Source organism: Arthrobacter crystallopoietes, from assembly GCF_002849715.1.
Lineage (GTDB): Bacteria > Actinomycetota > Actinomycetes > Actinomycetales > Micrococcaceae > Crystallibacter > Crystallibacter crystallopoietes.
Genome location: NZ_CP018863.1, coordinates 1984866 through 2041871 on the forward strand (window position 1 = coordinate 1984866; position 57006 = coordinate 2041871).

The 57006-nt window shown below is 63.4% G+C and carries 51 protein-coding genes and 1 riboswitch (2 of these 52 running past the window's edge); of the genes, 27 read left to right on the forward strand and 24 right to left on the reverse strand.

Features of this window, described 5'->3' with window-relative positions:
- Together AC20117_RS09395 and AC20117_RS09400 are read left to right on the forward strand one after the other, a co-directional pair.
- Positions 1-717, forward strand: partial view of an aldo/keto reductase gene (locus tag AC20117_RS09395; RefSeq protein WP_074699951.1) — the 3' portion only. 276 nt of this gene lie to the left of the window's left edge; 717 of the gene's 993 nt are visible here — the last part of the coding sequence; its start codon lies off the left edge, out of view; the stop codon is at positions 715-717.
- Positions 718-848: 131 nt separating this feature from the next.
- Positions 849-1364, forward strand: a complete 516-nt coding sequence (locus AC20117_RS09400; RefSeq protein ID WP_074699950.1) for a MarR family winged helix-turn-helix transcriptional regulator — start codon at positions 849-851, stop codon at positions 1362-1364.
- A gap of 362 nt (positions 1365-1726) precedes the next feature.
- Here AC20117_RS09400 and AC20117_RS09405 read toward each other — a convergent pair whose 3' ends face one another.
- The gene (locus tag AC20117_RS09405) at positions 1727-3661 is read right to left on the reverse strand and encodes a hydantoinase B/oxoprolinase family protein (RefSeq protein WP_074699949.1); all 1935 of its coding nucleotides are present in this window, start codon (positions 3659-3661) and stop codon (positions 1727-1729) included.
- A gap of 11 nt (positions 3662-3672) precedes the next feature.
- The gene (locus AC20117_RS09410; protein WP_074699948.1) at positions 3673-5703 is read right to left on the reverse strand and encodes a hydantoinase/oxoprolinase family protein; all 2031 of its coding nucleotides are present in this window, start codon (positions 5701-5703) and stop codon (positions 3673-3675) included.
- Between the two features lie 805 nt (positions 5704-6508).
- On the opposite strand from AC20117_RS09410, the gene AC20117_RS09415 reads away from it, so the two are divergent.
- Together AC20117_RS09415 and AC20117_RS09420 are read left to right on the forward strand one after the other, a co-directional pair.
- A complete protein-coding gene (locus tag AC20117_RS09415) occupies positions 6509-7870 on the forward strand; it encodes an LLM class flavin-dependent oxidoreductase (RefSeq protein WP_074699947.1) in 1362 nt (453 codons plus the stop codon).
- A 49-nt stretch (positions 7871-7919) separates the two neighbouring features.
- Complete coding sequence (locus AC20117_RS09420) at positions 7920-9161, forward strand: cytochrome P450 (protein WP_158300450.1); 1242 nt, start codon at positions 7920-7922, stop codon at positions 9159-9161.
- An 89-nt stretch (positions 9162-9250) separates the two neighbouring features.
- Here the strand turns inward: AC20117_RS09420 and AC20117_RS09425 are convergent, their stop codons facing one another.
- Positions 9251-10030 (reverse strand): VOC family protein, encoded by a 780-nt coding sequence (locus AC20117_RS09425; protein ID WP_074699946.1) that lies wholly within the window; start codon positions 10028-10030, stop codon positions 9251-9253.
- Between the two features lie 151 nt (positions 10031-10181).
- Here AC20117_RS09425 and AC20117_RS09430 point away from each other — a divergent pair, with 151 nt between their 5' ends.
- Together AC20117_RS09430 and AC20117_RS09435 are read left to right on the forward strand one after the other, a co-directional pair.
- The gene (locus AC20117_RS09430; protein ID WP_236777486.1) at positions 10182-11327 is read left to right on the forward strand and encodes an MBL fold metallo-hydrolase; all 1146 of its coding nucleotides are present in this window, start codon (positions 10182-10184) and stop codon (positions 11325-11327) included.
- Positions 11328-11447: 120 nt separating this feature from the next.
- On the forward strand, positions 11448-12806 hold the full coding sequence (locus AC20117_RS09435) for an MFS transporter (RefSeq protein ID WP_074699944.1): 1359 nt from the start codon (positions 11448-11450) through the stop codon (positions 12804-12806).
- Between the two features lie 57 nt (positions 12807-12863).
- On the opposite strand, the gene AC20117_RS09440 is transcribed toward AC20117_RS09435, so the two are convergent.
- The 7 genes from AC20117_RS09440 to AC20117_RS09470 all read right to left on the reverse strand — a co-directional run bounded on the left by AC20117_RS09440 (position 12864) and on the right by AC20117_RS09470 (position 20203).
- A complete protein-coding gene (locus tag AC20117_RS09440; RefSeq protein WP_074699943.1) occupies positions 12864-13451 on the reverse strand; it encodes a TMEM175 family protein in 588 nt (195 codons plus the stop codon).
- Between the two features lie 150 nt (positions 13452-13601).
- Positions 13602-14843, reverse strand: coding sequence for a M14 family zinc carboxypeptidase (locus tag AC20117_RS09445; RefSeq protein WP_236777487.1), 1242 nt, complete (start codon positions 14841-14843; stop codon positions 13602-13604).
- A gap of 67 nt (positions 14844-14910) precedes the next feature.
- Entirely contained in the window at positions 14911-15903 is a 993-nt protein-coding gene (locus AC20117_RS09450; protein WP_074699941.1) for a glycerate kinase family protein, read from the reverse strand.
- 8 nt (positions 15904-15911) lie between these two features.
- Positions 15912-16844, reverse strand: coding sequence for a 3,5-dioxohexanoate:acetyl-CoA acetone transferase (gene kce, locus AC20117_RS09455; RefSeq protein WP_074699940.1), 933 nt, complete (start codon positions 16842-16844; stop codon positions 15912-15914).
- 29 nt (positions 16845-16873) lie between these two features.
- Positions 16874-17638: an SDR family oxidoreductase gene (locus tag AC20117_RS09460; protein WP_074699939.1), complete on the reverse strand. Its 765-nt coding sequence runs from the start codon at positions 17636-17638 to the stop codon at positions 16874-16876.
- A gap of 95 nt (positions 17639-17733) precedes the next feature.
- Positions 17734-19056: an MFS transporter gene (locus tag AC20117_RS09465; protein ID WP_083339636.1), complete on the reverse strand. Its 1323-nt coding sequence runs from the start codon at positions 19054-19056 to the stop codon at positions 17734-17736.
- A 73-nt stretch (positions 19057-19129) separates the two neighbouring features.
- Positions 19130-20203 carry a LacI family DNA-binding transcriptional regulator gene (locus AC20117_RS09470; RefSeq protein WP_074699938.1) on the reverse strand — a complete coding sequence of 358 codons (1074 nt, stop codon included), beginning with the start codon at positions 20201-20203 and terminating at the stop codon, positions 19130-19132.
- 224 nt (positions 20204-20427) lie between these two features.
- Here AC20117_RS09470 and AC20117_RS23280 point away from each other — a divergent pair, with 224 nt between their 5' ends.
- A complete protein-coding gene (locus tag AC20117_RS23280; RefSeq protein ID WP_139186754.1) occupies positions 20428-20625 on the forward strand; it encodes a hypothetical protein in 198 nt (65 codons plus the stop codon).
- Positions 20626-20691: 66 nt separating this feature from the next.
- Here AC20117_RS23280 and AC20117_RS09475 read toward each other — a convergent pair whose 3' ends face one another.
- Complete coding sequence (locus tag AC20117_RS09475) at positions 20692-21483, reverse strand: IclR family transcriptional regulator (protein WP_074699937.1); 792 nt, start codon at positions 21481-21483, stop codon at positions 20692-20694.
- Between the two features lie 145 nt (positions 21484-21628).
- Here AC20117_RS09475 and AC20117_RS09480 point away from each other — a divergent pair, with 145 nt between their 5' ends.
- A complete protein-coding gene (locus AC20117_RS09480) occupies positions 21629-22945 on the forward strand; it encodes a YjiH family protein (protein ID WP_074699936.1) in 1317 nt (438 codons plus the stop codon).
- 35 nt (positions 22946-22980) lie between these two features.
- Positions 22981-23697 (forward strand): SOS response-associated peptidase, encoded by a 717-nt coding sequence (locus AC20117_RS09485; protein ID WP_074699935.1) that lies wholly within the window; start codon positions 22981-22983, stop codon positions 23695-23697.
- Here the strand turns inward: AC20117_RS09485 and AC20117_RS09490 are convergent.
- Positions 23694-24281 (reverse strand): helix-turn-helix domain-containing protein, encoded by a 588-nt coding sequence (locus AC20117_RS09490; protein WP_074703097.1) that lies wholly within the window; start codon positions 24279-24281, stop codon positions 23694-23696. The genes AC20117_RS09485 and AC20117_RS09490 overlap by 4 nt on opposite strands.
- Positions 24282-24400: 119 nt before the next feature.
- Between AC20117_RS09490 and AC20117_RS09495 the strand changes: the two genes are divergently transcribed.
- From AC20117_RS09495 to AC20117_RS09510, 4 genes are all read left to right on the forward strand, one after another.
- Positions 24401-25390 (forward strand): NAD(P)/FAD-dependent oxidoreductase, encoded by a 990-nt coding sequence (locus AC20117_RS09495; protein ID WP_074703096.1) that lies wholly within the window; start codon positions 24401-24403, stop codon positions 25388-25390.
- Between the two features lie 135 nt (positions 25391-25525).
- On the forward strand, positions 25526-26629 hold the full coding sequence (locus AC20117_RS09500) for a type I restriction endonuclease (RefSeq protein ID WP_074699934.1): 1104 nt from the start codon (positions 25526-25528) through the stop codon (positions 26627-26629).
- Between the two features lie 250 nt (positions 26630-26879).
- Positions 26880-28319 (forward strand): aldehyde dehydrogenase family protein, encoded by a 1440-nt coding sequence (locus AC20117_RS09505; protein ID WP_074699933.1) that lies wholly within the window; start codon positions 26880-26882, stop codon positions 28317-28319.
- Entirely contained in the window at positions 28316-29902 is a 1587-nt protein-coding gene (locus AC20117_RS09510) for a GMC family oxidoreductase (protein WP_074699932.1), read from the forward strand. The genes AC20117_RS09505 and AC20117_RS09510 overlap by 4 nt, the downstream gene beginning before the upstream one ends.
- A 76-nt stretch (positions 29903-29978) precedes the next feature.
- On the opposite strand, the gene AC20117_RS09515 is transcribed toward AC20117_RS09510, so the two are convergent.
- The 4 genes from AC20117_RS09515 to AC20117_RS09530 form a co-directional block, all read right to left on the reverse strand.
- The gene (locus AC20117_RS09515; protein ID WP_074699931.1) at positions 29979-31040 is read right to left on the reverse strand and encodes a 2,3-butanediol dehydrogenase; all 1062 of its coding nucleotides are present in this window, start codon (positions 31038-31040) and stop codon (positions 29979-29981) included.
- Between the two features lie 78 nt (positions 31041-31118).
- The gene (locus AC20117_RS09520) at positions 31119-31748 is read right to left on the reverse strand and encodes a trimeric intracellular cation channel family protein (RefSeq protein ID WP_074703095.1); all 630 of its coding nucleotides are present in this window, start codon (positions 31746-31748) and stop codon (positions 31119-31121) included.
- Between the two features lie 24 nt (positions 31749-31772).
- Positions 31773-32996, reverse strand: a complete 1224-nt coding sequence (locus AC20117_RS09525) for an amidohydrolase (protein ID WP_074699930.1) — start codon at positions 32994-32996, stop codon at positions 31773-31775.
- Positions 32997-33156: 160 nt separating this feature from the next.
- The gene (locus tag AC20117_RS09530) at positions 33157-33939 is read right to left on the reverse strand and encodes an SDR family oxidoreductase (RefSeq protein ID WP_074699929.1); all 783 of its coding nucleotides are present in this window, start codon (positions 33937-33939) and stop codon (positions 33157-33159) included.
- Between the two features lie 243 nt (positions 33940-34182).
- On the opposite strand from AC20117_RS09530, the gene treS reads away from it, so the two are divergent.
- From treS to AC20117_RS09550, 4 genes are all read left to right on the forward strand, one after another.
- The gene (treS, locus tag AC20117_RS09535; RefSeq protein WP_074699928.1) at positions 34183-36528 is read left to right on the forward strand and encodes a maltose alpha-D-glucosyltransferase; all 2346 of its coding nucleotides are present in this window, start codon (positions 34183-34185) and stop codon (positions 36526-36528) included.
- A gap of 169 nt (positions 36529-36697) precedes the next feature.
- Positions 36698-37609, forward strand: a complete 912-nt coding sequence (locus AC20117_RS09540) for an ICP22 family protein (RefSeq protein ID WP_074699927.1) — start codon at positions 36698-36700, stop codon at positions 37607-37609.
- A 161-nt stretch (positions 37610-37770) separates the two neighbouring features.
- Positions 37771-37868, forward strand: a riboswitch (glycine riboswitch).
- Between the two features lie 149 nt (positions 37869-38017).
- Positions 38018-39349, forward strand: a complete 1332-nt coding sequence (glyA, locus tag AC20117_RS09545; protein WP_074699926.1) for a serine hydroxymethyltransferase — start codon at positions 38018-38020, stop codon at positions 39347-39349.
- A 145-nt stretch (positions 39350-39494) separates the two neighbouring features.
- Positions 39495-40955 (forward strand): amino acid permease, encoded by a 1461-nt coding sequence (locus tag AC20117_RS09550; RefSeq protein ID WP_074699925.1) that lies wholly within the window; start codon positions 39495-39497, stop codon positions 40953-40955.
- A 91-nt stretch (positions 40956-41046) separates the two neighbouring features.
- On the opposite strand, the gene AC20117_RS09555 is transcribed toward AC20117_RS09550, so the two are convergent.
- Positions 41047-41331: a DUF6221 family protein gene (locus tag AC20117_RS09555; RefSeq protein WP_074699924.1), complete on the reverse strand. Its 285-nt coding sequence runs from the start codon at positions 41329-41331 to the stop codon at positions 41047-41049.
- A gap of 54 nt (positions 41332-41385) precedes the next feature.
- On the opposite strand from AC20117_RS09555, the gene AC20117_RS09560 reads away from it, so the two are divergent.
- The 3 genes from AC20117_RS09560 to AC20117_RS09570 all read left to right on the forward strand — a co-directional run bounded on the left by AC20117_RS09560 (position 41386) and on the right by AC20117_RS09570 (position 44189).
- On the forward strand, positions 41386-41877 hold the full coding sequence (locus tag AC20117_RS09560; protein ID WP_074703094.1) for a nucleoside deaminase: 492 nt from the start codon (positions 41386-41388) through the stop codon (positions 41875-41877).
- 85 nt (positions 41878-41962) lie between these two features.
- Positions 41963-43153, forward strand: a complete 1191-nt coding sequence (locus AC20117_RS09565) for an NAD(P)/FAD-dependent oxidoreductase (protein WP_074699923.1) — start codon at positions 41963-41965, stop codon at positions 43151-43153.
- A gap of 7 nt (positions 43154-43160) precedes the next feature.
- Positions 43161-44189, forward strand: coding sequence for an NADPH-dependent curcumin/dihydrocurcumin reductase (locus AC20117_RS09570; RefSeq protein ID WP_074699922.1), 1029 nt, complete (start codon positions 43161-43163; stop codon positions 44187-44189).
- 34 nt (positions 44190-44223) lie between these two features.
- Here the strand turns inward: AC20117_RS09570 and AC20117_RS09575 are convergent, their stop codons facing one another.
- Entirely contained in the window at positions 44224-45024 is an 801-nt protein-coding gene (locus AC20117_RS09575) for a polysaccharide deacetylase family protein (RefSeq protein ID WP_218928485.1), read from the reverse strand.
- Between the two features lie 114 nt (positions 45025-45138).
- On the opposite strand from AC20117_RS09575, the gene AC20117_RS09580 reads away from it, so the two are divergent.
- Positions 45139-46512, forward strand: a complete 1374-nt coding sequence (locus AC20117_RS09580) for an FAD-binding oxidoreductase (protein ID WP_074699920.1) — start codon at positions 45139-45141, stop codon at positions 46510-46512.
- 43 nt (positions 46513-46555) lie between these two features.
- Here the strand turns inward: AC20117_RS09580 and AC20117_RS09585 are convergent, their stop codons facing one another.
- Complete coding sequence (locus AC20117_RS09585) at positions 46556-47158, reverse strand: NADPH-dependent FMN reductase (RefSeq protein WP_074699919.1); 603 nt, start codon at positions 47156-47158, stop codon at positions 46556-46558.
- Between the two features lie 166 nt (positions 47159-47324).
- On the opposite strand from AC20117_RS09585, the gene AC20117_RS09590 reads away from it, so the two are divergent.
- Positions 47325-47615, forward strand: a complete 291-nt coding sequence (locus tag AC20117_RS09590) for a nucleotidyltransferase family protein (protein ID WP_236777488.1) — start codon at positions 47325-47327, stop codon at positions 47613-47615.
- Positions 47615-47944 carry a HepT-like ribonuclease domain-containing protein gene (locus AC20117_RS09595; protein WP_074699918.1) on the forward strand — a complete coding sequence of 110 codons (330 nt, stop codon included), beginning with the start codon at positions 47615-47617 and terminating at the stop codon, positions 47942-47944. Before AC20117_RS09590 ends, AC20117_RS09595 begins: the two co-directional genes overlap by 1 nt.
- 23 nt (positions 47945-47967) lie before the next feature.
- On the opposite strand, the gene AC20117_RS09600 is transcribed toward AC20117_RS09595, so the two are convergent.
- The 3 genes from AC20117_RS09600 to AC20117_RS09610 all read right to left on the reverse strand — a co-directional run bounded on the left by AC20117_RS09600 (position 47968) and on the right by AC20117_RS09610 (position 50997).
- Positions 47968-48846, reverse strand: coding sequence for an RNA polymerase sigma-70 factor (locus tag AC20117_RS09600; RefSeq protein ID WP_074699917.1), 879 nt, complete (start codon positions 48844-48846; stop codon positions 47968-47970).
- Between the two features lie 3 nt (positions 48847-48849).
- Entirely contained in the window at positions 48850-50028 is a 1179-nt protein-coding gene (locus AC20117_RS09605) for an NAD(P)/FAD-dependent oxidoreductase (RefSeq protein ID WP_236777489.1), read from the reverse strand.
- A gap of 75 nt (positions 50029-50103) precedes the next feature.
- Positions 50104-50997 (reverse strand): LysR family transcriptional regulator, encoded by an 894-nt coding sequence (locus AC20117_RS09610; protein ID WP_074699916.1) that lies wholly within the window; start codon positions 50995-50997, stop codon positions 50104-50106.
- A gap of 106 nt (positions 50998-51103) precedes the next feature.
- Between AC20117_RS09610 and AC20117_RS09615 the strand changes: the two genes are divergently transcribed.
- A complete protein-coding gene (locus AC20117_RS09615; RefSeq protein WP_074699915.1) occupies positions 51104-52165 on the forward strand; it encodes an MBL fold metallo-hydrolase in 1062 nt (353 codons plus the stop codon).
- A gap of 17 nt (positions 52166-52182) precedes the next feature.
- Positions 52183-53595, forward strand: coding sequence for an MFS transporter (locus tag AC20117_RS09620; RefSeq protein ID WP_074699914.1), 1413 nt, complete (start codon positions 52183-52185; stop codon positions 53593-53595).
- Positions 53596-53677: 82 nt separating this feature from the next.
- Here AC20117_RS09620 and AC20117_RS09625 read toward each other — a convergent pair whose 3' ends face one another.
- Entirely contained in the window at positions 53678-54025 is a 348-nt protein-coding gene (locus tag AC20117_RS09625; RefSeq protein ID WP_074699913.1) for a YybH family protein, read from the reverse strand.
- A gap of 125 nt (positions 54026-54150) precedes the next feature.
- A complete protein-coding gene (locus AC20117_RS09630; RefSeq protein ID WP_074699912.1) occupies positions 54151-54906 on the reverse strand; it encodes an IclR family transcriptional regulator in 756 nt (251 codons plus the stop codon).
- 119 nt (positions 54907-55025) lie between these two features.
- Between AC20117_RS09630 and AC20117_RS09635 the strand changes: the two genes are divergently transcribed.
- Entirely contained in the window at positions 55026-56405 is a 1380-nt protein-coding gene (locus tag AC20117_RS09635) for an SLC13 family permease (RefSeq protein WP_074699911.1), read from the forward strand.
- A gap of 21 nt (positions 56406-56426) precedes the next feature.
- A protein-coding gene (locus tag AC20117_RS09640; RefSeq protein WP_074699910.1) for a CaiB/BaiF CoA transferase family protein crosses the window boundary here: on the forward strand, positions 56427-57006 show its start. Its footprint extends 641 nt past the window's final position; only the first 580 of its 1221 coding nucleotides appear in the window; its start codon is at positions 56427-56429; its stop codon lies off the right edge, out of view.

The window sequence follows — 57006 nt, forward strand, 5'->3', positions numbered from 1 at the left end:
TGCGGCCGCCAGCCGCGTATCTACTCCGGCCAGTTTGTCCGTGACGCCATTGAAGGTAGCCTGCGCCGGCTCGGCACCGATTACATCGACCTCTACCAGGCCCACAATTGTCCGCCGGAGATTCTGGCATCCGAGGAGTGGTGGGCCGAGATGGGCCAGCTGGTCCAGGAAGGCAAGATCCGTTCAGTCGGCGTCACTGTAGGGCCCGGCGATTTTGGAACTCCCGACGCAATCGAGGCGGCAAAGCATCCCGAATGCGGTTCAGTGATGATCGCTTACCACCTGCTCTCGCAGAACCCGTCTCGCGTAGCCTTCCCTTTCATGAAGGACCAGGGCGTAGGAGTGATTTCGCGGGGCCCGCTGGCCATGGGCCTGCTGACCGGAGCGTACGACGAGGACACCGTCTTCGCCGAAAACGACACCCGCAAGGTCTGGCACCGTGACGACTATCTGCGCCGGCTCAACCAGGCGCGGGAGTTCGATTTCCTCGTCGAAGGTCCCGTAACCTCGAAAGCCGATGCCGCACTGCGGTTTGCACTGTCCAACCGCGACCTCTCGACGGTCCTCGTGGGAATGCAGACCCCGGAACAGGTTGAGCAGAACGTCCGCGTCGCGGAGATGGGCAGCTACGGAGTCGATCAGCTGCAGCAGATCGCCGAGCTGTACGACTCCTGGGACGAGCACGAGTCGAAGCTGCCTGACATGATCAAGAAGTAAACCAGGGATACGACACCTGCTGCGGGGCCTGGGCCCCGTGGCAGGTGTCTTTCTGAAAGAATCACTCAAATAGACCACACGATGGGTGGAACAATGAGCGATGGGGCGCTCTTTGGAAAGGACAGGACGCCATGGCGAATAACATCGGGCCGACGGTCGAGGACGAGGTGATGGAAGGAATCTCACCGGTTTTCCAAGACGTCATCAATCTCACCAGAATCGGCGGACTGCTCAGCCGGCCGTTCTTCCAGACATACGCTCAGAGCTATTCTTTGACACTGAACGAATGGCGCGTGGTGGTGATGGCGCATGCCGTACCCGGTGTGGCCGGTCAAGATGTCAGCAAGAGGACCGGGATCCATCCGATGAACGTCAGCCGTGCAGTTTCGAGTCTGCGGGACGCTGGGCGTATCACGTCGGAACCGGACCCCACCAATCACCGGAGACAGTTGATCCGGCTGACCCCTGCTGGAGAGAAGCTCTACGAGGAGCTGTACCCTAGTGCGCGCCAGCAGGCCGAGCGGTTGTTTTCCGTTCTCGATGAGGACGAACGTGCGACGTTCGGGAATCTACTGGCCCGTCTCTACCACCAGGCCGAGGCTTTGATGGATGATGACGAAGACGAGGCGGGTGCCAGCCCAGAATAGCCAGCATGATGCTGGTACAGCGTGCAGGAGGGAGGCGGAGCACAATCGTGCCCCGCCTCCCGCCTGTCATCCCGCTAAACCCGCAGCGCTTCCCAGCCACGGTGGACCGAAAACGGGAAGAGCCAGCCCGCCAGGGAATGCCCCTATCCGATTTCGCCCAAAAACCTTGCATCGTCGATTTTCCCAGGCTTCCTCTCAGCCGGACCAGACTGTCTTCCAACCCCCATTCGACACACCAGCTCTGCCCTCCGGCGACACCGCTCGCGGTATCGCCGGAGGGCAGAGTCTTCCGACTGGTGAACTGGGTGCCCGTCACCGTGGGGGCCAATCCGATCTCATACCGAATTTGCGTACCGCTAAAGTCAGCGGTGGTGCGTCTCCCGCATCTGTCCGCGCAACACGTTTGTGGCAGCTTCGTCCAGGACGAGGCCTTCGGGGTCAAGTTCCGGATCCCCTGATACGACCACGCCGTACTGCTCGGCCGCGAAGTCAATGGTGATGTAGCCATCCCGGACATCCCTGATGACGCGTTCGGGTTCCCTATCGAGTGGCTCGCCCCAGCCGCCTCCACCGTTGGTGAGGTATCGGAAGACGGCGCCTGGTGGCGTTGGCCAGTTCTTTTGAGCCCCAAAGTAGGCGTAGTCTCCAGATCCATTCACGGCTCCGGTCTCCGGGTCGAAGACACCTGCCACCTTCGTGGCTCCGGCAAGGTCACCGCGTTGTCCGCCATCTTCCCAGAGCCACACACCGCCGTTGGTTCCGGACATCCCGCCGTTGACACCGAAGCCGGTGACCTCGCGGACACGGTCCGGAGTGATGTTGTGCTGGGCCGGGGCCAGCCACATGGTGTCCTTAAGGATCGCGGCGCCACCGCGGTGGTATCCCGCGCCAAGGGTGTCGGGTTCGTATTCACGGGAAAGAACAGCCACTGGGGCGTCGACTTCGCTCATTTCTACTGCGAGATCCAGCCCGTTTGCTTGGAAGAACAGTTGGTAGCTGTCCGCGTCTCCGGCCTTCGTGGCACCCCACGGCCCACGTTCGCCACCGCCGACGCCGCTGGAAACCCACACCTGCCCAGTGGCCTCATCGAGGCCGAAACCCGTGTGGATGTTGGGTGAGCCATAGTCTCCGGCCATTGCTTCCTCACCCAACACCTTGCTCAGAGCCTTCATCATGGCCGTGATAATCGCATTGGTGGCGTCCCCGTACAGGAACACGACGCCATCTGGCGGGAGGGCATTGACGATGCTTCCGTCGGGCATCACGATATCTACGGAACGGTAGAGACCCGAGGTAAACGGGTTCGACGGATCTAGCAAGTACTTGAGAGCCACGCCGACTGCCGTCTTGGTGTCCAGGTACGTGCTGTTGGCTGAGGTCCGGGTCTGGCGTGCGGAGCCGGATAGATCCACCTCGAGGCGTTCACCGCGTTTGCGCAGGGTGACCTTGACGGGGTAGCTCTCCGAAGCGTCCAAGCCGTCGGCGTCGATGAGTCCCTCACCGGTCCATTCGCCGTCAGGAAGGGCAAGCAGCGCCGTCGCTAGCCGCTCGGCGTCGGCATCGATCATGAAGCGGGTCGTTCCATGGATGGTTTCGACGCCGTAGTGCTCGATCGTCTTGAGCATCAGTTCGTTGCCGAGTTCCAAGCAGGAGATGATGGTCTTGATGTCGTCGCCGATGGTGTCGCCGAACCGCGCATTGTCCATAATTAGCGACCAGGTCTGGACATCGAGCAGTCCTTCGCGCACCAGAGTCCGGGGCGAAATCACGAGGCCATTCTCGTAGATGCTCGTCTTCGTCGCGGAGAACCCTCCGGGTACCGACCCGCCGATGTCCAACTGGTGCGCCTTGATGGTGATGAAGTTGACGATCTGGCCGTTGTAGAAGACAGGCCGGATGAACAGGACGTCGTTGACGTGGGTGCCGGTGCGGTAGGGATCGTTGGCGATGATCACGTCGCCCGGCCGTAGGGCGTCGTGGCCGTACTCTTCCACGGTGTTCTTCACGGACTCGGTCATCGTACCGGTGAAACAGGCCAACCCCTTGCCCACAACGGGGGTGGGATAGTTCAGGTGACGGGGCCCCGTCACTGTCGCGCCGAAATCGTACAGGTCGCGCAGCATGGGCGAGAACGCGCATTGCAGTAGTTTGGCGCATACGTGGTCCAGCAGGTATTCGAGCCGGTTGGTCAGCACCGTCGCCGTGTACCGGTCGCTGGCGTAGCGCTCACGGAAAGCAGCCTCGTCAAGATCCCGGATTCTCAGTGTCTGTGTCTGCTGATCGGTAGTGGTCGTCATGATGGGCCTTCCTAGGCGAGGGTGATCCGGAGTTCGCCGAAGCTGCCGGCTGTGGCTTTTTGCCCCCGGAGGACCATCGTCGTGCACAGGTCCTCCTCGATGATGGCGGGGCCGAGGATGCTTTGGCCGACCCCGAGGTCAGCCCGGTTGTAGACGGGCGAATCAACGGTGGCTTCGCGGAAGTGGGAGACCGCACGGAACGCCTTTGGCTTCGGATGCTGCGCACCACCGGTGCCGGCCGCTGCGGAGTATTCGAAGCGCTCGGAGTCGACCACCAGTTGGACACGGTAGGTGGCGGCCTGCACCGGTATCGCAGGGAACCTCAGGGTGTTCCTGCGCTCGTACACCTGATGGAAGGCTTCCACCAGTGCGGGGACGGTCTCCTCTGTGATGGGACCGGCCGGTACTTCGACGAACGGGGTTTCCCAGGACTGTCCGAAGAGCCGCCCGTCGAAGCTGCGCTTGATGGTGACGTTCGCCGGATCCACGCCGGTGCGTTCCAGCAGTTCGCTCTCCATCTCCTGGAAGATGGTGTCGATCTCCCCGGCATTCTCGGGGAAGAGGGGCAGGTAACGCGTTCGGCTGTCCGAGAAGACGGTGTCGGTGCTAAGCAGTCCCAGGGCTGAAAAAAGCCCGGGGTTCGGCGGCACAATAATGCTCTTCACTTGGAGGATGTCCAGCAGTGGGGCCAACAGCATGGGCCCGGCCGATCCATAGGCCACGAGCGAGAAGTCACGGGGATCCGCACCCTTGCGGATCGCCACGTTGGTCACTTCCTCCGCGATGTTGTGGACGGCTATGCGGTACGCGTAGTTGACTCGCTGCTCGAAGGACAGCGGCGAGTCCAAGCTCTCGAAAGCCGTCCGGGCAGCGTCCAGGTCCATCTGGATCTGGCCGCCGGCAAAATCCTTCGGGTTGAGGATGCCCATTAATGCGCATGCGTCGGTGACCGTTGGCGCTGTTCCACCGCGCCCGTAGCAGGCGGGGCCCGGGTAGGCGCCGGCGCTCTCCGGGCCGACCTGCACGTCGCCAGTGGACGTGATCGAGACGATTGAACCGCCGCCTGCCCCGACGCTTGAGATATCGGTCGACAGTGCGCTGATCACCATGTCGAACTCGATCTCGAACGAGTCGTTGGTGAATGTCGAGCCATTTTGAATCAGGGCCACGTCCGTGGAGGTGCCGCCGACGTCGCAACAGATCAGGTTCTCGTCGCCGGTCGCCTTGCCAAGCTGGACACATGATGCTGCCCCCGCAGCTGGACCGGCGAAAAGGATACGGTAAGGATTCCTCAGGGCTTCCTGCCATGGCACAAGGGAAGCGGTGCAGTCGGCGAAGTTCAGACGGCCGTCGAAGCCCTGCTCAGACAGACCGTCGCTCAGTTGCTCGGCATAGTCGTCGTACATCATTTTCATCATGACGTCGATGACCGTGGTTGAGGCGCGTGTGTACTCCTTCGACAGCGGCGACGTCTCTGAGGAAATCGACAGCGGAATCGGGCCGAGGACCTCCCGGACGAGTTCCTTCAATCGCTGTTCGTGCTGCGGGTTGACGTAGGAGTTGATCAGGCAGATGGCTACCGCCTCAACACCGCAGCGCTTAAAGACCTCGAGCTGAGTACGGGCACGATCTTCGTCGAGCGGTTGCAGGATCGAACCATTGGAGAGGATTCGCTCGGGAATGCCGCGGCGAAGGTAACGAGGCACCAGCGGCCTGCCAGCCGCATCGCCGAAGGAGCGCCGCCAGTGTGGGTTCAACTGGCCTTCAAAAGGCCGCCAGCCGCGACCAGCATCGAGCATGTCGCGATGTCCCTCGGTGGTCAAAAACCCAACCTTGGGCAGCGACCTTGTAAGGACGGCGTTCAGGCCCTTGGTGCTTGCATGGTTGAAGACCCGCGATCCCTCGACACCCAGCCGCCGGGCCCCCTCGAGCACGGCCAGCTGGGGATTCTGCGGATTGCTGGGAACCTTGGTGACATGGACGGTTCCGTCTTTGACTGCGACCACGTCGGTGAAAGTTCCCCCAACATCAACTCCGAACATTAGCTTGATTCCTTTCCGAACCGAATGGGGGCCGTGAGGCCGAGAGGCTTGTAGCTTCCGAAGAGACCGGCGGGTTCCCTCGAGACAGAGGCCAGACATTCCTGACATTTGGTTACGTGCCACCAGCCGCCCTCACTCAAGGTGCGGTAGCTCGCCAACTCGCTCTGTCCGCACTCCGGACAGGTGCCCTCTGCCGGCGCTCGGGTAACGCTTAGGAGCGCTTCCTGAGGCCGTGGGTGGGCCGCCTGTCCTTGGGCCAGGGGCTCGGGAAATTTGGGCTTTGCCCACGGATCGAAACTTGGACTCACACTGGACTCCTTTGTGGCGTGTGTGGGAACAGAAAATCACTCGGCGAGTGTCTTCGTAACAAGTGTTAGCAACAGTAGAAGAATGACGTGCGTCATGCAATGGGCAATTTTTGGGTCGTCATGAAAAGGCTGCAGTGGGAGTGTTTCAAAGAAGTGCGTGACAAGAGTGCGCTGCATCACTACGATAACAACTGTTACTCAGGATTTTGATAACAGATGTTACTTAAAGGCCGCGGGCGGAGTTCGCGGAAGCGGCACCACCATGCGACGACGAATCGGAGGGTCTTAACGAAAGACCACCCGCCTGACGGCTTGCATAACGGGCCAATCGGCGGACACAGATATGTGGAAGAAGCCGGGTCTGCAGCGGTTACTGGACCGCGTGAGATCTTGCTCCATCATGTGGACGACGTGCTGTTCAACTTATTTTCGAAGGTCCTGCGCATCGGCGCTGGAATGTTGCCGATCACTGCTCAAGGGCGAAGAGAGAAGGACAAATGACCAACAACAAGAAGCACCTGGCTTTAACGGTGTTCATGATCACCGGCGGGTACCACTACGACAGCTGGCGGCGTGAAGGGAGCCGCGCCGAAGGACTCGGCTATCTGGACCTCGTGGTCGACATGGCCAAGAAGGCAGAGGCTGCCAAGCTCGACGGCATTTTCTTCGGCGACACGGTTTCCGCCGGCAAGGTGCCCGGTGTCGATCCCACAGTGGCCGGTCACTACGAACCGCTGACTACGCTGTCCGCACTGGCTGCAGTCACCAGCCGCATCGGTTTGATCGGCACGGCCTCCACTACTTTCAGCGAGCCGTACAACGTGGCGCGCCAGTTCAGCGGCCTTGACTCGTTAAGCGGAGGCCGCGCCGGCTGGAACGTTGTCACATCCGCGATGGGCAACGAGAACTATGGCATGGACGAGATGCCGGCCCCGGCCGACCGGTACGCCCGTGCGACCGAGTTCGTTGACGTCGTCACCAAGCTATGGGATTCGTGGTCGGACGACGCAGTTATCGTCGATCGTGAAGGCGGCCGCTGGGGCGATCCCGACCGCATCCGGAGGATCGATCACCAGGGCGACCATTACAAGGTTGCCGGCCCCATCAACATGCGGCGTTCGCCTCAGGGGCATCCCGTCCTCGTGCAGGCTGGCTCATCAGGTGACGGCATGCGGCTGGGTGCATCGATCGCGGATCTGATTTACACGGCACAGCCGGACATGAAGCTGTCACAGAAGTTCTACGACCAGTTCAAGGCCGCGGTCCAGCAGGCGGGCCGCCGGCCCGAGGCTGTCAAGATCCTGCCCGGCATCGTCCCGATCATCGGCCGCACGGAAAAGGAAGGCCAGGAGCTCGCCGCGGAACTCGGGAACCTGGTCAACATGGACACCGGACGCACGATCATGGAGCAGCGGCTGGACATGAGCTTGGCCGACATCGATCTTGACGAGCAGATTCCTGCCGAGCGCTTCAACCTCGAATCATCCCGGAGCAGCCGCCAGCGTACGGAAATCTTCATGCGGTTGAGCGTGGAGCAGGGCTACACCTTGCGGGACCTGATTATTGAAAATGCGCGCGGCCACGGCCACGGCTGGGTCATCGGCTCGGCCTCCCAAGCCGCGGACCGAATGATCGAGTGGTTCGAATCCGGTGCATGCGACGGCTTCTCGCTGAACTCCCCGTACATTCCCGGCGGGCTTGACGATATTTGCGAGCTGCTCATTCCGGAACTGCAGGAACGCGGATATTACCGCGATGAGTACGAGGGCACTACGCTCCGCGAGCACCTGGGCCTCGAACGCCCCGGGGCGTGGGATGTCCAGAAAGTTCGTGCCGAAGAGCCGGCGAACGCTGGCTGAGGCACCCCCAGATCGATCCGCTAGCGAGCCCCTCAGATTTCGGAGAACCATGACCACCTCTGCAATGACCCAAACCGGTGTCCTTCGTATTGCCACGCCCGATGACGGGACACCGAAGCCGGTGCCTGTGGCCGACTGGGTGACAATCGAGGCCCTGCGGAAAGACAGCGACGCTGTTTACACGAGACTGCTGCGTGAGAGCCCGGTCGCGTGGGTGCCCGTCATGAAGAGGATTCTCATCTGCCCGGCGGCGGCCTGCACGGCGGCGGAGCAGCATGCCGAAGTTTTCTCCTCCCAGGCCGGTGCGGCGCATATGGTTCGCGCCTTGGGTGCCCGCCCTCTGATCCGGAAGGACGGCGCCGAGCACTCCGTGGAACGGAAGAACATTAACCCGAGCCTCCGCCCGAAGAGCATGCTGGAACATTGGTCGGAAATCTTCGAACGCAATGCCGCCCTGTCACTCGAAGAACTGCGGGCTATCGGACCCTGCGAGGCCGACCTCAACACCCACTACGCGGCGCCGGTGGCGGCCCGAAACCTAGCGGCGCTTGTTGGTCTTCCCCATGTTCCGTGGCAGACCATTGCGCGGTGGTCGCGCGACTTCATCGCCGGTTCCGGCAACGTCACTGAGAACGCGGATGTATGGGCAAGGTGTGAGACAGCCAAGGCGGAATCAACGGAAGTTCTGGGTGAGGCATTCGGGCGGTTGCGGCGCGAACCCGACAGGTCCATCACTTCCCTGATGCTTGAGGCCGGCATGCCCGAGGAGAACGTTCGGGCAAATGTATTGCTCGCAATTTCCGGCGGCATGAACGAACCCCAGCATGTCACCACTGGCAGCGTCTATTACTTGGACCAATACCCGGCGGTCCGTACTGCCGTAATGTCTGATCCCCAGCTGTGGACGGCGCTTTTCGAAGAGACGGTGCGGTATCTGACTCCCATCGCCATACTTACCAGGCAGACGACCGCCGATGTAGTAGTGGCGGGATATGACATACCAGCGGGAAGCCAGGTCGGACTCGTACTGGCGGCTGCCAATAAAGATCCGGATTTCGTGGAAGATCCACACGAATTCCGACTGGACCGCAAAGACCGTCGACATGTCGGTTTTGGCAATGGGCCACATCTTTGCGCAGGAAAATGGGCTGCGCAGGCAGGCATCGGGCGTATCGCTGTACCTATGTTGTATCGGGAGCTTCCGCACTTCCGTGTGGATCACAGCCGTCCGAGCGCTTGGGACGGATTCATCTTCCGCGGCCTATCAAAGCTGCCCGTGACTTGGGATTAGGTCGATCAGGAAGTGAGCCAAGAGCAAAAGCCGGGCACCGCCGTCGTTGTTTGACGGCAAACGGTGCCCGGCTGCTTGGGTTCTGAGCGCTACTGCTGCGGCAGCTCCTGGACGATGAGGAACATGGCGCCGGTGGGGTCGGTCAGGGTGGCGACGCGGCCGAAGGGGGTGTCCTCCGCCGGCTGCACCACCTGGCCGCCGAGTGCGGTGGTCTTCTCGATCGCGGCGTCGGCGTTTTCGACGGCGAAGTAGATGCGCCAGTGGGCTGGGATGCTTTCGGGCAGGAACGAGCTGACGTCCATGATGCCGGCCTTGGCGTTCTCGCCCGCGCCGAGGGTGGTGTATTTGAACTCGTCGGTGTCGCTCATGACGTCCGTGTCCCAGCCGAAGACGTCCTGGTAGAACTTCACTGTGGAGGGGTAGTCGCGCGTGAAGATTTCGTGCCACGCTGGCGAACCAGGTTCGGCGGCAAGCTGGAAGCCGGTGTGGCCGCCGAATTCCCAAACGCCGACGGCGGCCCCTCCGGCGTCGCCGATCATCGCCATTTTGCCCTGCTCGGGAACCTCCATCGGCGGCATGAAGATCTGGCCGCCGCTGTTGGCCGCGGCCTGGGTGGTGGCGTCGATGTCGTCCACGCGCAGGTATGTGGTCCAGACATCCGGGTAGCCGGACTGGCCGTCGTTCTTCATGAGGCCGGCGACGGACTGGCCGTTCTTGAAGGCCATGATGTAGCCGCCGTACTTCTCCTCATCGCCGGTCTCGTAGGTCCAGCCGAACAGTTCGGTGTAGAAGTTCTTGGCCTTTTCCGGGTCCGAGGTCATCAGATCGATCCAGCACGGCGCTCCGGGGGTGATGTCGGGCTTGGGCATAGCGGTTCTCCTATCGGTGGTGTGGAGATGGCAACAGGTGGAGTCTATGCGCGACACGGGTGGGCAGCAATGGGTATCCGGCGTCCATTGGCTTGAGTAGGTGCACGGACTAGGCTTTGAGACGTACCTCACATCGAGTCCGGAGTGCGTCATGTCGCCATCAGAAAATCCCGCGCTGTCCCGACGCGCGATGCTCGGAGGATTTACGGCCGCGGGAGCACTGCCGTTGCTGGCGCCGGGGACAGCCGCGGCCGTAGCGAAGCGGGCGCCGCTGCAAGCGAATACCCGTACTAAAGCCGTCCTCCTGGGTACCAACGGTGGGCCTGGCTGGGGACTCACGGATCCGCCGCGCATGGGGATTTCCTCGGCACTGGTGGTGGGGGACCGCTATTACTTGATCGACGCCGGTGAAGGTGTGGGCTTCCGGCTCATGGAAGCGAGGCTGGGCAATTGGGAGGCGCGGGCTGCATTGAGCGGGCTTCGAGCCATCTTCCTAACGCACTTGCACTCGGACCATATCAGCGATCTCTCGAACATCCTGAGCTTGGGCCTGTACAACGGGCTGTCTGCCGCGGACCGGCCGGTGCCGATCTGGGGTCCGGGCAACCGCGGAGAGCTGCCTCCGGTTGCGGGCGATCGGCCCGAACCGCCCGTTGTTTCGCCGCAGAGCCCGACGCCGGGCACCAAGGAAACCGTCGAATCGATCGTCCGCACCTTCGCCACCGACTTTAACGACCGGGCGCGCGACGGCGGGACGCCGGTGCCGCAGCAGCTGTTTGCCGGTCACGACATCCTGCTTCCCGAGCAGTACCTCGCCGACCCGAATGGCACCCCCCATCCGCGGATGAGCCCGGTGCCGTTCTATGAGGACGACCGGGTGAAAGCGTCGACGACGCTGGTTCAGCACGCCCCGGTCTTCCCTGCCCTGGCGTTCCGCTTCGAGACCGAGGACGGTGTGGTGGTTTTCTCTGGTGACACCGGTCCCAGCAAGAACCTCGTGGAGCTGGCCCAGGGCGCGAACCTCCTGGTGCACGAAGTCATCGCCGAGGAATGGGCGGCCGAGCGGTATCCGGAACCGCGCAGTCCGGAAGCCGAAGCGGCGTACCAGCACCTGATCCAGTCCCATACCGCGGTGGAAGAAGTCGGTGCCATCGCCGAGAAGGCGGACGTGTCCACCCTGGTCCTGAGCCACTTTGTGCCGGGCGACTGGCCTGTGGGCAAATGGCAGCGTGCTGCCCGAAGGGGTTTCAGCGGGAAGCTGGTGATCGGGGCGGACCTGGACGAGATCGGGATCTGACCTGCTTTTACCCGAGAACTGTGAAGAGGCCATGTTGTGGGCCACCAGCCATTCAATAAGCGTATTTTCCGTGATTACCCGCGCGTACGCTCGTCGCGACGGGCAGGTTCTTCCGAAGGGATGCAGGTTGCCCGGACTGCACCGCAGGCGGCTGTAGAACCTGACGACCCGGCATTCTGGGACGCCCGGCGCCGTTCCCGCCGCGGCTGGACGATCACCGTATTCCTGCTGGTTCTGATGATGATCAGCTGGGCGGACAAGTCCATCCTGGGCATCGTCGCAGTTCCGCTGATGCGTGACCTGGACATCAGCCCCGAAACCTTCGGGTTGCTGGGCAGTGCAGTCTTCATCCTCTTCGGTGCAGCACAGTTGGCGGCAGCCCCCATAGCCAACCGCGTCAGTTCCACCTGGATCCTGCTGGCGCTGTGTCTAGTCTGGTCCATCGCACAGGTGCCAATCTTTGTCTTCGCCTCGCTCCCCGCATTGTGGTTCTCACGCATCCTTCTGGGAGCGGGAGAAGGACCGCTGGCGCCAATCACCATGCATGCCGTCTACAAGTGGTTCCCCAGCGCCAGAGGCGCTACGCCGGCAGCCGTCGCCGCTTCGGGTGTGACCCTGGGAATCGTCGTCTTCGCGCCCATACTGGCGTGGATCACGGTGGATTTTGGTTGGAAAGCTACTTTCATCTTCCTGGCACTGATTGGTGTGGTCTGGGCAACCCTCTGGTTCTTCATCGGTAAGGACGGCCCCTATACGTCCATCCGTGCCGAGCACGCGATCGAGGGCACCATACCCGACCAGGGCGAGGAAAAAGCGCTGCAGGCAGCGGACCGGAAGGTCTCCTACTGGAGCTCATTTGCTACCCTCAGCTGGCTGCTCGCCGTCCTCTCGGCATTCCTCGCCTACTGGACTTTTACGGTGGCAATGACATGGTTGCCGGCCTACTTCGAAAACGTCCTGGGTATGAGTACCCAGCAGGCGGGTTCCCTGATTGCGTTGCCAGCAGTGTGGGGCACGGCGGCAACTGTCGGCCTGAGCTGGCTTACCGGGCGGTTGGCCGCCCGGGGCTGGCGATCCCGCTACTCGCGGGGACTCGTGCTCGGTGCAACGGCACTGTTCTCCGGTGCGATGGTCCTCGTTGGCACCAACGTGGAAGAGCCCGCTCTGGCGATCGCATGCTTCACTTTCGGCTTCGGCACGGCACCCTCCATCTTCGCGCTGACGTACCTGGTGATTGCCGAAACCACCACCATCGGCCAGCGCGGTGCGATGCTGCAATACAGCAACGCGATCCTGACCAGCGCAGGGTTGTTCGCACCGGCCGTAGTAGGCATGCTGGTCGGATCCGCCTCCAGCGCCGTCGTTGGCTTTGAACATGCATTCGTTCTGACGGGCGCGATGATGTTCGGCTCCGGGCTGCTGTCCCTGCTCTTCATCAACCAGCAGCGCGACCGCAAGCGGCTGGGACTGGACGTCTAAGAACCGCCTGTCGGTATTGCAAAGCAGCCCTTCAAAACACTGGGATACGACTCGCTGTCAGCCCTCACTGCTGTTCTGGTGGGCCAGGAAGCGTTCCACCCGCCGGTCCGGAATCAGCCACAGCGCGGCCACTACGGTATACGCGGCGATGCTGATCAGGGGCTGCACGAAGGCGGCACCCATACCCAGGAGATAGATGACAGGGGAGACCTTCCCCTTCCAATCCCGGCCCAACGCCCGTGCCAGTGCGCCGTCCTTGCCCTGGTTCCGGACGAGGCAGACTTCCAGGATGTCGTAGGCGATGGCGGCCAGCAGAAGGTTGGCACCGTAGACGAGGACGGGGATGTTGACGAAACCCGTTTGGTCCATCCAATGCGTGGTGAAGGGAAACAGCGAAAGCCAGAAAAGCAGGTGCAGGTTGGCCCAGAGGATTGTGCCATTGATTTTCCCGGCAAGGTGAAGCATATGGTGGTGGTTGTTCCAGTAGATGCCCACGTAGACGAAGCTGAGCAGGTAGCTGAAAAATGCGGGGGCCTGCTCGAACAAAGCGTGCCACGTGGGCTCTTCCGGCACATCGAGTTCCAGCACCATGATGATGATCGCGAGGACGCCGTCGCTGAAGGCTTCCAGCCGGTTCTTGTTCATGATCGGACTTCCATGCACGAAATCATGGTTGATTCGGGCCCGGATGGGAAGACTTAGGGTCCTCCGGCTGAGGGTCTGGCCGGCGACGGCGCAGGAGCCACCGTCCTGGATGGACGGTGGCTCCTGCTCTGGTTTCGCGCCGGCTTATGCTCAGTCCGCCGTCTGGTCCCAGCCGTAATCTGGGTAGTCGAAGAAATCGTCGCCGTCGAGCGAATCGACTTCGCCGGTGGCCATCGAATCAACCAGCGACTCCAGCCCGGTCTGGACGGTCTGGACCAGCATGCCCTTCATCTTCTGGCCGAAGTCATCGGACTGGCCCCGCACTTCGAACAGCACGGTCGCCGAGCCGTTGAGAGCAAATGCGGAGCGGCCCTGCCCCGCATACTCCCGTTCCGCCGGGTGGAAATAACGGCCGACGGCGGCAAGCGGGGATTGCGAGCCGTAGCTGTCCTTGATCCCGTCGGCTACTGCCAGGGCATACCGGCGGGACTTGTCCTGGTCGAGCAGCGGCCAGTCCTCTTGATAGGCGGCGCCGTCGTTGACGCCCAGCGGCGGGTAGTCCAGGGCGACGGAGATGTACTTGCCGTCCTGCTCGCCTCCCGTCTGCTGGTCGCACCGTCCCATGTGGTGCAGATCGACGACGGCGTCCACCTCGCCGAATTCTTGTTGCAGGTCTACGTAGACATCCCTGATGGTCCGGGACTCTGGCGCGAGGAAGAATCCTGCGTCCTCCTGAAGTCCGGGTAGATCTCCGGGCTGAGGTACGTAGTCCAGGTCTGCATTGAAATCGCGGTTCAGGTCGAAGCCGGGCAGGTTGACCCCGCCGTTGCTCGGTCGGTGGTACCAGGCCGGCTGCGTCCCTTCGAGCTGGGGGAAGAGGCTTTCGACGTCGTTCCAGGACATGACATTCGTGCGGCGGTTGAGTTCGCCGCCGTCGGGATTCACCATAGGCATGGCGACTAGCGTGACGCCTTCGAGTGCGCGCTGCGTTTCGGCATCGTTGCTGGAGCCCAGTTTCTGAAGGATCCCGAGGAGAGCCTCGGTTCCGGTCCGTTCGTTGCCGTGGATGGCGCTTTGTACGAGCAGCACGCGGTCGCCCGTTCCGACCCGGGCTGTGTAGAGGTCACGGCCGAGCGCGGATTGGCCCACGACTTCGACGTCTACCCGGCCGCTGCTGTTCTTCTCAATGCGCTCGAGCTTCGGACCGAGCTCCTCATAAGTGGTCCATCCGTTGAACTGGGGATCATCGGAGGTCTTGCAGGTACCCGCGCCTGGCGTGCTGGATTCCCCCGGAGCGGCTCCAGCCGGGACAGCCGTAACCATCGTGCACAGCATCGTTGCTGCACCAATGGCGCCGAGTAATCTGCGGGGACTTCTGGCGAAATTGCTCACTAGTTTCTCCTCATGCGAGTGATTGGGACAAACCAAGCGTTGCCAGAGCCTGCTCCTGGGTCAATAGTCACTGATGGTTTTGGGCCTGCAAACTACGAAGTAAATGTTTGTGGACGTGCTGCCCTGCCACACGCATTGCTTCTGCGTCGCTGGCGATAAGGATCCCGGAAAAGTTTTCGGCGTAGGCACCGAGATCCGCGGCAACGCTTCCGACCACGGCGAAGACCGGTTTGCGGGCAGCGCGGCCGAGAATGGCCGAGATGATTTTGCCTTGCCCTGTCTGTGAGTCGAGGCGGCCTTCACCCACGACGACGAGGTCGGCCGCTGCTACGTGCCGGTCAAAGTCCAATGCGTCGAGAATGAAGTCGGCGCCGGAAACCAGTTCAGCTCCGTAACTGGCCCACATACCGCCGCTGAAACCTCCTGCGGCACCGGTTCCGGCGAGTCCACGGGGGTCGTTCGGGTAGCTGGCCGCCTGTTGGTGTAATCGTTCGGTCAGATGTTGAACTTGCGCCGGGTCGGCACCTTTTTGCGGCCCGAATATTCCTGCGGCGTCCTCGAATGCGGTAGTGACGTCACTCAAGACCACCACCTTGGCCCCGCGCAGACCGCCATGCTCGTCGATGGCGGTGACCGCCCCTGTGCCGCCGTCCGTTGTCGCGCTTCCTCCGGCCGCCACCACTATCCGGGTAGCCCCACGGCTGGCGGCATCCGCCATGAGCAGGCCGGTGCCGTACGTGTCCGCGGTGAGGGCGCTCCGCTCGCCGGAGCAGGGGAGCGTGATTCCGCTGGCCGCGGCCAAACCGATCACCGCCGTTCCGTCCGAAGCCAGCGCGTAGGAAGCGCGCAGCGGATCGCGCCACGGCCCCACCGTGTCTACATCAACCAGTTCAGCGTTGAGGGCGTCGCGAAGGATCTCATAGGTTCCTTCGCCGCCGTCGGCCACGGGAAGTTCGACGGCGGCGCCTCCTGCCGCGCGCACGCCGCTTGCGATGTTGGCGGCCACTTCGTTTGCCGTGTAGGTGCCCTTGAAGCTGTCAGGCGCGATCAGGATTTTCATGGTGCTGATCAGAATCCGACGTTTTCGCGGCCCTTGAGGTTCAACATCTCGCGGGCTTCGTCCGGGCTGGCGACTTCGAAGTTCAGCGCCTCGAGGATCGTGCGGATCCGCGTAACCTGTTCCGCATTGGACCCGGCGAGTTGCCCGGGGCCGATCCACAGCGAGTCCTCCAAGCCAACGCGCACGTGCGAGCCCATGGCCGCGCCGATGGTGGCCAGCGGCATTTGGTTCTTGCCTGCACCCAGGATAGACCACTGGTAGTCTTCGCCGAGCACCCGGTCGGCGGTGCGGCGCATGTGCATCAGGTCCTCTGGATGTGCGCCGATGCCGCCGAGCAGCCCGAAGACTGACTGGACAAACAACGGACCCCTGGCCAGGCCGCGGCCGTGGAAATGGGCCAGGTTGTTCAGATGGGAGATGTCGTAGCACTCGAACTCGAAGCGCGTCCCGTTGCCGTTGCCGATGTCCAGGATGGTTTCGATGTCGGCAAAGGTGTTTTTGAAGACCAGATCGCGGGACTTCTCCAGGCCTTCGCGCTCCCATTCGTGCTGGAACTCGGGGTAGCGGTCCAGCATAGGATAAAGCCCGAAGTTCATGGATCCCATGTTCAGCGAAGCGAGTTCCGGCTTGAACGTTGCCACCGGGAGCATCCGCTCTTCCACACTCATGTGGGGCGAGCCGCCGGTGGTGATGTTGATGACGGCATCCGTGTTGGCCTTGAGCTTGTCCAGAATGGGCTCGAAGTGTTCCGGATCCTGCGAGGGGCGCCCGTCCTTCGGATCTCGCGCATGCATATGCACAATTGCGGCGCCGGCTTCCGCTGCGCCAATTGCTGCGTCGGCAATTTCCTCTGAAGTGACCGGCAGGTGCGGAGACATGGTCGGGGTGTGGATGGCGCCGGTGACGGCGCTGGTGATGATGACTTTACGTTTGCTGGCCATGGTGAATCTGTCCTTAGTGCCGAGGGAGGTTAGTAGAGCTTTTCGGTGTTGCCGTCGACGGCCATCGCCTGCCCGTTGACGCTGCGGGCAAGGTCGCTGGCAAGGAACGCCGCCATATTGGCGATATCATCCGCCTCGACCAGGCGCTCCAGCGAAGACTGCTTGTGGTACAGGTCCGAAACATCTTCGACGGGCTGTCCCAGCATCGAAGCCTTAGCCTCGATCACGGCGTCGATGCGCGGGCCGTTCACCGCACCGGGGCAGATGGCGTTGGCTCGGATACCTTCGGGGCCCAGCTCGATCGCCAGGGTCTTGGTCAGTCCGATAACGGCCCATTTCGACGCCGAATAAGGGCTGCGGCCGGCCATGCCGAGCCGGCCGGCGGCGGAGGAGAGGTTGACGATTGAGGCATCCTGCGTCTCGCGCAGCAGCGGCAGGGCGTGCTTTATGCAGAAGAACTGGCCGTGGATGTTCACATCAAACGTGGTCTTCCACGCCTCAGCGTCCAGCGTCTCGATGGGGCCGGTGGGTCCGGCGATGCCGGCATTGTTGACCAGCACGTCCAGTCCGCCGAGCCGGTTGCGAACGTCAGCCATCAGCTCACGGACCTGTGCTTCGTCGGAGACGTCGCTGACGGCGGCGATGAATCCGTCCTGCTTGGCTGCGTCGACCGCCGCCGGGTTGATGTCTGTGACCATGACCTCTGCGCCAAGGTCACGGAAACGGTTAGCGATTGCCCGTCCAATGCCTGCAGCGCCGGCCGTGACGAGGACCTTGCGTCCGATGAAATCCATGAGGTTTGTGCTCCTGTGAAACTGTTTTGGGTAGGTGGTGAAGCGTTAGGAGGTGTACGACGGCGGAGCGTACCGCCGTCGTACGCCTTTGGTGGTCAGTGGCCGCTGACGGTGGCCTTACTCGGGTCCTCGGTGCCGCGCTTGAGACGCAGGGTGAGCAGTGCGCCGATGACACACATGGCGACGATGAACCAGAGGCCGGCGAACTTACTGCCGGTGGCCTCTTCCATCAGGCCCATAACGTACGGACCAAGGAAGCCGCCGAACAGGCCCACGGTGTTCACGAAGGCGATGCCGCCGGCCAGCGCTGCGCCGGAGAGGCGGGTGGCCGGGTAGGTGAAGAGGATCGGCTGCAGGGCGAAGAAGTTGAACGCGGCCAGACAGAAGCCGATGAGGCCGAGTACGGGTCCGCCGAGGGCGCCGAGCGTGAAGCCGGCGACAATGCCGACCATCGTGCAGGTGGCGATCATTCGGGAGCGGGTGGCATTGGTCGCCAGGCGCGGCAGCAGCAGGGCTCCGGCGGCGGAGAAGATCCAGGGCACAGAGGTCAGCAGGCCGATCTGGATACTGCTCAGCTCTCCGTAGGTGCCGATGATCGAAGGCAGGAAGAAGCTGAGTGCGTAGACGGCGATCTGGTGGGTGAAGTAGATGCCGACCACCAACAGGATCTGCTTGTCCTTCAGAACGTGGCGCAGCTTCGAGTTGCCGGAAGCCGCGGCGCCGGCTTTCTCCTCCGCCGCGATACGGGATTCCAGATCCTCGGCCTCGGCCCGGCTGAGGAACTTCGCATCTGTCGGCTTGTTCGGAAGGTACTTCCACACGATGAACGCCAGAGCGCACGCCGGCAGACCCTCGATGATGAACATCCACTGCCAGCCGTGCAGGCCACCTACGCCGTCCATGGTCAGCAGCAGGCCGCCCAGCGGGGCGCCGACGATGTTCGCGATGGAGACACCGAGCAGGAACATGCCGTTGGCTTTGGCTCGGTCCTGGACAACGAACCACTGTGTGAGGAAGTACATCACACCGGGGAACAGCCCGGCCTCGGCGACACCGAGCAGCATGCGCAGGATGTAGAAGGACCATTCGCCTTGAACGAAGGCCATACAAGCGGAAATGATGCCCCACGTGATCATGATGCGCATGATCCAGAAGCGGGCGCCAACCTTATGCATGATCAGGTTGGAAGGGATCTCCGAGAGCGCGTAAGTCAGGAAGAACAGACCTGCACCAATGCCATAAGCCGTGGCAGAGATGCCGAGGTCGATCTCCATCCGGTCCTTGGCCATGCCGATGTTGGTGCGGTCCAGGAACGCCATGACGTAGGCGGCGATCAGCAGCGGCATGATGCGCCGGAAGATGAGCTTGTTGATAACGTGCGGTGGCCTCTTTGCCGTCGCATTCGTGGTGGTCGACATGATCAGGACTTCCTGTTGGAGGGCGTAGTCAGGTAGGGCCGGGTGGATGCCGGTCCTTGCGATGCTTGCTGTTTTAGGTGTTTCTCGTGGCGCCCGGTGGGCAGCCACAGGTCCGCCCTAAGTGCAGCCGGTGTTCACACAGGATGTGCGTGAAAGTGTTGCGCGGATGGGTGATCTGGTCCAGCAATAGGCTGAACGCGTTGTTCGCCATTTCCTGGATCGGCTGGACAATGGTTGTTAGGCCGACAAGCTCGGACCGGCTGTGGGGCAGTCCGTCACTGCCGACGACTGCGAGGTCTTCGGGAATGCGCAGGCCCATAGACAGGGCATGTTCCATGATCCCGATGGCGATCTCGTCGGCACCGCAGACGATTGCCCGCGGCGGGGTCGTGGAGGCGAGCAGCTTTTCCGCGGCTACCCGTCCGCCGTCGCGGTTCAGCCGCGTGCTGATCTTCCGCTCACCGGTAATCGCAACGCCTGCCGCAGCGGCAGTACGCACGAAGGCCTGTTCGCGGGCGAGCGAGGCTGTGGAAAAACGAGGGCCAATGACGGTGGCGATCTCGCGGTAGCCATGGTCGAGGACATGCTGCATCAGCTGGGTTGCCGCCGCGTCGTCGTCAATCCCGACGAAGTCCCCGGGGAGGTGGTCCGAGCGGCGAGAGAGGCAGATGTAGGGAACGCGGCGTTGACGTAAGGTGCGTAGTGCCCGTGAATCCTCGCGCAGGGCGGCGGCAATGATGATGCCGTCCACATTGCGCGCTGCCAAGGTCATGGCAACTTGCGCGAGTGTATCGGGGTTGTCCTGTGTCGTGGCGACGAAGACTTCGAAACCGTCCCGGCCTGTGGCCGTGATGATGTTCTCGGCCCAGCCGGTGTACATCGGATTGACGATATTCGGCAGGATCAAGCCGATGACCCGGTTTAGATGCGGGTCGAGGCGAATGCCATCCTGCCCGGCGTTTCGATTAGGTCGGAAACCCAGTTCGTTGGCGACCTTGATGATGTGGCGGCGGGTTTCTGTCGAGACACCGGGCTTGCCGTTCATAACGTAGCTGACCGTTGCGGGTGAAACCCCACAAGCGCGGGCTATAGCGGCTGCGGACATCTTGGGAGGACGCATGGCCGGCTCCGTTTGAATGTCGGTCATGGGATTCTCCTTCCTGCTGATGTCCTGGCTTCGCTTCACAGTGTCCCTGCATTGGCGGTCACCGTTTAGTGACGTGAATTGCGCCTTGCTGTGATGACTATTACAGACCGGGCTTGCTCATTAAGCAATGTTAAGTAGTGTCGCTCAACGCTTCTGAATGCAGGCATCAAGACGTCACGCGCATCTGACCAATCCCGAACCGGCAGCGGCTGCGAATACATTGCATGAGCACGACACCAGTTGTCGGTTTTCAGGCGGAAGAGTCCGCAGTGGTCGCGTCCGCCCGCCGTGCCGCCGCGGGATCGCTTTTAGAACTAGAGCAGGCGTGGAGAAATCCGCAACCGGACGCCGTCGTCGTTGCGGCACGCAGGCATCTGGCTGGCGCCGAGAACTGGGCCGATGCCCGCCGGGAAGGGGCCTGAGCCGAATCAAGCGATGCCGCCGATCGGCAAGCGTTCTCCGATGACACCTCGCGGGCAGATTCCCCCCTACGGCTCCCAGCCCAGCCGGCGGCTTAGTTCCCGCGTGGCGCGGTCCAAGGCGGCCAGAATTACGTCTTGGGCGGGAACGTCACCTGACCCTGCAGTCAAGCCGGCCGGTTGCGTGCTGTAGGAATAGGTGACGGCGATGGAGGCCACAATGCGGCCAGTGCGGTCGCGGACGGGTTTGGCAATAGACGCCAGGCCTTCGGTGACTTCCCCGAATTCACGGGCGAACCCCTGCCTTCTCGTGGAAGCCAGCTGCTGCAGAAACTCGGCGTGCGTCGTCGGGCCCTTGCCGGTCCTGAGTGTAAAGGCATAGTCAGGCGGGAAGAGGGCCTTGAGCTGGTCTTGTTCAAGGCCGGCGAGAATGACCCGGCCGGACGCAGTGAGGTGCGCCGGCAGCCGGACGTTCTTTGCCGTGACCAGCGCGGGCCGCGATGGCGAAGTTTCCTCGTGGATGTAGAGCGTTTCGTGTCCGTGCAGGACGGCCAGATGCGCAGTTTCTCCGAGCCTGTGGACGAGCCGCTCCAGCACCGGGCGCCCGAATCTCGCCAGCGGAACCTGGATGCCGAAGGCCTGGCCGATCTCAAGGGCGGCGATGCCCAACGCGTACGCCTGCAGTTCCGGCAGATGCGTCACGAACCCCAGCGACTGCATTCCCCGCAGCAGCCGGAAGGTTGAAGACCTCGGAGCATCAATCGCATCCGCTATGCGCACCGCGGAGACCGGGTTGGCCTGGGTAGCCAGAAAGCTTAGGATCCGCAGCGCCCGCAGGGAGCTGGCCGGGTCCTCTGCCATGGCGCTCCCCTCGAATGTAACCAGGATCTCATATATGAGACTGCTTCTGCCGGTATTCCATTGTCCCCGCAACGGGCCAAAGGGTCCCATTGGTTCTAACAGAAAACGAGCCGTTGATCCCGCGGCCCAGCGTTAGGAGTCCACCATGGCCATCACCTCGACGGCCCCGCAGACTAAACAGCGCCAGATGTGGAAGCTGTTTGCGTACAGCGGCATCGGCGCATTCATGTTCTTCGTTCCGCTCACCATCGGCGGCAAGAACACGATCATGCTCGACCATATCGTCACCTTCCTGCAAGCCACCATCGGGCCGGCGCTGCCGTACTACGCGCTGGCTGTCATCGTGGCGGGTGCGGTGTACCCCTTCGTCACGGGGACCTGGAAAAAATCCGTCGTCGAGACAGTGTTCTCGTTCTTCAAAGTCGCTGGCATGGTCGTCGGCTTCATGATGGTCTTCAAGGTTGGTCCGGCCTGGCTGTTCGAGAAGGATATGGGTCCGTTCCTGTTCGACAAACTGGTGATCCCGGTCAGCCTGCTGGTTCCCATCGGAGCCGTGTTCCTGGCGCTGTTGGTCAGTTACGGGCTGCTGGAGTTCGTCGGGGTGATGGTCCAGCGGGTCATGCGGCCGATCTGGAAGACGCCGGGCCGTTCCGCGATTGATGCCGTGGCCTCCTTCGTCGGGAGCTACTCGCTCGGCCTGCTGATTACCAACCGGGTCTACAAGGAAGGCAAGTACACGGCCCGTGAGGCCGCCATCATCGCCACCGGATTCTCTACCGTCTCCGCGACATTCATGGTCGTCGTCGCCAAGACGCTGGACCTGATGGGCCAGTGGAACACGTACTTTTGGGTTACCTTCCTCGTCACGTTCCTGGTCACGGCGATCACCGTCAGGATCTGGCCGCTGAATGCTGTGCCGGACACCTATCACCCGGACGCGAAGCCGCAGCCGGAGGAGGAAGTCAACGGCAGCCGCCTGTCCTTCGCGTGGCGCGAAGCGCAGGAAACGGTGGCAGCGGCACCCTCGCTGGGCACGAACATCTGGATCAACGTCCGCGATGGCGTGCTCATGACCATGGCCATCCTGCCCTCGATCCTCTCGATCGGGCTGCTCGGCCTGGCGCTGGCCACCTACACGCCCGTCTTTGACTGGCTCGGCTACGTGTTCTACCCCTTCACCTGGGCGCTGCAGATTCCGGAACCGATGCTCGTGGCCAAGGCCAGCGCCGTCGGTATTGCCGAAATGTTCCTGCCGGCCTTGATCGTCGCGAAGTCCGCCATTGTGGCGAAGTTCGTCATCGGCGTGGTTTCCGTTTCCGGCATCATCTTCTTCTCGGCCCTGGTGCCCTGCATCATGGCCACGGACATTCCGATTCCCCTGTGGAAGCTGGTGGTCATCTGGTTCCAGCGGGTGGTGCTGACACTGATCCTGGTTACGCCGATCGCGTTTCTCCTGTTCTGATGTGAGCCGGGGCCCGGCTGCGGCACAATGGACGCATGTGCGGACGCTACGTAATGGCCAAAGCCACGGCTGACCTGGTTGCCTCGTTCCGGACCGATGAGACGGTGGGGGACGATGTGCCGCCGTCGTGGAACGTCGCGCCGACCGACGGGGTGCGGATCGTGACCGAGCGGCTGAACCACGACGGCGAGTTGTCCCGGCGGCTCGCCACGGCTAAATGGGGCCTGGTCCCGGCGTGGGCCAAGGACCCGAAATCCGGCGCCAAGCTGATCAACGCGCGGATGGAGACGGTCACCGAGAAGCCGTCGTTCCGCAAGGCCGCGGTCAAGAGGCGTGCGTTGGTTCCGGCCGCCGGCTACTACGAATGGGAGAAGAAGGACGACGGCGGAAAGATCCCCACGTACCTGTTCTCCGAGTCGGAGCCGCTGATCGCGTTCGCTGGCCTCTACGAATGGTGGCCCGATCCGGCCCTGCCCGAGGACCATCCGGAAAAGTGGCTGATGTCCTGCACCATCATCACCACAGCCGCCGCCGACGCCCTGGGGCACATCCACGACCGGACCCCGCTGATTGTGCCGCGGGACCTGCAGGAGGATTGGCTGAACCCGCAGCTGACGGACAAGGCCGACGTGCAGGGACTGCTCGAGTCGATTCCGGAACCGCACCTGGTCCCGCGCCGCGTCAGCAGCAAGGTCAACAGCGTCCGCAACAACGGCCCCGACCTCATCGAGGAAGACCCCGACGCCGGTTAAGTAGCGCGCTTGGGGCGGGCGCGAAGATGGGCGCGTTCGCCCTGCGGCCCGAAGAGCGCGAGGAACTCGACTGGCACTTTGTCCGCGTTGCCCATCCAGTGGGGGAGCCGGGTGTCGAACTCCGCGGCCTCGCCGGGTACGAGCACCAGCTCCTGGTCGCCCAGCACCAGGCGCAGCCGCCCGCTCAAGATGTACAGCCACTCGTAGCCCTCGTGCGACCGCGGATCAGGCTCGGCCGGACGGGTGACGGCGGGCAGGACGTACTTGTAGGCCTGCAATCCGCCCGGCCGTTGGGTGAGGGGCAGGATCGTGGCGCCGTGGTGCTTGATGGGGCGAAGGTGGACCCGCGGATCACCGGTTGGCGGGGCCCCGACCAGCTCGTCGATCGGCACCGCGTAGGTCTGCGCCAGCGGCAGCAGCAGCTCCAGTGTGGGCCGCCGCTGCCCGGACTCGAGCCGGGAAAGCGTGCTCACGGAGATGCCGGTTGCCGCGGACAGCTCTGCCAGCGTGGTCTCCCTTTCCTGCCGCAGCGACTTCAGCCGCGGGCCAACGGCGTCGAGCATTGAACCCAAGTCTTCGTTCATGCATTCCATTTTGCCATTCCAGCAAACTTACTTGCCACTTTTCGTCCCCAGGGCGAACACTTAAGAAACCGCCGTATCCCGAGGACCGGCGGGTGGGTTTGAACAAGGAGGACATGGACATGACTGAAGCAAAGGCAACTGTGCCGGCCAAGGAGCTGTACGACGTCGTTATCGTAGGTGGTGGTGCCGCCGGTCTGGGTGCCGCTCTGACGCTGGGGCGTGCCCGCCGCTCGGGGCTGATCATCGATTCGGGCGAGGCGCGGAATGCCCCGGCCGGCCACGTGCACAATTACCTTGGCCGCGAGGGCACACCGCCGGGCGAGCTGTACGCCATCGGTAGCGAAGAAGCTCTCGGCTACGGTGCGGAGATTATCTCGGGAACGGTGACCACCGCACACAAGGAGAACGACGGCGGATTCCGGGTGGGGATCGGCGGCGGACGTTCCGTACGGGGCCGGCGCCTGTTGGTGACAACCGGCCTGGTGGACGGGCTGCCCGCCATCGAAGGGTTGGCGGATCGGTGGGGACGCGACGTGCTGCACTGCCCGTACTGCCATGGCTGGGAAGTCCGCGACCAGGCCATCGGCGTCATCGCTGTGAACATCGGGTTGGCCATGCATCAAGCGCTGCTGTGGCGCCAGTGGACCGATGACGTGACACTGTTCCTGCACACCGCCGAGGCGCCGTCGCCGGAGCAGGCAGCGCAGCTGGAGGCACGAGGCATCACCGTGGTTACCGGCGAGGTTGCTGCCGTGGAGACGGAGTCGGACGTGCTGGCAGGTGTCCGCCTGGCAAGCGGGGAGGTCTTTGCCCGGCAGGCGGTTGCGGTCGCGACCCGGATGGATGCGCGCGCCGCGTTCCTTGACGATCTGGGACTGGAAACCGTGGAGCAGAACTTCGGCGACTGTGTCATGGGAGCCTTCATCCCGTCCGAGCCGACCGGTGCCACTTCCGTGCCGGGAGTCTACGTGGCCGGCAACGTCACGAACCTGTCGGCGCAGGTGATTGTGGCCGCAGCCGCGGGCGTCAACACGGGCGCGATGATCAACGCCGACCTGATGGTCGAGGATACGCGGCTGGCTGTGGAGGCCCGCGCGGTGTCTGTCTAAGTTCGGCGTTTCCTGAGGCTGGCAATTCGCTTATACCTAACGTTCCTGCAACGCATCCTTTAACCCGTCGTATTTTGTCGTTGGTGCCAACTAGGTTGGGAGGGTAATCGAGGTCACAACTTCTCTGGGGGAATCATGCAGTTGTCAGAACGGCTTGCAGCGCTGGCGGCAAAGATAAAGCAGCAGCGCGGAATTATTGAGACGGAAGAAGCGACGAAAAACGCCTTCGTGATGCCTTTCATCTCGACAGTCCTCGGATACGACGTTTTCAACCCACTCGAAGTTGTTCCCGAGTTCACGGCGGATGTAGGGATAAAGAAGGGGGAGAAGATCGACTATGCCATCGTCCGAGATGGGGAAGTCCAGATACTGATCGAGTGCAAGCGATCGCTCGGCGAGCTGCGGATTGAACACGCCTCCCAGCTGTTCCGCTACTTTGCCGCAACCAATGCTCGCATCGCCATCCTGACTAACGGCGAGGTCTACCAGTTCTACACTGACCTCGATGCTCCGAACCGGATGGATGCGAAGCCGTTCTTGATTTTGGATCTCAATGACGTCGACGAAACTCTGATTCCAGAGATCATGAAGCTCTCGAAGGATGTCTTCGATCTTGATTCAATCATCAGCGCGGCGGAAGAACTCAAGTATATCGGTCAACTGAAGCGGGCAATCGCTGCGCAGTTCCAGTCCCCGGAGGATGACTGGGTCAAGTTCCTGACGGCGAAGGTTTATGAGGGGGCCTTCACTCAGCGAGTACGCGAGCAGTTCACGGGCCTTGTCGTGAAGGCGACCAGGCAGTTCCTCAGTGATCAAGTGAATGACCGGCTCAAAGCTGCGTTGGGTGAATCCTCAATTCCGGCAGTTACTGACGCTACGCTCGCGGCAACTGTCACCAGCGAGAAGCCAGTGGAAGACGACCTGGCCCAAGACGGTGTCGACACGACCATAGAGGAGTTGGAAGGTTTTCAAATTGTCCGCGCTATTGTCTATAGCGATGTGAAGCCGAACCGGATTGTTCATCGGGATGCGAAGTCCTATTTCGCGGTGCTGCTCGATGACAATAACCGAAAGCCGATTGCGAGGTTGCACTTCAACCGGAGCCAGAAATACCTGGGCATCTTCGGGCCTGACAAGGCCGAAACGCGTCATCCCATCGCCTCACTTGATGAGATCTACGAATACGCCGACCAGCTACGAGAAACAGTCCGCCAGTATGAGGGGCAGGCCGCGGCATAGCGTCTCGAGTGGGCGTCGCTGAGTTCCTCGATCTGGGGCAGGGAAATTTACCGTCGTTGATCTAACGAGGGATGTCGTATGCGGTGGACCGAGACCGGAACCGGAACCGTTGGGCAACTGAACTTCGGCGCTGGTAGACAAGGGTCCTGCCGGGAAACACAAGACTGTGAACTGTGGTCCAAGGCACAGTTGTGGGTGAGCGATCCATTGCGCCGGAGTCAGACCGGCGCCGAATGAACAGGAGACTTCGATGTCGGCCCAGCCCGAGACCCATAGCACCGCCTTCCAGACTTACCAGGACCTGCTGGCCGCAATCGCGCCGGCGGGGGAGTCCCGGCCGATTAAGGATCCGGCCACGGGTGAAGTGGTCGCCGAAGCCCCCGTCCACACCGCCGCAGATCTGGATGCCGCCGTTGCCGCCGCCCGCGCTGCGCAGCCAGAGTGGGCTGCGCTGGGCCACGAGAAGCGCAGCGAGTACCTGAACCAGGCCGCGGACGCCATCGAAGCCAGTGCCGAGGCGCTCGCCGAGCTGCTCTCACGCGAGCAGGGCAAGCCGCTGAACGGACCCAACGCCCGCTTCGAGGTCGGTGCCTGCGCCGCCTGGCTGCGCGCCACGGCGTCGTTCGTCTTGGAGCCCGAAGTCGTGGTGGACGACGGCGAAAGCCATGCCGAGGTGCACTACCGTCCGCTCGGCGTCGTCGGCGCCATCGGCCCGTGGAACTGGCCGATGATGATCAGCGTCTGGCAGCTCGCGCCCTCGCTGAGGATGGGCAACACGGTGGTGATGAAGCCGTCCGAGTACACGCCGCTGAGCGTGCTGGCACTGGCCGCGGTGATTAACCAGGCGCTGCCGGCGGATCTGCTGCACGTGGTTTCCGGCGGCCGCGAGGTCGGCGAGGCGCTGGCCTCCCACCCGGAGATCGACAAGGTGATGTTCACCGGTTCCACCGCCACGGGCAAGGCCATCATCCGTTCCTCCGCGGACACGGTGAAGCGGCTGACGCTGGAGCTCGGCGGCAATGATGCGGGCATCGTGCTCGAGGACGCGGATCCGAAGGCCATCGCGCAGGATCTGTTCTGGGGCGCGTTCATCAACACCGGCCAGACCTGCGCCGCGCTCAAGCGTCTCTACGTCCACGACTCGCTCTACGACCAAGTCTGCGAGGAACTGGTCCAGGTCGCCCAGAACATGCCGATGGGCGTGGGGCTGGACGAGAACAACGTCCTTGGCCCGCTGCAGAACAAGGCCCAGTTCGACATCGTCGCGGACCTGGTCCAGAAGGCCAAGGACAGCGGCGCCAAGGTGCTGACCGGCGGCAACCCTGAGTCCGGCCAGCCCGGCTACTTCTACCCGACCACCCTCGTGGCGGAAATCGACAACGACAATCCGCTGGTAGCCCAGGAGCAGTTCGGCCCGGCGCTGCCGATCATCCGCTACAACACGGTCGACGAGGCTGTCGAAATGGCCAACGGGCTCGACGTCGGCCTCGGCGCCTCGGTCTGGTCCTCTGACCCGGCCAAGGCCCGCGAAGTCGCCGCCCGGATCGAGGCCGGCACGGTCTGGATCAACAAGCACGGCGCCGTTGACCCGCGCGTGCCGTTTGGCGGCGCCAAGCAGTCCGGCTACGGACTCGAATTCGGCGTCGCCGGCCTCAAGGCCCTGGGCACCCCGCAGGTGATCAGCCAGTGACCGCGCAGGAGACTCCGCAGGACTTCGACTACATCGTTGTCGGCGCCGGCTCGGCGGGCAACGTTATCGCCCGCCGCCTGCTCGATGCGGGCAAGCGCATCGCCGTCCTCGAGGCCGGCGATGACGACACGAACCCCAACATCGCGCACCTCTACAACCTCGGCGCCCTCTGGCATAGCCCGCAGGACTGGGACTACCAGACCACCGAGCAGCAGGGGTGCTCCGGCCGCACGCTCCACCTGCCGCGCGGCAAGGTGATGGGCGGATCGCACGCACTGAATGCCACCATCTGGGTCCGCGGCGCCAAGCAGGACTACGACACCTGGGCCTACCTGGGCTGCCCCGGCTGGTCCTGGGAAGACGTCCTGCCGGTGTTCAAAACCATTGAAAAGTACGACGGCGGGGCCTCCGAAACGCGCGGCGATTCGGGTCTGCTTGATGTCGCCCAGGACTTCCCGCGCAATCCCATCCAGGAAGCCATGCTGGAAGCGGCGGTGGAAACGGGCATCAAGCTCAACGAGGACTACAACTCGGGCGACGTCGAGGGTGTGTCCCGGATGCAGCTGAATGTCCGCGATGGGAAGCGCTTCAATACCTGGCACGCCTACCTCAAGCCCGTTGTCGACAATGCCAACCTCACGCTGCTCACCGGTGCGCACGTGCGCCGGCTGATCGTCGAGGACGGCACCGTTGCCGGCGTCGAGTTCGAGCACGACGGCGAAACCAAGACGCTGCGGGCACCGGAGACCATCCTGTCAGCCGGTGCCATCAACTCGGCGGAGCTGCTGCTGCGCTCGGGGATCGGACCGGCCGACGAACTGCGCGAAGCCGGCGTCCGCCCGATGCACGACCTGCCCGGCGTGGGGAAGAACCTGCAGGACCATCTGCTCTCCCCGGTAGTCTTCAGCACGAGCAAGCCGGTGCCGGCATCGGAAGTGGCCCCGGCGGAAGTGCACTTCTTCGCGAAGAGCAGCCCGGATCTGGCCGTGCCGGATACCCAGCCGATCTTCTTCTCCGTGCCCATGTACTCACAGGGCTACGGGAAGGGCGACATGACCGGGCCGGAGAACGGCTTCTCGATGCTCGGCGGGCTGGTGCGGCCGCAGAGCCGCGGCGAAATCAGGCTCACCGGGCCGAAAGCCAGCGATCCGATCAGCATCGACCTCGGTGCCCTGTCGGAACAGGCCGACGTCGACGCCCTGGTGGCATCGGTGCGGCAGTGCCGGGAGATTGGCCGGAGTTCGGCACTGGCCGATTGGGGCGCGGAGGAGCTCTACCCCGGCGCGGAGGTCTCGGACAGTAACGAAGACCTTGAACAGTACGTGCGCGATTCCGTGGTCACCTACCACCACCAGGTCGGCACCTGCCGCATGGGGCTGGATCGGGACGCGGTGGTGGATCCGCGCACGCTCAAGGTCCATGGCCTCAACGGCGTCCGGATCGCCGATGCGTCCATCATGCCGCTGGTACCCACCGGCAACACCAACGCTCCGACGATCATGATCGGCGAACGCGCCGCGGCACTCCTGGTGAACGAGGCCGCCACCGTGACCGACGAAGCCGCAACGGTTCCTGCCGGATAGGCGCAAAGCAACCCTCCGCCGTCGTTAGTCGGCGGAGGGTTGCTTGCGTCCGGCGGCACACCGGCGAGCGTGGTGATCACTCGTTCGGATTCACCAGGATCTTGACGTGTTCCTCGTTGTTGTTGATGAGCTGCTCGAAGCCGCCGGTGATGAGTTCGTCCAGCGGAATCTTGGCGGTGATGAACGGGGCCAGGTCGAGCTTGCCTTCCTGGACCAGCTTGATGGTGCTGGCATGGTCGTTGGCGTAGCCGATGGTGCCGCGCAGATCGATCTCCTTGAGCACCAGGGACGGCATGTCCACCTCGGGCTTGTGGCCCCAGATCGAGACGTTGACGATGACGCCGCCGGGCCGGACGGCGTTCATCAGCATGTCCAGGACCACTGGAACGGAACTGCACTCGAAACCGACGTCCGCGCCCTTACCGCCGGTCAGCTCGCGGACCTTCGCGGCGACGTCGCCCTCCCTCGGGTCGAACACCTGATCCGCCACACCGGTGTCCCGGGCCATCTTCTTGCGGGCCTCGCTGAGTTCCGAGATGTAGACGGTCAGGCCGGAGGCTTTGAGCACGGCGGCGGTCAGCAAGCCGATGGGTCCCGCACCGCCGACAATGGCCGTGTCGCCGGACTTCGCCTGGCTGCGGACAAAGGCGTGGTGCCCCACCGACAGCGGTTCGATCAGGGCCGCCTGGTCCAGGGGAATGTCCCCGATCGGGTGGACCCAGCGCCGCTCGACCACGATCTTCTCGGACAGCCCGCCGCCCCGACCGCCCAACCCGATGAAGTTCATGTCCTTGGACAGCTGGTACTCCGCGCCCGGCCCGGTGTCGACGTCGTCGTTGATGATGTAAGGCTCGACGACGACGTTCTGGCCCACTTCGAGATCGGTCACTCCGTCCCCAAGGGCGGTGATGGTGCCGGAGAATTCGTGCCCCATGGTCACCGGAGCCTCTTCGCCGGAGATGGGGTGGGGCGAGCCCTTGGGTGGAATGAAAATGGGCCCCTCGAGGTACTCGTGCAGGTCGGTGCCGCAGATGCCGCACCAGGCCACGTCGATGGCGACGGTTCCGGGCTTGAGCTCCGGTTCCGGAATTTCCTCGATCCTGATGTCCCTTTGATCGTAGTAGCGGGCAGCCTTCACAACAGACCTCTTTCCTCACGACGTCGGAAACTTCAGCCTACTGATGATCGGCGAGGTTTTGAATGGCGGAGGGACGGTTTAGTCCGTGGCGGAGCCCGGGTTCTTCGCTCCGCCCGCGAGCGGCACGCGCCAGCCAAACCGCAGGGACAGCACCCGCAACAAGAAAACGACGGTGGCGACCGCGGTGCCGGTGTAGGCGTTGAACCAGCCCAGCTGGGAGAACAGGGTGACCAGCGATGCGCCGAGCATGGCCGGGACAGCGTAGACACCACGCGGGTTGAAGATCTGGGGCACCTCGTTGGCCACCACATCGCGCAGCACGCCGCCGCCCACCGCCGTCGTAATTCCGAGCACTGCGGAAGTCACCGGGCCCATGCCGGAATCCAGAGCCTTCAGCGTGCCGGTGACACAGAACAGGGCCAGCCCGCCGGCGTCGAAAATGAGCAGTGTCCGCCGGAACCGCTGCACACCGAGCACGTGGAAGTACACGATGACGGCCGCCAGGACCGGGGCAACCAGGTAAATCGGTTCGACGAAGGCGGTCGGGACGGACTGGGAGATGATCAGGTCGCGGATGACGCCGCCGCCGAGCCCCACCAGGGACCCGAGCAGCAGGGAGCCGACGATGTCGAAGTTCCGGCGGGCGGCCAGGAGGCAGCCGGACACGGCGAAGAAGAACGTGCCGAAAAGATCCAGTATCAGCAGGATGTCCACGGCCGCGCCCCTTGCTGCCTAGCGCTCAAGACCGACCTTGGACAGGATTGCAGCCACGGCGGCGCGGGCACCGGTGGAGAGCGTCGGTTCCATGACCGGGGCGAAGAGCGGCGAATGGTTGACCGGGATGCGTTCTGCGGCCAGCGTTTCCGCCGGATGGCCGCCGAAGAACCAGAAAACGGAGGGAACGCAAATGGGCTCGACCAGATGGCCGAAGTCTTCCGAGGCCATCACCGGCTCGCCCTCGATGACGCTGGCCTCGCCGAGTTCCTGCCGCAAGGCTTTGACGACGTCGTCCGTTGCCTGCCGGTCATTGAGGTTCGGCGGGAAGGAGGACAGCACCTCGATGGTGGGTTCGGGCGCGTTGGACGCATCGGCCTCTGCCTTGATGATCCGGCGCAGCGCCCCGAGCACGGTGTCGCGCACGGATTCGTCGAAGGCACGCACATTGAGGGTGAATTCGGCGCTGGAGGGAATGATGTTTTCCTTCAAGCCGCCATGGAAGGTGCCGACGGTGACCACGGCCGAGCGGCGGGGATCCACCTCGCGGGACACGATGGTCTGGATGCGGGTGATGATGTGGGCGCCGAGCACAATGGGATCGATGGAGTCCTGCGGCTGCGAGCCGTGGGACTGCCGGCCGTGCAGAGTGACCTTCCACGAATCCGCCTGAGTCATAGGGTGGCCGTGCACGTACTGGACGGTGCCCGCCAGCCCCGGCATGACATGCTGGCCGAAGACCACCTCGGGCTTCGGCGCCTTTTCCCACAGGCCGTCCTCCACCATCGCCCTGGCGCCCGCCCCGGTTTCCTCGCCGGGCTGGAAAATGAACACGATAGTTCCTGCCCAACGGTCCTTGGCGCCGGCGAGCAGTCGAGCGGCCGTAAGCAGGGCTGCGGCGTGGGCATCATGGCCGCAGCCGTGCATGACGGGAACTTCGGTTCCGTCCGCCAAGGTGCCGGTAGCGGTGCTGGCAAAGGGCAGGCCGGTGTCTTCCTTGATCGGCAGCGCGTCGATATCGGCGCGGAACGCCACCACCGGTCCTTCGCCGTTACGCAGCACGCCGACGACGCCGGTGCCGCCGCAGCTGAAAGTATCGATCCCGCATTGCTCCAGCTCGGCCTGCACCAGTGCGGCGGTCCGGTGCTCCTGCATGGAGAGCTCGGGGTGCTCATGCAGCTGACGGTAGAGGTCATGCATGCGGGTGCGCTGCTCGTCGGTCAACAGGACAGGTGCTGGCATTTTTTCCTCGGTTTCTCCAGGCGCTTCCACGGCAGTAGGCTGCGGCACAAGGCGCCTGCCCTCAAGCGGAGGCCGCGGTTCGACTCATCGTAACAACGAAAACGCGACCCTCCGCCGTCGTCACGGTGGAGGGTCGCGCTGTCAGTTGTGCCGGGAGTCCTTAGTACTTGTAGGACTGGCCGCCGTCGATCGGGATGACCGCGGCTTTGATGAAGGCCGCGTCGCCGGAGAGAAGGAAGGCGACCAGGTGGCCGACCTCTTCGGGCTTGCCGAAGCGCTTCATCGGGTTGGGCTCAACGAAGCCCTTGCCGACCTCTTCCCAGTTCTCCGGGTCGATCTGCTTGAGCGAGCCCTCGACCATCGGGGTCATGATGGCACCCGGAGCGATGGCGTTGATCTGCACGCCGTACTGTCCGTACTCGACGCCCGAGTTGCGGGTGAGGCCGACGACGCCGTGCTTGGAAGCGGCGTAGCCGGACTGGTTGCCGACGCCGCGGATGCCGCCGACGGAAGCGGTGTTCACGATCGAGCCGGAGCCCTGTTCCTTCATGACCTTCAGGACGTGCTTGAGACCGTAGAAGACACCGTTGAGGTTGATGCTGACAACCTTGGAGAACTCATCGGAGCCGTAGTCCTCGGTGGGATTCTGCTTGCCTTCGATACCGGCGTTGTTGAAGAACCCGTCGATCCGGCCGAAGCGCTTGACGGCCTCGGCGACATAGTTCTCGACCTCGGACTCGTTGGCAACGTTGGCGGTAACGTTCAGCACCTCGGCATTGGGTGCGACCTGGCGGATTTCCTCCGCGGTCTCCTTCAGGCCGGCCTCGTTCAGATCCACCAGGGTCAGCTTGCCCTCTTCCTTGGCGACCTGGAGTGCCGCCGCACGGCCGAGCCCGGATCCGGCGCCGGTGATAATGACGGATTTACCTGAGAACCTTTGCATGTTCTGCCTTCTTTCCCATTCGATGGACCGGCTGGTTGGCCGACCGCTATCTATGCAAACGCATGAATGCGGGCTAATCATCCAAAATCGGATGTGACTCTGCGGACATTACGCCGCCACGCCGCGGTTTTGTCCGTTGCACACCCGATTGCGGAGGTGCACTGGTTTGGTTTCCCTGCGTCTGGCAGTGTGGAAGAAGTCAGTACTGGCCGGTGCCTGCAGGATGATCAAGGAGATATCTCGATGGTCGATTCGCTTTCTTCGACGGAACACCTTGACGACGGTTCTGGTGGCGGCTCCGAAGCTGCCGACCCGGATGCCGTGCAGGAGGAGGCGCTTGAGGCGCACATCTCGGAGATCAACTTCGACGAGCAGTTCTATCCGGCTCGTCCGCGGGCTTTGCGCCCCAAGGCTCGGCGGCGCCACTTCAATCCGGGCCAGCCGCCGTTCGAGCCGGATGCCCGCAACACTGTTTATGTGGAGTGGCTGCGCAACCAGTCCATGCTCGGCGACGCCAAGGTGCTGGGCCGCCAGCTTTCGGGCCAGGCCAGCATGTGGCAGAACCCCTTCGCCTGGCCGAACCCGCGGGCCGCGGTGGAGCGGGCCTCGGTGTGGTTTACCGCCTACCCGCTGTCCTTCATGACCAAGCCCGGGCAGTCTTTCCTCGGGGCCTTGGGGGATCCTGGTCTGTGGGAGGCATTCGAGCAGATCGGCATCAACGCCATCCACACCGGACCCGTGAAACTGGCCGGCGGGCTCTCTGGCTGGGAGCAGACGCCGAGCGTGGACGGCCACTTCGACCGGATCAGCATGGCCATCGATCCGATGTTCGGCACCGAGGACGAGTTCCGCGAGATGTGCCAGGTCGCCAACGACCACGGCGGAACCATTGTGGATGACATCGTGCCCGGACATACCGGCAAGGGTGCGGACTTCCGGCTGGCCGAGATGAACTTCCGCGACTACCCGGGCATTTACCACATGATCGACATCCCCGAGTCGGACTGGCACCTGCTGCCGGAGGTGCCCGAGGGCGAAGACGCGGTCAATATCGACGCCGAAACCGAACGCGCCCTCCAGAAGGCCGGGTACATCATCGGCGAACTGCAGCGGGTCATTTTCTATGAGCCCGGAGTCAAGGAGACCAACTGGAGCGCCACCGGCCCGGTCCTGGACGTTACCGGCCAGATGCGGCGGTGGGTGTACCTGCACTATTTCAAGGCGGGCCAGCCGTCCATCAACTGGCTGGATCCCACCTTCTCAGGCATGCGCCTGGTGATGGGCGACGCCCTGCACTCGCTGGTGGACCTGGGCACCGGCGCGCTGCGGCTGGATGCCAACGGCTTCCTGGGCGTGGAGAAGAGTGCCGAGGAAACGCCGGGCTGGTCCGAGGGCCATCCCATTTCCGAGGCCGCGAACCAGATCATCGGCAGCATGGTCCGCAAGGTCGGCGGCTTCACGTTCCAGGAACTGAACCTGAGCATTGACGACATCAAGTCCACCTCCGCCAATGGCCCCGACCTGTCCTACGACTTTGTCACCCGCCCCGGCTACCACCACGCCCTGGTCACCGCGGATACCGAATTCCTCCGGCTGACCCTGCGTCTGGCCATGGAGATCGGCGTGGACCAGGCCTCCCTGGTCCACGCGCTGCAGAACCATGACGAACTGACCTACGAACTGGTGCACTTCACCACCAAGCACAAAGACGATATCTATGAGCTCGACGGCGAGGAACTGACCGGCGCGGAACTGGCCCTTAAAGTGCAGCAGACCTTGCGGGACGGCATTACCGGGGAGGCCGCACCTTATAACTTGGTCTTCACGGCCAACGGCATTGCGTGTACGACGGCGAGCGTGATCACCGCGGTGCTGGGCATCAAGGACCTGAGCACCATCACGCCGGAGCAGACCATCGAGGTCCGCAAGGTGCACCTGTTGCTGGCCATGTACAACGCGCTGCAGCCGGGCGTCTTCGCGCTCTCCGGGTGGGACCTGTGCGGCATGCTGACGCTGGACCGGTCGCAGGTGGCCCCGCTGCTGTCCCGCGGCGACACCCGCTGGATCAACCGGGGCGCCCACGACCTGATGGGAGTCAACCACACCGGACAGGCTCCGACCTCCGGAATGCCCAAGGCCGTCAGCCTGTACGGGACGTTGCCGGACCAGCTCGCGGACGAGTCCTCTTTCGCGCGGCAGCTAGCCAAAATTCTGGCCGTCCGGGAGCAGTACGGCATCGCCAAGAGCGCCCTGCTCGATGTTCCGGACGTCTCACACCGCGGCATGCTGGTCATGGTGCACCAGCTGGAATCGGGCGATTGCGAAGTCACCGTCCTGAACTTCTCTGACCAGGAGATGGCCGGCACGGTGCGCTCCGAGCAGTTGGAAACCGGAGCCTTGGTGACCGATCTGTTCAGCGGTGAAGAGGTGGGCAGTGTGGATGATCTGCACAGCTTCTATATCCAGCTGGAGCCGTACCAGGGAACCGCGCTGCTGGTGACCCTGCCCGAAGAAGAGGAGCCGGACACGGAGGCGGCGGCTGAGGCGGAAGCAGGCGCGGACAGGGACGCGGGCACGGCTGCCGGCTGAGCCTGCGGCGCAGGCACGTCAGCCCCTGTCACGTCCTGATCTGGGGTAATGCCCAGCGCGCTCCGAATGTGACCAGCATCTCACATGAAAACGCGGTAGGCGGGGAACCGGTTCGGTGGAACCGGCGTTACCTTTCCGTAACTTTGCCTACCCGAAGTGTGTGTGAAATATGGCTGAAGACTCCTCCGCCGAAGATAAGCCGAAACTCCTCGGCCTCAACGGTGCCCAAACTATTGCCTCCGCCCTGGCCGCTGTGACCTCGGCCTTCGCGGGTTCCTTCCTCGGTGTCGCGGGAACGCTGATCGGCGCTGCCCTTGGTTCGGTCATCGCCACGGTTGCCGCAGCCATCTACGCCAGGACGCTGAGTTCCGCCGCCGTCGCGGCCCGGAAGACCCTGCCCGTGCCGCGGCTGCGCGGCCTGCGCAACGGCGGCTTGCCTGCGAGCGACGACGGAACCGAGCGCGCCGGTGTTCCCAGTGCCGTCGCGGATTTCAAGGCCAAGCTCACTGCCCGCCGCTTTACGCCCCGGACCTGGGTGAAGATCGGAGTGGTCAGCGCAGCCTCCTTCCTGATCGCCATGGCAGGCATCACGATGATCGAACTGGGAACCAGCAAGCCCATTTCGGCTTTGGTTGCATCGTCGACCAGCAGCACCCCGGCCGCCGAGCAGCAGACAACCTTGGGCCGCGTCCTGACCGGAACCGCGGCCCCGGCCGAGGACGGAAGCGAAACCACGGAGCCCGGCGAGGCTGAGCCCGGGCAGGTCGACGACGGCGCCGGCCAGACCGGGACTACAGGCGAGACCTCCGGTGATACCTCCGGAACAGACGGATCAGCAATGGTCGAGGACCCGGCCACCGACCAGACCGACGGCACGGGGCCGGTGGAGACCGTGCCCGAACCGGTTCCGGCGCCCGGCTCCGAAACGGGCGAAGTAGCGGAGCCGGAAGTCGTCACCGACTCCGGCGCTGGCCAGCAGGATGCCGGGCAGGAAGCCGTGCCGGACGACAGTGGCGCCGTCGATCCGGCACCCGTGGACAGCGGTCTGACCGAAGGCGACCAGACCGGCACCGAGCAATAAGGCCTGCCCAGGCGACGCCGGCACTCAGGTGAGTGCCGGCGTCGTACATCGTCTGCAGCGGATCCGCCGCTGACTAGGCAGTAAAGAAATGATGTTGCGTTAGCTCCTCGCGTGCCGCTAATCTGTGTGAGGCGGGTCACGAAGCTGTGGCCCAACGCTTTTGATCTGCGGCGGGAGAGTCCTGCCGGTACGTTCGTCAGGCGCCGTAGGAGCAACTCCTCCCCAGGAATCTCTCAGGCCCACGTACCGCCGCGGCTAGGCAACTCTGGAAAGCAGCCGGGCAACCGGCTCACCGACGGTGCAAGCGGCCCCCACGGGGGCGGCGGAAACTCTCAGGTCCCAGACAGAGCGGGGAGGAACCCGAATCATCGTGGCGTGTTGTGCGCTGCCTGAAATATGGAGTTCCTTATGACCATCCAGTCACCGTCCACTTTCCAACAGGTCGTGTCCCCGAGCCTGAACAGCCAGCTGTCCGAGCTGGACCCCGAGGTCGCCGCCAAGATCGACGACGAGCTCACCCGCCAGCGCGACGGCCTGGAAATGATCGCCTCGGAGAACCACACCGCCGCCGCAGTTATGCAGGCGCAGGGCTCCGTGCTGACCAACAAGTACGCCGAAGGCTACCCGGGACGGCGTTACTACGGTGGCTGCGAGCACGTCGACGTCATCGAGCAGTTGGCCATCGACCGCGTGAAGGACCTGTTCGGGGCGGCCTACGCTAACGTCCAGCCGCATTCCGGTGCCCAGGCCAACGCGTCGGTCATGCACGCGCTGATCAAGCCCGGCGACACCATCATGGGGCTGAACCTGGCCCACGGCGGCCACCTGACCCACGGCATGCGGATCAACTTCTCCGGCAAGCTGTACAACGTGGTTCCGTACCAGGTCCGCGAAGAAGACCACCGGATCGACATGGTGGAAGTGGAGCGCCTGGCCCACGAGCACAAGCCGCAGCTGATCGTGGCCGGCTGGTCCGCCTACGCCCGCCAGTTGGACTTCGCCGAATTCCGCCGGATCGCCGACGCCGTCGGTGCCTACCTCATGGTGGACATGGCGCACTTCGCCGGCCTGGTGGCCGCCGGATTGCACCCCAGCCCGGTGCCGCACGCCCACGTTGTCACCTCCACCACGCACAAGACGCTGGCCGGCCCGCGCGGCGGCATCATCCTGACCAACGACGCCGACGTCGCCAAGAAGATCAACTCGGCAGTGTTCCCGGGCCAGCAGGGCGGGCCGCTGGAGCACGTCATCGCCGGCAAGGCCGTGGCCTTCAAGATTGCTGCATCGCCGGAGTTCAAGGAGCGCCAGGAGCGCGTGCTCGCTGGAGCAAGCATCTTGGCCGAACGCCTGATGCAGCCCGACGTCGCCGCCAAGGGCATCTCCGTGGTTTCCGGCGGCACGGACGTGCACCTGGTACTGGTGGACCTGCGCAACTGCGAACTGAACGGCCAGGAAGCCGAGGACCGCCTCGCGGCCATCGACATCACCGTCAACCGCAACGCCGTTCCGTTCGACCCGCGCCCGCCGATGGTCACCTCCGGCCTGCGGATCGGAACGCCCGCACTGGCTACCCGCGGCTTCGGCGAAGCGGCCTTCACCGAGGTAGCTGACATCATTGCTGAGGCGCTGATCGCCGACGACGAGGCAAGCCTCGCCGATCTGCGCCACCGCGTGGAGGCCTTGGCCGCCGCGCACCCGCTCTACCCGAACGTGGCACCGCTGGCAACGGCCGGCGCCTAACCGGGACTGGCAGGGACCGCGGGGCCCCTGCCCAGGGGCCGGCCGCATACATGGGGAAGCGGCCGGCGCCCTGACCAACCTGCATGCAACCCACAACCAGGGCCATGCAGCCATGCGAAATATCCTCGCTCTGAAGGAGTAGTAAATGAAAGATGCAACAGTGCAGTCATCCGGGGCACCCCATCTGGAAAGACAGCTGAGCAACCGCCACATCCAGCTGATTGCGATCGGCGGTGCCATCGGCACGGGGCTTTTCATGGGCTCGGGGAAAACGATCTCCGCGGCCGGACCCTCCGTCATCTTCGTCTACATGATCATCGGCTTCATGCTGTTCTTCGTGATGCGGGCGATGGGCGAGCTGCTGCTGTCCAATCTGCATTACAAGTCCTTCAGCGACTTCGCGGGCGACCTGCTCGGCCCCTGGGCCGGATTCTTTACCGGCTGGACCTACTGGTTCTGCTGGGTCGTGACCGGCATTGCCGACGTCATCGCCATCGCCGGCTACGCCAACGAACTGGTTCCAGGCATCCCGCTGTGGATTCCGGGCGTGTTCACGATCGCCGTCCTGCTGGTGCTGAACCTGGTCACGGTCAAGGCCTTCGGCGAGACCGAGTTCTGGTTCGCGCTGATCAAGATCGTCGCCATTGTGGCCCTGATCCTCACGGGTCTGTACATGATCCTTTCGGGCTTCAAGTCCGAGGCCGGCCCGGCCACTGTCGAAAACCTGTGGATCCACGGCGGCTTCTTCCCCAATGAGTTCATGGGCTTCGTGGCCGGCTTCCAGATCGCCGTGTTCGCCTTCGTGGGCATCGAACTGGTGGGTACCACCGCTGCCGAGACCAAGGATCCCGAGAAGAACCTGCCCAAGGCCATCAACTCGATTCCGGTCCGCATCCTGCTCTTCTATGTAGGTGCACTCATCATCCTCATGGCAGTCACTCCCTGGACCCAGTTCGAGGCCGGACACAGCCCCTTCATCGGCATGTTCTCGCTGGCCGGGCTGGGCATGGCAGCTACGGTGATCAACCTGGTGGTCCTGACCTCCGCCATGTCGAGCGCCAACTCCGGCATCTACTCAACTTCGCGCATGGTCTTCGGCCTGGCGCAGGACGGCGACGCTCCGTCGATCTTCAGCAAGCTGTCGGTGCAGAAGGTGCCGCGCAACGCGCTGTTCCTGACCTGTGTGCTGCTGTTCTCGTCCGTGGCCCTGCTCTACGCCGGTGACGACGTCGGCAAGGCCTTTGGCATGGTGACCACGGTTTCCGCCGTGTGCTTCATGTTCGTCTGGTCCATCATCCTGGCCAGCTACCTTGCCTTCCGCAAGCGCCGGCCCGGCCTGCATCAGGCTTCCAAGTTCAAGATGCCCGGTGGCCCGGTCATGGTGTGGGTGGTCTTCGCATTCTTCGGCTTCGTGCTGTGGGCGCTGACCACACAGCCGGATACGTTGCTGGCCCTGCTGATCACGCCCATCTGGTTCGCAGTGCTGGGCGCCGCGTGGGCGATCCTGCGCCGCAACCCGCTGCATGCAGCCCGCTACGAAACGTTCAAGGCAGGCGTCATCGCAGACCACGCCGAGGTGAAGGAAACCGCCTCCGTTTCCAGCTAACGACGGCGGAAAACTAACGACGGCGGAAAAGCGGCTACCTGACGGCGGCCGGGCATGGTGAATCCACCTGCCCGGCCGCCGTTCCGGCTTTCTAGAGCCGCCAAGCGGACTGGTAGCCGGTGTGGGTTTGGTAGGGGAGCGCCATGTGCTGCAGGAAGGTCAGCATGTAGTCGTAGTCGCTGGCGGGTTCGTGGTCCCAGTCAACGTCCCTCACATGGGCGATCATCCGCCGCTTGGCATCGCACTCGGCCAGATTCTGTATCAGGTGGTGCCGCAGGACCGTTTGTCCCACCATGCCGACATCGGTCATCAGCGCCCGTATCCGAGCCTCGTCCTGCTGGATCTTGGCGAGCAGGAAATCGATAAGATCACCCATGTGGCCATCTTGGACCATTCGGTGGGTTCAAGGCCATGGGCCATAATCGAGACCATGGGTATCACCGAGACAGATCTTGAGCACCTGCGCCGCTGCGTCGAGCTGGCACGCGAAGCACTCGAGGATGGCGACGAGCCGTTCGGCTCAGTCCTTGTCGACGCAGGGGGCCACGTACTTTTCGAGGACAGAAACCGGGTCAAGGATGGCGACCAGACGCGGCATCCGGAGTTCGAGATCGCGCGCTGGGCTGCTAGCAACATGGACCCGGCGGATCGTGCCGCGGCCACGGTCTACACCTCCGGCGAGCACTGCCCGATGTGCTCGGCCGCGCACGCCTGGGTCCGCTTGGGGCGGATTGTCTACGCGGCATCCTCCGAGCAGCTTGGCAACTGGCTGAAGGAGTGGGAAGTGGCACCGGGGCCGGTCAACCCATTGCCCGTCCAGACCATCGCCCCCGGAGTGGAGGTGGACGGACCGGCAATGGAGCTGGCTGAAGACGTCCAGGCGCTGCACCGGAAGTTCCACTTCCCCCAAGACCCTGCCTAGTTCCCGGCAGGGACCCCTGAATACACATGTGGCGAATCGCCCAGCTCCCATTGACCGCCACGCTCCGGTACTGTGCACTGTTGAGGTGGATACCCATCACAATGTGCTGATCATCGGCGGCGGCAACGCAGGCATATCGCTTGCCGCCCGGCTTCGGCGCTACAAGGTCGAGGATGTTGCGCTGGTCGAGCCGAGCCCGTGGCACTACTTCCAGCCGTTGTTTTCCCACATCGGTGCCGGGGCCGCCCAGATGAAGGAAGCGGTCCGTGAACAACGGAAGGTAATGCCGCGCGGGGTCGACTGGATCCGTGTCGCGGCGGCGGATATCCAACCTGATTACAACGCGGTGGTACTCGCTGACGGCCAGCGGGTGCACTACAACCAGCTGGTGGTTTGTCCGGGACTGCAACTGGACTGGCAAGCCGTCCCCGGGATGGCCGATGCCATCGAGTCCCCGTACGGAACGTCGAACTATGAGTCGCGGATGCCCACCAAAACCTGGGAGCTGGTCCGCCGCCTGCGCTCGGGAACTGCGGTTTTCACCCAGCCTCCGGGCCCGGCCAAGTGCGCCGGAGCAGCGCAGAAGATTGCCTACATGGCGTGCGACTTCTGGCGTGAGCAGGGCGTGCTGGGAGACATCAGGGTGGTGCTGGTGGTGCCAACGCCCACTGTTTATGGCGTCGACGGCGTTGATGGGGTGCTGGAGCGCAAAATCGCGGAGTACGGGATTGAGCTGCGGACCTCAACTACTGTGGACTCCGTAGACGCAGCGGAGCGGACCATCCGGCTGCAAGGCCCGGCCGGCGGCGAAGACCTCGGCTATGACTTGCTCCATGTAGTACCCCCGCAATCTGCGCCGGACTGGCTGAAGGCCACCACGTTGCCGGCCCCGGAGGACCAAAGCGGTTGTGTGGAAGTGGATCCGGAACTGCTACGGCACCCCCGCTACCCGAACGTCTGGTCCCTGGGCGATGCCGCCGCAACCCTGAACTCAAAGTGCGGCGGCGCCCTGCGCAAACAGGTCAAGATGCTGGCGCTGAATCTGAAGGCCGTGCTGGACGGGCGCGAGCCGGAAAACCGGTACAACCACTACGGCGTCTGCCCGTTCACGCTCACGCGCCACACCGTTCTTTTCGCCGAGTTCGACCATCAGTACCGCCCCATGCCCAGCATCCCGTGGCTGAATCCAGCCAAGGAGCGGCGCTGGGCATGGGTGCTGGACAGGCGGATCTTCCCTCAGGTCTACTGGCATCTGATTCTGAAAGGCAGGGCTTAAGGAGAACATGACAACGACGACGGCAAACCACACCACCCGAATCGTGCTGGCCGAACGGCCTCATGGCGCACCGACGGATCAGACCTTCCGGACGGAAACTGCTGAGCTTCCCGCGCTCGCCGACGGGCAGTTGCTGGTGCGCAACCGGTACATTTCGCTGGATCCCTACATGCGCGGACGGATGAGCGCGGCGAAGTCCTACGCCACGCCGACGCCGGTGGGCGACGTCCTTCCGGCCGAGACAGTTGCCGAGGTCGTCGAGAGCCGCGACCCCGACTTTAAGCCGGGCCAACTGGTGGCGACGCACGGCGGTTGGCAGAGCGCCGCCGTCGTTCCCGGTAAATACTCGCGTCCGGTCAGCGACAACGGACAGCCGGAATCGACCGCGCTGGGTGTGCTCGGCATGCCGGGCTTCACCGCCTATTCCGGCATGGCGGAGATCGGACGCATCCAGGCGGGTGAGACGCTGGTGGTCGCGGCTGCCGCCGGACCGGTTGGCTCCGCCGTCGGGCAGTTGGCCCGTGCGGCGGGAGCGCGTGCGGTCGGCATCGCCGGCGGGCCGGAGAAGTGCGCCTATCTGGTTGATGAGCTGGGGTTCGACGCCGCCGTGGACCACCGTTCCGAGTCGTTCGCCGAAGAGTTGAAGGCCGCCTGCCCCGAGGGGATCGACGTCTACTGGGAGAACGTGGGCGGCAAGGTGCTCCAGGCGGTGCTGCCGCTGCTGAACCTGTATGGGCGGATGCCGGTGTGCGGGATGGTCGCCCAGTACAACGCGACCGGCGCTCCGGAGGGGCCGGACCGGCTCCCCGATTTTATGCGCACCGTCCTGAACCAGAGCCTGACCGTGCGCGGTTTCATCCAGACGGAATTCCGGGCCAAGCACTGGGACAACTTCCAGCGGGACATGGCTGGACTGGTCGCCGACGGCAGGATGAAGTACCGCGAGGACATTGTCGACGGGCTGGAGAATGCGCCGTCGGCCTTCGCCGGACTGCTGGAGGGGCGCAACTTCGGCAAGCTCCTTATCCGGGTCTGAGGTTGCCCTGGCGGTCTTGGCGGTTTCCGCCCGATCAGCATGGCAACCGCAGCGGTAGGAGAGCCGGGCTGGTGGTGATGCGCCCGGTTGCGCCGCCGTAGGCCCTGCAAACTTGGAGTCCCCTGTCTTCCAATCCCTCCTTCATCCGGTCCAGCGCCCTTGGATGGAAGCCCCGCCATTGCATGTGCATGAGGATTGTGCCGCCCTTTCGGCCGAGGGCGATGACGGAATCGACCACCTCACTCCTGGACAGGCCGGTCCAGTCCCTAGTGCTGCCGGTCCAAAGCCAGGGCAGCATGCCGACTTTGCGGTAGCCACAGAGGACGGCCTCGTTGAGCCCGCCATGCGGCGGCCGGCCAAAATTGGTGACGACGCCTGGGGCCCGCAGCTCGGCAGCCGCTCCGGCGCAGTCGAACTGCCGGAGATCCCTGTGGTTGATGCTGTGATTGATAACGTATTGGCCGTTGCGCCTAGCCAACGTCACAATATCGACCCCATACTCGCGCCTAAAACTGGTTATGCAATTGCCAGACGGTGCCAGCACCAGCCCCATGTTCTCCCGTCGAGCGTAGTTCAGCACTGACCTGTAGGCCGACAACGTCCGCGGGCAATCATCGAACGTCAGCACCACCCGTTCGGTGTAGTTGGGCCCATTGCGCATGTTGTACTGCGGAGCGGCATTCGCTGCGGTAGGGAGGATCTGTCCGGCTAGGCTCAAGGCCATGATGGACAGCACTGCGGCGATTCGATGGCGGCGTTGCATCGCGCACCCGCTTTCCACCGGCGGCACATAACGCCGGGCCAGCGTTCCCCAATGACCAGCCGGATCACGCAAGTATCCGCCCGGCTGCGGTCCGGGTCAATACTTTGAACCTGGCAAAATTCGGCAGCGGTCAATGCAGTATGATCGGCATCACTTGCCGGAGGAAACGAAGGAGTTTTCGTGGGAATGGATGTTGCACCCGAGGTCCTGGGATCGTCAGCCGCCGTCCTGGATGCTGCCCGCAGGGCATCGGTGGACTATGCGGACAGGGCAGCGGTGAACACGGACCGCTCGGGCTTTGTCCCGCAGTCCCTGCCGGACGGGGTGGTGTTCGCCGAATCAGTGGAGGACGTGGTGCAGGCGGTGAAACTGGCGGCCGCGCACAAGGTTCCGCTGGTCCCGCGCGGCGCGGGGACCGGACTCGCGGCTGCTTCCTCGGCATCGGCGGGGGAGGTGGTGCTGGATCTCTCCCGGATGAACCGCATCCTCAGCATCGATCCAGTCGAGCAGATCGCCGTCGTCGAACCCGGCGTCCTGAACGCTCATCTCAACGCGGCTGTGGCCGAACACGGGCTGTTCTACGCGCCGGACCCGGCCAGTACTGCCATCTGCTCCATCGGCGGCAACATCGCCACCAACGCGGGCGGCATGCGCTGTGCGAAGTATGGCGTGACCCGCGAATCCGTACTGGGGCTGCGCGTGGTGCTGGCCGACGGGCGCGAACTGCGCACCGGCCGCGACACCATCAAGGGCGTGACGGGGTACGACCTGAACGCACTGATGATCGGGTCGGAAGGCACTCTGGGCGTGGTCGTTGAAGCGACGCTCCGGTTGCGTCCACTACCAATAGCGACGGCGACCGTGGCCGCCTTCTTCCCCGACGTGGCCGCCGCAGCCGCGGCAGCCTCGGCGGTGATTGCCGCGCGGCTCCAGCCCTCGGTGCTGGAACTGGTGGACGGCCCGACCCTCGCCGCCATCGACGCCGCGCTGGGAACCAACTACCGCAGCCGCGGGGGCGCTTTCCTACTCGCGCAGACGGACGGCTTCGGCGCCCATCTCGAAATGGATGTGCTGGTCAACGCTATCGAGCCATTCACTGCAGAACTTCAGCGTGCGGCCGATACGGCGGAGGCAGAGGCACTCCTGACGGCCAGGCGCGAAGCCATTCCTTCGCTCGAAAAGATGGGACGGGTATCCATCGGTGACATTGGCGTACCGCGCGGCCGCTTGGCCGAAGCAGTTACCGGACTGGCGGATATCTCCCGGCGGACCGGGGTGCGCATCTTTACGATCGCCCACGCCGCGGACGGCAATCTGCACCCCATTATCGTGGTGGATCCGCAGGAGTCAGTGACGGAAGGGCCGGCGAAAGCGGCACTGGGCGAAATGTTCCGGCTGGCGCAAAGCCTGGGCGGAACACTGACCGGCGAGCACGGCGTGGGCCTGCTCAAGCGCGACTGGCTCCGGGACGAACTCGGCGATGTCTCGCTTGAGGTCCAGCACGCCATCCGCCGCGCGCTGGATCCGCAGGGCATTCTCAACCCGGGCAAGGCGATCTAGTGACCCGATTCGAAGGCGCGGCGGGACGACGGGCCAGACGGGACTACTTGCGCGAATCGGCGTCCTCGTCGCCGATGTGTCCGGCCGCGTTCGCGTCAAGAACACGCTGGACGAAGGCGCAGTACTCGTCCATGTAGTGCCGCAGGAATTTCTGCGTGGACTCGTCCTTGACCTCGCCGTCGTCGCCGTAGGCTTCCGGCTTGAAACTGATGTAAGCCTCGGGGGTGTTGAGCTGCGGGGCGTCGAGGAAGCTCAGCACACTCCGCATGTTCGACTGCATGACGGCCGTGCCGATGCCGCCCGGGGAAGCGCCAATGATGCCGGTGGGCTTGCGGGCGAAGGAATTGGTTCCCCACGGACGCGAGCCCCAGTCGATCGCGTTCTTCAGAGCACCGGGGATGGATCGGTTGTATTCGGGCGAGATGAACAGGATTCCGTCTGCGGCTTCAACCGCTTCCTTCAGCGCCCGGCCTTCGGCGGGGAAATCGGCGTCGTAATCCGAGCTGTAGAGGGGCAGGTCCTTGATGGGAATCTCGTTGAATTCCAGGTCCTTTGGAGCGAGTTTGATCAGAGCCTTCGAGAGAGTGCGGTTGATGGAGCCGCTGGCGAGGCTCCCGACGAAATAACCGATCTGGTAAGCGGGCATAAGTGCATTCCTTCCACGGCGGCCGGGCGGAGCCGGCCTGTTGCGGCTGATGGACAATCCCGACGCGGCGGCAAAGCGGAGCGCCAGCCCCAGTCCAACACAGCCCGTGGGTATCGTCCATAGCTTTAGGTGCAACGGGGCCCACACCGGTCAAGCAACCGCATCCTTGGGAGTCCTCGACTTCTTGAGGCAGCGGATGAGGCTGGTCAAGAAGCTCGCAAACATTAACCGAATCGAATCTGTCGCGGTATTCGCGTCAGTCGCTCGCGGAGAGGAGCGGGCTGACAGCGATGTAGACCTCCTCGTTAGGCCCAATCCTGAGGCGAGCCTGTTTGATCTGGCACAGTTCGCCGAGGACATGGAGGAGCTGTTGGGCCATCCGGTTGATGTCGTCTCGCGGCGAGGGCTGGATTCGGTCCGCGACCGAAACATCCTTTCTGAAGCCTTGGAACTGTAATGCCCTCGAACCAGGACCGGACGGAGCGGTGGCTGTTTGATCTGGCCGTGAACCTTGATCACGCGGCTGAACTGGTAGGGCGAGGGCACGCGGCCTACGATACAGATCTTGCGCTGCGTCTTGCCTTTGAAGCATTATGCAACCGTGTTGGGGATTTAGCGAAAAGACTCATCGCAGCTGATGAGTCAAGATTCGCCCATCCCATTTGGCGTCAGGCGGCGCGAAACCGGGACTTCGGGGTGCACTATTACGATCGTGTGGACGAGCAGGCACTGTGGGTCACCGTTGCGGTGAGTTTTCCCGAGTTGCGGCTCCACCTGGAGGAATAGACATGGGAAGAACCATCCATGCGTCACTGCCGGCCGATGTCTGTGCCGCGGGCCAGCAGCACCAGCTTGTCCGGGTTGCGGACAATGTAGACGCCGGTGACCTGGCCGTCGCGGACCTCCACCATGGCGGCCAGATCCAGCCGGCCGCCGCTGAACACCAGCAGGCCGGGCAGATTGTTGAGCGTGGAGAACTGCACCCGCATGTCAGGCAGCGGGCGGGACTGGACACCGACCAGGAAACGGGCGATCTTCTCCGGGCCGTGCACGGGCCTGCGTGCAGCGGAGACCTTGCCACCGCCGTCGGCGAGCAGGACGGCGCCCGGGGCCAGGGCATCCATCAGGGACTGCAGGTCGCCGCCGAGGGTCGCGGCCATGAACCGGTCCGCCACCTCGCGCTGCTGCCGCGTGCCAACTTCGAAACGCGGCTGACGGGCGCTGACATGCTCTTTTGCCCTGTGCGCCAGCTGACGGACGGCCGCCTGGGACTTACCGGTGACCTCGGCGATCTCGGTGTAGGGAAAGTCAAAGATCTCGCGGAGCACAAAGACGGCGCGCTCGTCCGGCGTCAGGGATTCGAGCACCACCAGCATGGCCACAGAAAGCGCCTCGCCCAGCACCGCATCCTCGGCGACATCCGGCCCGGTGAGGATCGGCTCGGGCAGCCAGGGACCCACATATTCTTCCCGCCGGCGCTGCGAAGACCTCAGCGCGTTCAACGCCGTGCGCGTGGCGATCTTGGCGAGGTAGGCGCGGGGGTTGCCCACGCCGTCGTCGTTCACCTCGGCCCATTTCAGGTAGCTGTCCTGCACCACGTCCTCCGCATCCATGGCGGCGCCGGTGATCTCATAGGCAATGGTGAAGAGCAGGGAGCGGTGCTGCTCGAAGACCTGTGGCGATCCCATGCGCTACAGTGCCTCCGCCAGCGCCGGCTGCTCCGCCCGCGGGCCCTTCGGCCAACTGTAGGACCCGCTGTGGCGAAGCTCGTCCCGCATCCACCTCAGAGCCAGGCGGCACACCTGTTCTTTCAGGAAAGCGCCCGGGCGCCCGCCGATGGCCAGCGGGCGAGGCCGGTCGTCGGCATGCACAAACTGGATGAGGCCGGCCGTCCGTCCAAGGCTGATGCATCTCGCCATAAACCCGTTGGAGAACGCTTGGGGAGCATGCTGCTCCAGCCGGGCGATGATGTTATTCGCCGCGTGCGCGCCCATCGGCATGGCGACGGCGCAGGCCATCCGCAAGTGCGCAGCCACCGAATCCGGCGCGCGGACGGCGTCGCCGGCTCCGAAGATTTCCGGAAACTCCGGGACGGACAGGGTTTCATCCACCAGCAAGCGGCCGTCCGGATCGACGGGCAGTCCGCTGGCGCGGGCGAGGTCCGGCGTGCTGAATCCCGCGGTCCAAACCGTGCAGTCCGATTCGAGCCTTGCTCCGGACGACGTCGTTAGTTGGCCTTCGCCCGAATTTTCCACTTCGGTGTTTTCCACGAGTTCGACGCCGAGCGCACGCAATTTCCGCTGCAGTTCCCGCTGCCCGGATGTGGACAGATCCGCGCCGATGCCACCCTTGGATACCAACCGCACGCGCAGCCGCGGATGCCGTTCCGCTATTTCGGAGGCAGTCTCGATCCCGGTCAAACCGCCGCCCACTACCGTGACCACGGCGCGGGCATCAAGTTGCTCCAGCCGGATCCGCAACCGTGCGGCTTCTTGTGCAGACTGCACTCCGTAGCCCTCCGATCCGGCCCCGGCGGTTGCGCTGCCCACCGCGTACACCAGCAGGTCGTATGCCAGTGGCTCGCGGCCATCCGCGAATTGCACCAGCCGGGCGTGGGGGTCGATCCGCGTTGCAGTTCCAACAACGACGGCGGCGGCCGGGTTGAGCAGCGATGCCATGGGCACCGCTGCCGACTTCCTGCTTCCCGCGGCCACTTCGTGCAGCCGGATCCGGTCAATAAACTCCGCGTGCGGATTGACCACGGTCACCTGGACTTGGCCGACGAGGCTTTTGCTGCCGGCCAGGCGATTGGCCGCCATGACTCCCGCATAACCGGCTCCGAGAATGACTACTCGCTGATATGCAGACACCGTTCTCTCCTTGCTGTTGGCGATGTACACATAGGACACCGGCAGATTCCGATTTGTGACAACCGAGGGGCTGGATCACTTTTCCCAGTGCGCGTGCAACGCCGCCAGCGCCTCATTGACTAGCGCGCTCCGCACAACTCCCGCGGGCAAGGCTGCTAACACCGCGTTGCTCGGAACGTCTCCGGCCAGCTGCCGGAAGACCAGCGGGCGGCCTTCAGGGCTCAGCGGCGACGGTTGCATCAGCAGCGAATAGGCCAGGTTGCGCCCCACAACGTTATGGATGGCCTGGACGCTGGCCGAGCGCCACCGCACTAATGGTTCCACCCCAGCCCTGGCGAACTCCGCCATAGTCCGCTGGAGGGCAGGCTCTTCGTCGATCATTATCGCGGGATACTGAGCCAACTCTGCCAAGCTCACCTTGTCCTTGGCAGCCAGCGGATGATCGGGGCTGAACACCACCTGCCGCTTCGCCTCCATGAGCAACTCGGGCGAGCAGTCAGGCATCAACTGGGCTTCGTACAGCACACACAGCTGGGCTCGACCCGCCAGCATTGCCTCCTGTATGTCCGGCCCGGCGCCCTCGATAAAGTCCAGTTCCACCTGCGGATGCCGTGCCGTGAACCAGTCCACCAGAGGAGGGATGGCGTGCATGGCCAATGTCCGGAACACGCCGATCACCAGCCTGCCGGACAGTTCGCCATGCACCCGGTCCACGGCGGCGGCCAGATCGGCGATCTGTTCAGCTACCTGACGTGCACGGGTGGCCACAGCCTGCCCTTCAACGGTGAGCGCCATGCCCTTGCCCCGGCGGCGAATGGCGAGCGTGGCGCCGACGGCCTCCTCCAGCTGGGCCAACGCCAGGCTCACGGCAGCCTGCGAAACGTTGCAGCGCTTGGCCGCCTCGGTCACAGACTGCGTCTCCGCGACGGCTGCGAAGTACTCCAGCTGCCGGAGGGTGATCTCCTTCATAAGCTCTCCTTGTGGGTCTGCTCAGTTATTGTAGTTCGACAAATGTGATCCGGCGCACCATCCTCGAAGAAGGAACATTTTCGCCCCTTTGGAAAGGACCGGCCCCGTGCAGCATCAGGCCCCCTACGTGATCACCCTCGGTACCGCCGGCGGACCCCGCTGGTGGAAGGACCACCAGGGCACGCCGCGCTTCGGCATAGCCACCGCCGTCGTCGTCAATAACATCTGGTACCTGGTGGACTGCGGCCAAGGGGCCGGCCGCCAGGCGAATGCGGCTGGCCTGGATATGGCGAATCTGGGCGGCATTTTCATTACCCATATGCACTCGGACCACACAGTGGACCTGCCCTCGCTGCTGCTCTTCGGGGCCTTCGAACTGAAGAACTCTCCGCGGGGGGCCATCCCGATTGTCGGGCCGGGGGACCGGGGGAAGCTCCCGCCGCTTTCGCCCCGTGCCACCTCCGTCCCGGTGCCTGTCGCGCCGTTGCGGCCGACGCCGGGCGTCGCCGGGCTGGTGGAGGGGTTGCTTGGCGCGTATGCCACGGACTGCAACGACCGGATTTTCGATTCGCTCGCCAAGAGCCCGATCGAGCAGTTCGAGCCGCGGGAGATCGCCTTGCCCGCGGGCACCGGCTTCGATCCGGACACCAACGTCGCCCCGGAGATGGAGCCCTTCGAGGTGTTCCGGGACGCGAACGTTACCGTGAGTGCCATCCTGGTTTCGCACCACCCGACGGCGCCTGCCTTTGCCTTCCGGTTCGATACCGAGGCCGGCTCCGTGACCATCTCGGGCGACACCGCCCCCTGCACCAATATGGTGCGCCTGGCCAGCGGCACGGACCTGCTGCTGCACGAGGCAATCAATCTGGAAATTCTCGCCCGCCAGTACTCGGACGCGGAGATGCTCCAGGCCACCATGGACCATCACCGCCGGGCGCACACAACGGCCGCGGAGGCCGGCCAAATTGCGTACGACGCCGGTGCGCGCCACCTTGCGCTGCACCATCTGGTTCCGAGTTATTCACCACCGGAGGCCTGGGCCGAGGCCCGCACCACCTACAACGGGACCTTGAGCATCCCCGATGATCTAGAGGTCATCCCTTTCGGCCGCCACGACAGCGAAGTGCTTGCCACACCCGTCACGGCCGGCAGCGCTGCCGCACGGTAAAGATTTAAGGACACATCATGACCACTCAGCCGCAGAACCCGGTTGTCCCCGGCGGAAGCTATACCGCGGGCCCGCGCGAAATGCGCCGGATCCTCTTCTCCAGCTTCCTGGGCACCGCCGTCGAATATTACGACTTCATCCTCTACGCAACCGCCGCCGGCATTGTGTTCAACCAGGTGTTCTTCGCCGGTATGGACCCGAATCTGGCAATCCTCGTTTCCTTCGGCACTCTCGCCGTGGGTTATATCGCCCGTCCCCTAGGCGGATTTATTTTCGGCCACCTTGGTGATCTCCTGGGGCGCAAGGCAATCCTCGTCGGTACTGTCCTGATGATGGGCATCGCGTCCACGCTCATCGGCCTGCTGCCGACGAGCGAACAGATCGGCGTCTGGGCTCCCATCCTGCTGGTTGCCCTCCGCCTGTTCCAGGGCATCGCCGTTGGTGGCGAATGGGGCGGGGCGATGCTGCTGGCCTTCGAGAACGCGAAGAAGGAGTCCCGTGGATTCGCGTCAGCCTTCGCCTACATGGGCGCACCTGCCGGCACCATCCTCGGCACACTGATGCTCTCGGCGATGACAACCCTGCCGGACGGACAGTTCCTGGAGTGGGGCTGGCGAGTGCCTTTCGTTCTCTCAGCTGTACTGATGGGACTGGCGATCTTCATCCGGATGCGCGTCTCGGAGTCCCGGGTCTTCAAGGAGATCTCGGCAAAAAGCGAGGCGAAGAAGAAGCGCGTTCCGGCAGCCGAGCTGTTCCGCGAGCACCCCAAGTCGCTGCTGATCGCCGTCGCCTCCGGGCTCTCGGGCCAGATGGCACAGGGACTGATGGGCGCCTGGGCCATTTCCTACGCGGTACAGCAGGCCGTGCTCGCACCGGGAGAGGTGCTGAACCTCAAGGCCCTTGGCGGCGTTAGCACGATCGTGATGATCATCATTGCCTCCAAGCTCTCCGACCGGCTGGGCCGCCGCAAGGTTCTGATTTGGGGCAACATCGGCGCCATGCTGCTGGCCTTCCCCGTCATGTCCCTGCTGGAGATGGGCTCCACCGTAGCGTTCATGCTCGCGATCTTCCTCGGTCTGTCAGCCGTCCAGGGCTTCACCTCCGGGCCGTACGGCGCTTTCGTGGGCGAGCTCTTCCCGACGTCCGTACGCTATTCCGGCACCTCCATCGGCTACCAGCTGGCCTCCACTCTGGGCGCCGGTTTCACACCATTGATTGCGACGGCGCTGGTAGTCGCCGGCGGCGGCTCCCTCTGGATGGTGGCATGCCTCTGGATCGCCTTCTCCGGCATGAGCCTGGTGGCTCTGCTTGCTGCGAAGGACCGCTCAGGCCAGGATATCCAGCAGCTGGACGGGCCGGCAGCGGTAGCAGCCCCAGAAGCCAGCACCTCCTCACAGAACGACGGCGAAACAGCAGCTGTACGGGCCTAAGAACCAGTAGCTGTACGCGGGCCGGCCGGGAAGATACAACTCTTCCCGGCCGGCCCGCGCGCGTCGTACTCGGACCAGACGATTAGGCGCCTGGGAACTCCGTGACGCGCCACTCGTCGATCAAGCCGCCCCGGACGGAAACCTGCCACAGGGCCGGGCCAGTCAACTCCGGGACGCTGCATTCGGACCGGCCCAGCACTTCCACCCGTCCGTTCGCTACGGCCCGCACTTCGTCAAAGAAGTTGCGGTAGTCCGGAAATGCCGCGAAGAAACGGCGCCAGGCGTCGACACAGGCGTCCTTGCCTTCGATCGCTGCACCTGAGGTATCAATGAAGCGGTGGGCCGGCGTCATTAGCGCGGCTAGACCATCGAGGTTCCGGCGGTTGATAGCGTCGTTGAAGGCCAGCACAAGGGCCTTATCATCGCGCATGCTCGTCTCTTTCTCGGGTCTCTGGTTCAAGAGGAAGCGCGCGATGTTCTACGTCAGATTTAAGATTCATCGCGGTATCGGCGTGGGTTCGTAGCTATCGATTTTCACAGTTGTTCTGTGCGAGGTCAGCGATTGTGTGCAGTTAGTTGCGAGCCTATGACTTTGGCGGTCTCAGCAACTGCCGCGCCAAACTCTTCGTACTTTTCGGGGACGATACGGTTGCTCGGACCCGAGATGGAGACACTGCCGACAGGTGCTCCTAATGGGTCAACGATGGCCGCTCCCAATGAAGTGATCCCATCGCTAAGACCTCCTTCGTTGATGGAGTAGCCGCGCGTTCTGATTTGTCTCAGCTCGGCCCAGAGGTTTTCTTGATCCGTGTGCGTGCGAGCCGTGCGTTGTTCTAGAGGGCCCTCAAGGTATTCCTCGACGAACGAGTCTGAGGACGCAGCAAGGAATGCGAGTCCAGTGCCGGATGCGTTCAGCGGAATCCGGGTACCGAGTGCCAGGAAAGCACGAAGCACGTGCGGCGTGTCTAGGCGCTCAATGACGATTAGCGATTCCCCGTCCGGCACGCAGAGGTGCACTGTCTCCGTCGTGTCCAATTGGAGATGGTTCATTGGGCCAAGGGCAACGTCGCGCAGATTTGTGCCGATACCGCTCCTGGCCACGACGGCGTATGCATGAAAGGTGGTCGCCCAGGTGGAAGTCGGCGGCGCGCCCTGGGCGACCCAACCAAGTTCTTCGAGCGTCGTCAGGACCCTTAAGACAGTCGCCTTTGAAAGGGAGAGGTGGCGGGCTAGTTCCGACAAGCCGACAGGCTGCAATTCAGATATCGCCTCTATAACGCGAATGGAGGTCACGACGCTTTGTGTGCTCATGCAGTAGAAAATCTCCAATCGTTGACGACCCTCGTAATGTGGGCTAGCTTACAGCAACACCAGTTTTTGAACCATCGGTTCATTAGATGAACCGATGTCTTTAGAAGGGAAGAAGGCCTATGCTCGAGCCAATCGTCGCCTTATCGCTCTTTGTTGCTATCTTCGCGCTAGCCACTGTGCGCAAAGTCCACCTGGGCGTCATTATGTTCGCCTCCGCTGCCGGAGTTGGGATCTGGCTGGCAGGAATGGAGATGGACGACGTTATAGCCGGATTCCCCGTGTCTATCCTGGTGCTTCTCGTGGGAGTGACGTACTTTTTCGCAATTGCTCAAGCGAACGGCACCGTGGATAGGATCATCACGTTTGCCATTTCTCGTGTAGGTGACCGCGCGGCGCTTCTTCCGCTGGTGTTTTTCGGTTTGACGGCGGGGATCGCCGCCATGGGATCTCCTCTGGCTGGCCTGGTGATGACCCCAATAGGAATGCCACTGGCCAAGAAGTACGGCATAGACCGCATGCTAATGGGGTTGGCCATTGGTTGCGGCCTGAGTGCTGGGGGATTCGCCCCAACGAGCCTCTTTGGAATAGTGACTTATGGAACCGCACATTCTGTTGGAATCGATCTGAATCCGCTTACCCTCTTTTCTATCGCGCTTGTTGCGAACCTGGTTCTCCTGCTTGCCGCCTACGTGATGTTCGGTGGATTGGGCCTACTACGCCGCCGGCACGCCGGACAGTTTGGTGATAGCCGGTTGCCGAATCTACGAGGGAAGGCGCCGCTGCCCGGCCATCCTTTTGAGCGCGAGGGCTTTGCTGAGCGGAGTCGACGCGCAGCGCAACAGGTTCAAGTCATCGACGACACTGTTGGCGAAACTACTCCTGAGCGGTTCACATGGGCGCAACGTACTACCGTACTTTGCATGGCAGGTCTTGTAGTGAGCGTCATTTTGCTGGCGATCATCGGCCTTGATCCGGACATCGGCATTCTCTGCTTCGCCTTCGCGACCGTTATGACGCTTGTTGATCCGAAAACGGGCAAGACTGCCGTCTCGAAGATTGATTGGTCAACGGTACTCATGGTGGGCGGCATCATCACCTTTGTAGGTGTCCTTCAGGAGATCGGGGCCGTGGACTTGCTTGGCGAAGCCGCCAGCCAGGCCGGCGCCCCCTTGGTCGCTGCACTCTGCATATGCATTATTGGCGGGCTAGTCTCGGCCTTTGCATCTACTACAGGCATGCTTGCAGCACTCGTTCCGCTGGCCATTCCGTTGGTTGCTGATGGCAACATTGCTGGTTGGGCTGTCATCGCAGCGCTGGGCGTCTGCTCGTCGATTGTGGACGTATCGCCCTTCTCCACGGTCGGTGCGACGCTAGTCGCGACGGTGGACGAAGAGGAAAGGCCTCGGATTACCAAAGTATTGACGCGTTGGGGACTATCACTGGTTGTCGTCGGACCGGTCGCCCTTGTCGGCACACTCGTGCTGCCCACAATGCTTTAGAACGCTGAACAAGGAGTCAGAATGCCGTTGCAGGGAATTACTGTTATCGACTTGAGCCGCGCGCTCGCCGGACCATACTGCACCACGATGTTGGCCGATATGGGTGCCGAGATCATCAAAGTGGAAAGCCCCCGAGGAGGAGATCCGTCCCGTGCATGGCCGCCATTTGAAGGTGAGCATAGCTTGTACTTCGACTCGGCTAATAGGAATAAGAAGTCCGTAGCCATTGATCTGTACACGATTGACGGGAAGGCTTTGCTGACCCGAATGCTTGAGAATGCTGACGTGCTGGTGGAGAACTACAAACTCGGAACGCTCGATGCGATGGGATTCGGTCCTGAGGTGCTGCGCCAAATCAATCCAGACCTGATCCACATGTCTATCAACGCCTATGGGAATAAGGGACCGCTCATGACCAGGCCGGGGCTCGACCAGGTTGTCCAAGGAATCTCCGGCTTGACCTCAGTCACAGGAGATGAGGATGGGTCTACTTACAGGGTCGGCCTGCCGATCGTCGACATTACCTCGGGTATGACCGCTGCCTTCGCCGTAGTCTCTATGCTCCTTGGCAGGGAACGAGGCAATCAATCCCGTGAGGCTT

Bases quoted from the DNA above. Each gene is read 5' to 3' on its own strand.
- AC20117_RS09400 (WP_074699950.1), top strand. From the start codon at position 849: ATGGCGAATAACATCGGGCCGACGGTCGAGGACGAGGTGATGGAAGGA.
- AC20117_RS09405 (WP_074699949.1), bottom strand. From the start codon at position 3,661: ATGACGACCACTACCGATCAGCAGACACAGACACTGAGAATCCGGGAT.
- AC20117_RS09410 (WP_074699948.1), bottom strand. From the start codon at position 5,703: ATGTTCGGAGTTGATGTTGGGGGAACTTTCACCGACGTGGTCGCAGTC.
- AC20117_RS09415 (WP_074699947.1), top strand. From the start codon at position 6,509: ATGACCAACAACAAGAAGCACCTGGCTTTAACGGTGTTCATGATCACC.
- AC20117_RS09420 (WP_158300450.1), top strand. From the start codon at position 7,920: ATGACCACCTCTGCAATGACCCAAACCGGTGTCCTTCGTATTGCCACG.
- AC20117_RS09425 (WP_074699946.1), bottom strand. From the start codon at position 10,030: ATGCCCAAGCCCGACATCACCCCCGGAGCGCCGTGCTGGATCGATCTG.
- AC20117_RS09430 (WP_236777486.1), top strand. From the start codon at position 10,182: ATGTCGCCATCAGAAAATCCCGCGCTGTCCCGACGCGCGATGCTCGGA.
- AC20117_RS09435 (WP_074699944.1), top strand. From the start codon at position 11,448: ATGCAGGTTGCCCGGACTGCACCGCAGGCGGCTGTAGAACCTGACGAC.
- AC20117_RS09440 (WP_074699943.1), bottom strand. From the start codon at position 13,451: ATGAACAAGAACCGGCTGGAAGCCTTCAGCGACGGCGTCCTCGCGATC.
- AC20117_RS09450 (WP_074699941.1), bottom strand. From the start codon at position 15,903: ATGAAAATCCTGATCGCGCCTGACAGCTTCAAGGGCACCTACACGGCA.
- kce (WP_074699940.1), bottom strand. From the start codon at position 16,844: ATGGCCAGCAAACGTAAAGTCATCATCACCAGCGCCGTCACCGGCGCC.
- AC20117_RS09460 (WP_074699939.1), bottom strand. From the start codon at position 17,638: ATGGATTTCATCGGACGCAAGGTCCTCGTCACGGCCGGCGCTGCAGGC.
- AC20117_RS09465 (WP_083339636.1), bottom strand. From the start codon at position 19,056: ATGTCGACCACCACGAATGCGACGGCAAAGAGGCCACCGCACGTTATC.
- AC20117_RS09470 (WP_074699938.1), bottom strand. From the start codon at position 20,203: ATGACCGACATTCAAACGGAGCCGGCCATGCGTCCTCCCAAGATGTCC.
- AC20117_RS23280 (WP_139186754.1), top strand. From the start codon at position 20,428: ATGAGCACGACACCAGTTGTCGGTTTTCAGGCGGAAGAGTCCGCAGTG.
- AC20117_RS09475 (WP_074699937.1), bottom strand. From the start codon at position 21,483: ATGGCAGAGGACCCGGCCAGCTCCCTGCGGGCGCTGCGGATCCTAAGC.
- AC20117_RS09480 (WP_074699936.1), top strand. From the start codon at position 21,629: ATGGCCATCACCTCGACGGCCCCGCAGACTAAACAGCGCCAGATGTGG.
- AC20117_RS09485 (WP_074699935.1), top strand. From the start codon at position 22,981: ATGTGCGGACGCTACGTAATGGCCAAAGCCACGGCTGACCTGGTTGCC.
- AC20117_RS09490 (WP_074703097.1), bottom strand. From the start codon at position 24,281: ATGAACGAAGACTTGGGTTCAATGCTCGACGCCGTTGGCCCGCGGCTG.
- AC20117_RS09495 (WP_074703096.1), top strand. From the start codon at position 24,401: ATGACTGAAGCAAAGGCAACTGTGCCGGCCAAGGAGCTGTACGACGTC.
- AC20117_RS09500 (WP_074699934.1), top strand. From the start codon at position 25,526: ATGCAGTTGTCAGAACGGCTTGCAGCGCTGGCGGCAAAGATAAAGCAG.
- AC20117_RS09505 (WP_074699933.1), top strand. From the start codon at position 26,880: ATGTCGGCCCAGCCCGAGACCCATAGCACCGCCTTCCAGACTTACCAG.
- AC20117_RS09525 (WP_074699930.1), bottom strand. From the start codon at position 32,996: ATGCCAGCACCTGTCCTGTTGACCGACGAGCAGCGCACCCGCATGCAT.
- AC20117_RS09530 (WP_074699929.1), bottom strand. From the start codon at position 33,939: ATGCAAAGGTTCTCAGGTAAATCCGTCATTATCACCGGCGCCGGATCC.
- treS (WP_074699928.1), top strand. From the start codon at position 34,183: ATGGTCGATTCGCTTTCTTCGACGGAACACCTTGACGACGGTTCTGGT.
- AC20117_RS09540 (WP_074699927.1), top strand. From the start codon at position 36,698: ATGGCTGAAGACTCCTCCGCCGAAGATAAGCCGAAACTCCTCGGCCTC.
- glyA (WP_074699926.1), top strand. From the start codon at position 38,018: ATGACCATCCAGTCACCGTCCACTTTCCAACAGGTCGTGTCCCCGAGC.
- AC20117_RS09550 (WP_074699925.1), top strand. From the start codon at position 39,495: ATGAAAGATGCAACAGTGCAGTCATCCGGGGCACCCCATCTGGAAAGA.
- AC20117_RS09555 (WP_074699924.1), bottom strand. From the start codon at position 41,331: ATGGGTGATCTTATCGATTTCCTGCTCGCCAAGATCCAGCAGGACGAG.
- AC20117_RS09560 (WP_074703094.1), top strand. From the start codon at position 41,386: ATGGGTATCACCGAGACAGATCTTGAGCACCTGCGCCGCTGCGTCGAG.
- AC20117_RS09570 (WP_074699922.1), top strand. From the start codon at position 43,161: ATGACAACGACGACGGCAAACCACACCACCCGAATCGTGCTGGCCGAA.
- AC20117_RS09580 (WP_074699920.1), top strand. From the start codon at position 45,139: ATGGATGTTGCACCCGAGGTCCTGGGATCGTCAGCCGCCGTCCTGGAT.
- AC20117_RS09585 (WP_074699919.1), bottom strand. From the start codon at position 47,158: ATGCCCGCTTACCAGATCGGTTATTTCGTCGGGAGCCTCGCCAGCGGC.
- AC20117_RS09595 (WP_074699918.1), top strand. From the start codon at position 47,615: ATGCCCTCGAACCAGGACCGGACGGAGCGGTGGCTGTTTGATCTGGCC.
- AC20117_RS09600 (WP_074699917.1), bottom strand. From the start codon at position 48,846: ATGGGATCGCCACAGGTCTTCGAGCAGCACCGCTCCCTGCTCTTCACC.
- AC20117_RS09610 (WP_074699916.1), bottom strand. From the start codon at position 50,997: ATGAAGGAGATCACCCTCCGGCAGCTGGAGTACTTCGCAGCCGTCGCG.
- AC20117_RS09620 (WP_074699914.1), top strand. From the start codon at position 52,183: ATGACCACTCAGCCGCAGAACCCGGTTGTCCCCGGCGGAAGCTATACC.
- AC20117_RS09625 (WP_074699913.1), bottom strand. From the start codon at position 54,025: ATGCGCGATGATAAGGCCCTTGTGCTGGCCTTCAACGACGCTATCAAC.
- AC20117_RS09630 (WP_074699912.1), bottom strand. From the start codon at position 54,906: ATGAGCACACAAAGCGTCGTGACCTCCATTCGCGTTATAGAGGCGATA.
- AC20117_RS09635 (WP_074699911.1), top strand. From the start codon at position 55,026: ATGCTCGAGCCAATCGTCGCCTTATCGCTCTTTGTTGCTATCTTCGCG.